Below are 57,671 nucleotides of genomic sequence, written 5' to 3'. Positions count from 1 at the left end.
TTTTTCCGCAAGGTGACGCTGTCGGATTTCGTGGAAGACTACGGGGAGCGGCACTCCGTCGAGCAGGACGTGATGGAGAAATCGGCCGTGAACGACATGTGGGCGATGGTTTTGCAGCTGCCTAGGAAATATAGAGAGGTCATCATTTTATACGCTCATCATCAGATGTCCTTAAAGGAGATCGCGCAAATATTGGACGTGACGGAGGGAACGGTCAAGTCGAGAATGTTCCACGCCCGTCAGAAACTATCCAAGATGAAGGAGGCGAACCGCGATGGATGACAAGGAGCTGTTCAGGCAGCTGAGAAGCGGTCCGTTTTCTCGAGAAGGGTTCGACGAGAATCTGAGACGGAAAATCCATGCCAATCTGAACGAACCGCAGCGCGGGGAGAGACGACCGTTCTTCCTGAGGCGAATCGCCGCCGCTTCCTTCCTCCTGGTGCTGGCGGCCGTCGTCGCCGTCTGGGGATGGAACAGCCTCGACGGCAAGCCGGAGCCGGAGGAATTGGCCGTTCCTACGGAACAGGCTCCCTCTACGGCTGGTTTGAACGACGGGGCCGAAGGAAATCCTAACCCGCATTCCGCCGTCGTGATCGGGCTTCGCAAGGACGAGACGAGCGACCGCAGCAGCTATCGGACGATCGTGGTCGCTGCCGAGAACGAGCGGCTGCAGGTGATCGGAAGCGGCTCCGGGATCTGGATGCCCTACGGGCAAAATTTCTGGCACATCGAAGCCGTCGACGATTCGGCGGGCACAGGAGCCCAACAGCTGATCGCCCACAAAAACGGGGTCAAAACGGTTCCGGAAAAAATAAAGGAAGTCTCTCCGGCCCGGATGACGGAGAAGCTTCTCTACGCGGGAGACCATTACGTGTCGATTCTTCTGACGAAGAAGCTGGACTCCGGCGCCCGCGCGCTCGACCAAAGCGAAGTGGTCGTAAATCTGCTGCCGACGTTGGCCCCGGCCAACCGGGCCGCCAACGCAGATGCGCTCGCGGTGGAGAATGTCGCGTTAAACGAGGCTTTGGGCTTCGACCATCCGACGGCGAGGGTGGAGCGGTGGGCTGTCGTCCGGGAGAATAACGCCTGGGTGGCGAAGTCGGCGGCGCGATCCTCCGGAGCGTTCGATCCGGAGCGCATCAAGGAATGGCCGACGGTGGAGGTGCCCCTCGAGAGCACGGACATCGTCAAGGACAAGCCGCTGTCGCTGGCTTGGGAAGAAGTCAAGCGGCTCGAGCCGGAGGCGGTCGACGCCTTCACGTCCCAGGACGGGGACGTCGCCGTCATCGTCTCCGACGATCAGATCCGGCTCGTGCCGTACCGGCAGCCCGAATCGGAAAGACAAACGGTCACGCTGGATATCGACGCCAACGAGTCGGTCGTTATGGTGCAGTGGGCGATTCAAGAAAAGTATGTTGAAAATTGGAAAAAATGGTTCAGAAACTGGTTCTCCGATTCGTCACGGTAGCGGCGATTATGATAAGATGAGAGTACCCGAAAAATAGTTTCGCAAGTGTGAAGTATTTCAATGCGAAACGGGTGCGCTCGTCTTATTCTTATATATAGCGCGAGAATCGCGCAAATAATCGCGGCAACCGGGTGGAGGGAAACAGAAGCATGTTTAGAGTCGTTGGCGTTGTAGGCGCAGGGACGATGGGACAGAGCATTGCCGAGATGCTCGCCGTTAAAGGATTGGACGTACATCTGGTAGAGAAGACGCCGGACAAGCTGCAGCAGGCGAAGGAAATGCTGGAGAACAGTCTGGATCGCCAATTGGAAAGATGGGCGATTACATCGGCGGAGAAGAAGCTGACGTTAAGCCGAATACATATGGAGGCTTCCTTGCATGATCTGGCGAAATGCGATCTCGTCATCGAGACGATCAGCGAAGAGCTTGACAGCAAAAAAGAAGTAATCCGGCAGTTGGACGAAATTCTGCCTTCCGACGCCATCGTCGCGAGCAATACCTCGACGTTGAGCTTGACCGAGCTGGCAGGAGCCAGCAAATTCCCCGGAAGGGTCATCGGCATGCACTTCGTCTACCCGGCCTTCCAGATCGACGTCGTGGAAATTATACGCGGTTTGCAGACGTCCGACGAGACCTTCGGCAAGACGAAAGAGTTTATCGACGACGTCCTGTCCAAAAAAGGGGTCATGGTCTACGAATCGCCCGGCTATGTAACGACAAGGCTGATCTGTCTGCTAATTAACGAAGCGCTTCACGTGCTGGAGGAGGGGGTCGCCTCTCCGGAGGATATCGACGCGGCGATGAGCATGGGCTACAGCTTTGAGCACGGACCGCTGGAGATGGCGGATCGCTTCGGGCTCGACTCGGTGCTGGCGGCGCTCGAGCGCATGTTCCGGGAATACGGCGAGCTGAAATATCGCCCGTCGTTCCTGCTTAAGAAAAAGGTAAGGGCCGGTCAGCTCGGCCTCAAAACAGGAATCGGATTTTTCAAGTACGACAAGGACGGTGACCGGCTTCCATGAACATACTCGTTATTAATGCGGGAAGCTCTTCGCTGAAATACCAACTGTACAATATGAGCACGGAGACCGCCATCGCCAAAGGCAGAGTGGAGCGGATCGGCATGGATTCCTCGATTCTGACCCACGAGGTCGATCATCAGCCGGAAGTGCGGGAAGTGAGCGAGATTCTCGATCATACGACGGCGATCAAGAAAGTGCTCGATATGCTGACGCATCGGAAGTTCGGCGTGCTGCGCAACATCGCCGATATTCAGGCCGTCGGCCATCGGGTCGTCCACGGAGGCGAGTCGTTCAGCGAATCGGTGCTGGTCGATGCCAACGTCAAGCTCGAAATCCGCAGGTTGTTCGATCTGGCCCCGCTGCATAATCCGGCGCATATGATGGGCATCACGGCGGTGGAGGACAATTTGCCGGAGGTGCCGCAGGCGGTTGTGTTCGATACCGCCTTCCATCAGACGATGCCGCCGAGCTCTTACCTGTACGCGATTCCGACCGTGCTGTACCGGAAGCACAAAATTCGCCGCTACGGCTTTCACGGAACGTCGCACGATTATGTGAGCCAGCGGACGGCGGAGTTTCTGGGCAAGCCGCTCAGCCAGCTGAAGCTGATCACCTGTCATATCGGCAACGGAGCGAGCTGCACGGCGATTCTTCACGGCAAATCCTACGACACGAGCATGGGCATGACCCCGCTTGAAGGCTTGATGATGGGAACGCGGAGCGGGGATCTGGATCCGGCGGTCGTTCCGCATACGATCAACAAGGAAGATTTGACGCTGAACGAGGTCAGCTCGATGCTGAACAAGCACAGCGGCTTGATCGCGATCTCGGGGCTGAGCAGCGATATGCGGGAGATCGTCGAGGCGATGAACGAGGGCAACGAGAGCGCGAAGCTTGCCTTCGATATGTACGCGTATCGGATTCGCAAGTATATCGGCGCTTATATCGCCGCAATGGACGGAGCGGACGCCATCGTGTTCACGGCGGGCGTCGGGGAAAATTCGGACGTGCTGCGCAAAACGGTATGCGAGCGGCTGACGTTCTTCGGGGTCAAGCTGGACGAAGAGCGGAATTCGGTCAGATCGTCGGAGCCGCGCACGATTACGACTGACGACTCCGCCGTCGCCGTCCTCGTCGTGCCGACCAACGAAGAGCTGCTGATCGCCCGAGACACGTATCGGCTCGTCAAAAACAAAACGGCCGGCCAGGCGAGCTTTTAATATCCGCTATCTGCGCAGAGAACCGGGCCGATCATACGGCTCTATTAGCTTCGAATAAGGGGGGGCCGGGGAATGAACGATCGAGGTTCGATGGCCAGAGGAATGGCCGAGGCTTACATGGACGGAGCGGTCAGCATCCCGTACGCGCTGCTGAGAACGTACAGGGCGCTTAAGCTCAACGATACGGAAGCGATGCTGCTGTTGCATCTGATTGCTTTTCGCCAACTGGAGCAGAACGACTTCCCGACAATCGAGCAGCTGCAGACGAGATTGGGCTGCTCGCCGTCGCTGGTCGGGCAGACGCTGCAAAAGCTGATGAAGCTCGGCTTTGTCGCGATCGACGAAGTGTTCGATCCGCTATCGGGCGTCCAGTCGGAACGCTATAATCTGTCCGGGCTGTTCTACGAGATCGGAGCTTTGCTGTCCGCTGGCGCCCTGCCGATTCGGGAGGGGCGGGCCGATGGAGCGGACGAGGACGCCGGGCGAACGCCCGTGCGCGCGGCCGCGATGCCGGTCGCGGGCAGCCTGTTCTCGCTGTTCGAGCAGGAGTTCGGGCGGCCGCTGACGCCGACCGAATACGAGATTATGAACGGCTGGCTGGATCAGGACCAATACGCGGAGGAACTGATCCGCTTCGCGTTGAAGGAATCGGTATTCGCGGGCAAGCTGAGCTTCCGCTATATCGACCGGATTCTCCTCGAATGGAGCCGCAACCGGGTGACCAATGTAGAGGAGGCTCGCGACTACGGACAGAAGTTCCGCTCCGGCCGTCCAGGCACTTAAACGGCAAGAAAAAATCCGCTCTTGGCCCGAACGGGCAAGCAGCGGATTTTTTTCCTGCAAACGCGATTCTGCGTCTAGAGGACGCCGAAGGCGTTTATGCTTGGCTTTTACTTCTTCGACAGAAGCTCCCACCGGTACACGTATTCGAATAAAAACTCGAACGCCTCCAGATGCTTCTTCGCCTCGAACGCGTCCTTGCCCCAGGCGCATACGCCGTGCTTGCGAATGAGCAGCCCGGGGACGCGGGGATCGAGCCTTTCCGTAATTTCCGGAACGATGCGCGGCACGTCGGCGTAGTTGGTCAGAATCGGCACCTCGATGGCGGCGTCCTCCTCCCAAATGTTGAACGCCTTGATCAGCTCGACGCCTTGGATCGGCACGGCGCGGCGCTCCCAGAACCATTCGGACACGAGATTGTTGAACACGCTATGAATATGGAAAATGGCGCCTGCGCCGGTCAGTCGGTAGATCTCGCGATGAAGCGACGTCTCGGCCGACGGCTTGAGCGCCGTCGCTTCGCACGGGCGGCCGTCCTGATCGACGAACAGGAAATCCTCCGGCGTCGAGCGAGTCTTGTCTTTGCCGCTGGCCGTCACGGCGAAGTAAAATTCATCCGGCGAGTAGGGGCCGATACGCATCGACAGATTGCCGCCGGTGCCGGCGAACCAGCCGCGCGAAGCGAAGTCCGCCTTCACCTCGGTAAACTCGCCGAGCACGCGTCGTTTCTCTTCTGTCGTAATGCTCGCGAAGCTCATGAACGCAAGCCTCCTTGTTCGAGATGGTGGATGACGTCGTGGAACGTCTCGAACGGCAGATGCGGAAGGCCGAGCTCCCGGCATTTATCCGTCAGATGGGAGCGGGAGAAGACGAGATCGACGATCTTCGCTCCGGGAAAATCGGTGACGCTGTCTCCGATTAGAATGCGATAGTATCGGTCTTCCGGGAACCGGCGGATGACCGCCGTTTTGCACATGCCGCAGCGTCCGCGATTGTCGCAATAGTCGTCGCAGTCATGCGGCCACGTAATGCGGATGGAGTCTCCGCTGAAGTCGCTGCCGTTGCAATAAATATGATCGGACGGAATGCCGTAGGGCGCCAGCAGCGGATGGACGAAAAAGTCGATTCCGCCGCTCGTGACGTAGAACGGCACATCGTGAGCCCTGCACCAGCTCAGCAGCTCCGCAAAACCCGGACGGATGCCGGCGCTCGATAAAATGTACTGTTTAATTTCATCCTTCATAGAGGAGGGGAAGAGCGCGAACATCTCGCCGACGCCTTGCTTAACCGACTTGGTGTCGGCGATAATCTCCCGCACGATCTCCTCCCAGCCCGGCGGGTTAAAATGCTTCATGACGGCGACGATGTTGTCGCTTAGCGTAATCGTGCCGTCGAAGTCGCAGAATAGAACGGGCGGTCTCGGAAAATCCGGTGTCGTGTCGTTCAAGACGTGCGTACCCCCCAGCGTTCGATCGCGATGCGCAATTCCTCGCGGCTTTCCGCATACTTCTCCAGCGGCACCCCCAACTTGACCGCATCGACGGCCTGCCGGAACGCGCGCCCTCCGGCCGCTGCGCCTCCGGGATGTCCGTGTACGCCGCCGCCGGCGTTCACGACCACCTCCGGCCCGAAGTCCGCCATGATCAGCGGCACGAGCCCCGGGTGGATGCCGGCGGACGGAACCGGGAAAGCCGGCTTCTGCGGAAGCTCCGGAGAGAGAAGGCTGTTCATCACCGCCAGATTCTCCGCCTTCGGCATAACGACGGAGCCGTAAGGGGAAGGGAAGAGCGACAGATCGGCTCCGGCGATTCTCATCAGCTTGCCCAGCAGAACCGGCGCGGAAATGCCGTAATGCGCCGACGGATAGAACGCTCCCGCCATGGCGGGGTGCGCGGCGATCGGGACGCGGATATCCGGATCCTTGGCCAGCTCGGTCAGCGCGTCGAAGCCGTAAGCGAGCACGTTGAACAGCAGGCCGCTCGCCCCGGCCGCAATCGCGCGCTTGGCGTTCGCCTTGAGCTCGAACGTCGGGCCCGTCAAGTTGGCGAAATAGATCAGCTTCTGTCCGGTCGTCCGTTCCGCCTCGCGGGCGGCGGAGACGCAGGCTTCCACGCGCTTCTCCAGCGGGGTGAGCGGGTTCTCGAACAATATCTCGTCGTCCTTGATCAGGTCTACGCCGCCAAGCGCCTGCTGCAGAAATTGCTCGCGCAGATTCGCCAGATCGTGGCCGATCACGGATTTGAAAATGCTCATCACGAGCGGCCGGTCGCGGACGCCGAGCAGATCCCGCACGCCCTGGACGCCGAACTTCGGACCCGGGAAAGCGCTCAGAAATTCGGCGGACGGTTCGATGTCGATCAGCTTGATTTTGCCGTCCATCGACAGCTTGCCGAAGGCGGTCACGAGAAAAGCGGGAATGTCCCGGCTGAAGTTCAAATCGGGATAAGCGATCGTGATGTCGGCGTACCGCTCGCCAGGCTGCGCGCCCTCCGGATCATGCACGTCTACGGACACGACCTGACCGAGATGCTTGCGCATCTGCTCCTTGGCCGCTTCGGGCAGCTCGGTCCAGCTTCCGACGGTGAGACCGACGGCGATTCCCTGCGCTTTCTTGTCGAAGTCGGCTTTATCGTCGTACAGCCGGTATGTGGCGCGGCTGTAGGGATGAGATGAATTCATTCGATCTTAACCTTCTTTCCATGCAGATTCAGGATTGGGCGGCTTCCTCGCGGATCGCTTCGCCCATCTCCCGGGCTCTCTCCGCGCAGCGGAGGATGGCCTCGTTCATCCCTTCGCGGAAGGCAAATCGCTCCAGCGTCTCTATCGCCGCTTGCGTCGTTCCGTTCGGAGACGTCACCTTGCGGCGCAGCTCTTCCGGATGTTCTCCGGTGGCGAGCACCATCTCGGCCGCTCCGCGAACGGTCTGAACGGTGAGCGCTTGGGCTGCCTCCGGCGTCAGGCCAAGTCGGACGCCGGCGCCGATCATCGCTTCCATCAAATAGTAGACGTAAGCGGGCCCGCTTCCGGACACGCCGTTGACCGCTTCGATCAACGGCTCCTCGACGACGGCCGTCATGCCGATCGCGCTGAACATTTCCAGCGCCAGCTCGCGCCGCTCCGCGGATACCGAGGCGGAGAAGCTGATGCCTGTCGCGCCGAGACCGATCGTGCTGGACGTATTGGGCATCGTGCGGACGACCGGCTGCTCCCGTCCGAGCAGCTGATGAACGGTAGAGATGGACAAGCCGGCGATGAGCGATACGACAAGCTGCTCGGGGCGGAGCAGCGGCTTCAGCGCACGGATCGCGCCCGCGGCGTCCTTCGGCTTCATGCCGAGCACGATGACGTCCGCGGATGACAGCGCCGCGCGCTTCTTGTCGTCGGTGTCGGCGGGAACGACGCCGTACCGCTGCGAGAGCTCTTGAAGACGTGCCGCATTCTGACGGTTCATGACGGCGATGCTTCCGGGATCGGCAAGCCGGGAGCCGGTCAAGCCGCGCAGGATCGCTTCGGCCATCGAGCCGGCTCCGTAAAAGCATAGCTGAACGTCCTTCAGGGAGGACGTAGCGGGACTGGACATCCTGCACCTCCTAGGTTCTGATTTGGCCTGTTCCGACTATTCGATATTTCGTTGACGTCAGCGCCGGCAAGCCCATCGGACCGCGCGCGTGGAGCTTCTGCGTGCTGATGCCGATCTCCGCGCCGAAACCGAACTCGAACCCGTCGGTAAAGCGCGTGGAGGCGTTATGGTAGACGGCTGCGGCGTCCACCTCCTGAAGAAAACGCTCGGCGTTCTTCGCGTCTTCGGTGACGATGCATTCCGAATGCTGCGTGCCGAATCGGCGGATGTGCGCGAGCGCTTCGTCTACATCTTTTACCACTTTCACGTTTAAGATGTAGTCGTTGTACTCGGTGGCGTAGTCGGCGTCCGTCGCTTCCCCGATCCAGGGCGCGAGCTGGCGGGAAGCGCCGCAGCCCCTCAACTGCACGCCGGCCTCGCGAAACTTGTCGGCAAGGGCCGAGAGATGATCGGCGGCGAACGCTTCGTGCAGCAGCAGCGTCTCCATCGAGTTGCACACCGATGGGCGCTGAACCTTCGCGTTTAGGGCGATCGCTTCCGCCATCGCGTAATCGGCGCTGGCATCCGCGAACGTATGACAGATTCCAGCGCCGGTCTCGATGACAGGCACAGTCGCGTTCTGGACGACATTCTGAATGAGCGACGCTCCGCCCCTAGGGATGATGACGTCCAGCAGCCCGTTCAGCTTAAGCATCTCGTCGACGGATTTGCGATCGGAGTCCTCGATCAGTTGCAGCGCCTCAGCGGGAATGGCTGAACGGGACAGCGCGCCGCGCATGACCTCGACGATGACGCGGTTGGAGGAGAGCGCGGCCGAGCCTCCGCGAAGAACGACGGCGTTGCCGGTTTTCAGACACAGGGAGGCGGCGTCGACGGTAACGTTGGGCCGCGCTTCGTAGATCATGCCGATAACGCCGAGCGGAACCCGCCTTTGCTCGATCGACAGGCCGTTCGGACGCTCGAAAGTCTGCAGCGTCTCGCCTACCGGATCGGGAAGGGCGACGACTTCCCGCACGCCCTGCGCGATTCCCCGGAGCCGCTCGGGAGTCAGCTTAAGCCGGTCGAGCAGAGATTCAGACGTTCCCTGCGCGCGCCCGCGGACGATGTCCTCTTCATTGGCCGCGAGCAGACGGTCCTGCGAGGTTAACAGGGCGTCGGCGACGAGAAGCAGCGCTTCGTTTTTCTGGTCTTCGGTCAACTTGTTCAGCGCGGCGGTCGTCTCCCGCGCCGCTTTCGCTTTCGTTACGACTTCACTCATGGGCGTGAGCCTCCTTTACGATGGTGGATGCGACCCATTCGTCGCGGTGAATCACTTCGATACGGCCGACTTCGACGCGTTTGCGCGCCTCCTCGGTCGATAAGCCGGCGACGGCGATAATCTGCCAGGCGGCATAATTTGTGACGCCCCTCCCGAGCACGCGGCCGTCCGCGCCGACGACCTCAACGACTTCCCCGGGGTGGAAGTCACCCTCCGCCGCCGTAACGCCTGCAGGCAGCAGACTTCGTCCCCGGTTCAGCAGGGCGTCCCCGGCCCCGTCGTCGACGACGACTCTCCCTTGCGGATCGGACAGAAAGCCGACCCAATGCTTCTTGGCCGAGAGCGAGTGGAGGGAGGAGGCGAAATAAGTGCCCTTCCCTTGTCCGGCCACGGCCGCCTGCAGGTCACCGGGATCGGATACCCGCCCGACGAACGCCGGAACGCCTCCTTGCATGGCGATGCGGGCCGCCTCGAGCTTGGAGCGCATGCCGCCCGTGCCGACGGACGAGCCGGCGCCCCCGGCCATCCGGTACAGCTCCTCGGTGAGCGTCTCGACGTGTTCGATGCGGGAGGCTTCCGGCGTTTTGCGCGGATCTCCCGTATACAAGCCGTCCATATCGGTCAGAATGTACAAGCCGTCGGCTTTGACGAGATTGGCGACGAGCGCGGACAGGGAATCGTTCTCTCCGAATTTGATTTCGTCCACGGCGACGGTGTCGTTCTCGTTAATGACCGGAATGGCATGCTGCTTCAGCAGCTCCTCAATCGTGCGCGTGGCGTTCTGCGCCCGTCCCCGGTTGCTGAAATCCGGCCGCGTCAGCAGGATTTGGGCGGCGGCGATGCCGCTCGCGTCCAGCGCTTCCTGGTAAGCTTGCATTAGCAGCGCTTGCCCGACCGATGCGGCCGCCTGCTTCTCGTGCACCAGCTTCGGCCTCGAAGCGTAACCCAGTCGGCGAAAGCCGGCGGCGATCGCTCCGGACGTAACGAGCAGCACCTGATGTCCCGAACGGTGCAGCGAGGCTAGCTCGTCTGCGAAGAACTTCACCCGGTCGCGGTTTAAGCCGCCCTGCTCGGAGGTGAGGGAGCTGCTTCCGATTTTGACTACGATTCGTTTGCCCATGCGTTCAACCCCTTATCAAGCCATAAAAAAACTTCCGCCCTCTAAAGGACGAAAGCTAATCTTCCGCGGTACCACCTTCGTTGACGGCGCCAGAATACAGAGGCATCCGTCCTCTCATGCTCCCGATAACAGCGGGCTCTGTCCGGCTCGTCGCCGTCCGCTCGGGGATGGGGGAGGCGGGGGGCAAGGTAAATTCTTTCAGCCTGGAAATTTACTCTCTGGCATGCCCTTGTCCGCTTCGTTTCCCGTCGTTGCGTTCCTATGATCCCGCCGGCCGCGCCGACGCTCGAGTACCCTAAGAATACCATGAGCCGCAAGGGTTGTAAAGGAACCGGCGCCGGAGAGACGGTCTAGAACAGGCCCAGACGGCCGACTCTGGCGGCGACCTCGCGCAGCCTCTCCTCGCTGGTCAGCAGCCCGAGCCGCACGTAGCCCTCGCCGCTTTCGCCGAAGCCCGAGCCCGGGGCGACGACGACGTTGGCCTGCTCCAGCAGCAGGTTGGCGAAGGACATCGACGTATGGCCCGGAGCGACCGGCAGCCAGCAGAAGAAGGAGCCCGCAGGCTTGGCCGCTTTCCAGCCGATCTCTTCCAGAGCGCCGTACAGGGCGTTGCGGCGGCTTTCGTAGGTAGCCACAAGCTCTGCGACCGATTGCTGAGGTCCGGTCAGCGCCTCCGCGGCCGCCTCCTGAATGCCGCCGAACAGGCTGCAATACATATGATCCTGAATCAGGTTGATCTGTTCGATAATGTCCGCGTTGCCGATGGCAAAGCCGACGCGCCAGCCGGCCATGTTATACGTTTTGGACAAGGTGTAGAACTCGACGCCGACCTCCTTGGCGCCAGGCGTCTCCAGGAAGCTGACCGGACGGATGCCGTCAAAGCCGATCGCCCCGTAAGCGAAGTCGCTGGCGACGATGACGTTATGCTTGCGCGCGAAGGCCACGGTCCGTTCGTAGAATTCGGCGGTGGCGGTCGCCGCCGTCGGGTTGTTCGGATAGTTCAGGAACATCAGCTTGGCCCCGGAGGCGGCCGCCGCCGGAATCGCCTCGTAATCGGGGAGGAATCCGTTCTCTTCCTTCAGCGGCATGAAGCACATCTCCGCCCCGGCCAGCGCGACGCCGGACCAGTAATCCGGATAGCCCGGATCGGGCACAAGGCAGACGTCCCCAGGATCAAGGTAGATTTGGCTGATCTCGATCAGACCGGATTTGCCTCCGAACAGAACGGCGACCTCCTTCTCCGGGTTCAGATCGACGCCGTAATCCGCCTTGTAGCGCTCGGCGACCGCCTGCTTCAGGAACGGAAATCCGCGAAAGGGCGGGTATTTGTGATACAGGGGATTTTCGGCCGCAGTCTTAAGCCGCTCCACGACGTTCGCGGGCGTCGGCAGATCGGGATTGCCTTGTCCGAGATTGATCACGTCGCTGCCGGTTGCCGCGCGCGCGTTCGCCTTGGCGACCAGCGCTGCAAAAAACTGCTCCGGCAAATGCTGCATTCGCTTAGCGGGGGTCATCTTGAAGCTCATGCTCGATTGTCACGCTCCGTCATGCTTGGTATAGGAATAGGATGAATGTAGCATAACGGCATCGGCTCGGCAACGGATTCGGGCTTTTTTTCAAAAAAAGTATCTGAAGTCATATTGGAATAATGGGGGTTTGCACGATCGGGTTGCCGGAACACGGGGGATGCAGTACGATGGAGGACAGAAGAGAAGGTCGGCATGCGCCGGAACGATCGCCGGCCGTCTTCATTAACGGAACGTCGCAGGAGGGATTCAGAATGACGACCAAGTGGCGCATCGCGCTGGTTCAGATGAATATAGAAGCGGGGAATACGGAAGCCAACTTCGCGAAGATGGAAGCGAAATTGGAAGAAGCGGCCGCGCTCGACCCGAAGCCGGATCTGATCGTTCTTCCGGAGATGTGGAATACCGGCTACGCTCTGACGGAAATACGGAAGCTGGCCGATCCGGACGGGGCGCGGACGAAAGAAGTCGTATCCCGCTTTGCCAGGCGGCACGGGATTCATGTGCTGGCGGGGTCGATCGCGCAGCTTCGCGGAGACGCCGTCACGAACACGATTCACGTCTTCGACCGGTCGGGAGCGGCGACGGCCGAGTACAGCAAAATCCATCTGTTTCAGCTGATGAACGAGCATCAGCATCTGGAGGCGGGAGAGACGGCGGGCGCGTTCGAGCTGGAGGGCGTTCCTGCGGCTGCGATGATCTGCTACGATATCCGCTTTCCCGAGCTGGCCCGGAAGCTGGCGCTCGGCGGCGCGAAGCTGCTCCTCGTCCCGGCCGAATGGCCGCATCCCCGGCTGCATCATTGGCGAACGCTGCTGCAGGCGCGCGCGATCGAGAACCAGATGTTCGTCGTCTCCTGCAATACGGTCGGCGAAAGCGGAGGTTCAAGCTTCTTCGGCCATTCGATGGCGATCGATCCGTGGGGCGAGGTGCTGGCGGAAGCCGGCGAGGAGGAAACGATTGTCGTTGCGGACCTCGATCTCGCACTCGTAGACGAGGTGCGGGGCCGTATTCCCGTGTTCGCCGACCGCAGGCCAAGCCTGTACGAATAGCGGTCTGCCGGACCGCAAACGGGCCGCTGACGGGCGAGATGAGCGGTGTAGCGGCTTGTCGGACCGTTAGCGAGCCGCCGATCGGCGCGATGGGCGATGTAACGATCCGCCGGACCGTAAGCGAGCTCCGGGAATCGCCCCGCTTACTTGTTCATGCCGATGTTGTCGATGGTGGCGCGGAACGTGGCGATGAAAGCTTCGGCCGCGTTGGACAGATACCGCCCCTTGCGGTAGGCGATCACGAGCGTGCGCGTCGGGCTGCCCTCCAGTTTTAAGTAGACAGGGGCCCGTCCCTGCCAATCGCTGCGCGTCACCATCCGGGGCAGGAACGCGACGCCCATGCCGGCCGCAACGAGAGCCTGGACCGTGTCGATGTTGGCGCTCTCGAAGACGACGCGCGGATCGAAGCCGGCTGCGGCGCACAGATCGTGCGCGATCAGCCGGAAGCCTTGTCCTTTCTTCAGCAGAATGAACGGCTCGTCCTTCAGCTGCTCGACGGACACCGCCCGATCCCGAAGCTGCGCGAGAGGATGATCGGGAGGAGCGGCGAGACAGATGCCTTCCTCGATCACGGGCAAGTAGGCGAGCGACGGCTCAATCAGCGGGAGCGAGAGCAGGCTGACGTCCGTGCCGCCGCTGGCCGTCAATTGCTCCAACTGCCGCGTCGTCTCCTCGATCAGCACGATTTCGATGTTCGGATAAGCTTCGCGAAAAACGGGAAGCACATGCGGCAGCACATGGGCGCCGGTCATCGGCAGACTGCCGACGACGAGCCGGCCTTTGCGCATGTCGGCGATGTCTTCCATCTCGCGGCGAAGCTGGTCGGCCATATCGACGATATGCTGCGCTTTCTCCACGAATACGCTCCCGGCATGCGTCAGCTCCACCGAGTTGGTGCTTCTCTTGAACAGCAGCACGCCGAGCTCCTTCTCCAGCTTGGACAGCTGCTGGCTGAGGGACGGCTGGGCGATATGCAGCTTCTCCGCGGCGCGCGAGAAGTTTCTTTCCTGTGCGATCTGGATCGCGTATTGCAGCTGTCGGAATTCCACGGGAAACCGCCTCCTCTATAGTTTGGAACTATTAACCTTATAGAAATTATATCTTGGAACAATGATAGACGAAATGATAAGATAGGAGCAAGCTAAAGAGAATTATTGGGGTGAACAGCAGATGAGCAAAAAAACGATGTTCGAGAAAATTTGGGAAAATCATGAGATCGTAGCGGAGCAAGGGAAGCCCAGCATCCTGTATATCGATCTCCATCTGGTGCACGAGGTGACGTCTCCGCAAGCGTTCGAAGGCTTGCGTCTGTCCGGACGCAAAGTGAGACGCCCGGAATTGACGTTCGCGACGATGGACCACAACGTTCCGACGAAAGACCGCTTCAACATTTCCGACCCGATCTCCAAGCAGCAGGTCGATACTCTGACCGCGAACTGCAAGGAGTTCGGCGTGAAGCTGTACGATCTGAACACGATCGATCAAGGCGTCGTTCACGTCATGGGTCCGGAGCTCGGTCTGACTCATCCGGGCAAGACGATCGTCTGCGGTGACAGCCACACGTCCACGCACGGCGCGTTCGGAGCGCTCGCCTTCGGGATCGGCACAAGCGAAGTCGAGCATGTGCTTGCGACGCAATGTCTGCAGCAGTCGAAAGCCAAAACGATGTGCATCCGCTTCAACGGCAAGCGCAAGCCCGGCATTACCGCGAAGGATATGATTCTCGGTCTGATCGCGAAATACGGCACGGACTTCGGCACCGGCTACGTCATGGAGTATACCGGCGAAGCGATTCGCGAGCTGTCGATGGAGGAACGGATGACCGTCTGCAACATGTCCATCGAAGCGGGCGCGCGCGCTGGCCTCATCGCCCCGGACGAGACGACGTTCGAATATTTGCGCGGACGAGAATACGCGCCGAAGGGCGAAGCGTTCGACAAGGCGGTCGAGCAGTGGAAGGCGCTGTGCACGGACGAAGGCGCGGAATATGACGCCGTACTCGACTTCGACGTGGAGTCGTTGATTCCTCAAGTGACTTGGGGCACGAGCCCGGGCATGGGGACGGGCATTACCGGCGCGGTTCCGGTTCCGGAGGAGCTTCCGACCGAGAACGAGCGCAAAGCGGCCAAGAGCGCGATCGAGTACATGGGACTGAAGCCGGGTACGCCGATGACCGATATCGAGATCGATTACGTCTTCATCGGCTCGTGCACGAACGGACGGATCGAGGATCTGCGGGCCGCGGCCTCCGTGGCGCGCGGCTACAAAGTGAGCCCCAAAGTGACGGCGATCGTCGTTCCGGGATCGGGGCGCGTCAAGCTTCAGGCCGAGAAGGAAGGACTCGACCGAATTTTCATCGAAGCCGGATTCGAGTGGCGCGATGCGGGCTGCAGCATGTGCCTCGCCATGAACCCCGACGTTCTCCAGCCCGGCCAGCGCTGCGCATCGACGTCCAACCGGAATTTCGAAGGCCGTCAAGGCCGCGGCGGGCGCACGCATCTCGTATCTCCGGAGATGGCTGCGGCTGCGGCCATCCAGGGACGTTTCGTCGATGTGCGCACATGGGATTTCAAAGCCGAAGTGACGGCGTAAGGGGAGGAACACGAACATGGAAGCTTTTGTACAACTGAACGGACTTGTCGCCCCGGTCGACCGGGTGAACGTAGATACGGACGCCATTATTCCGAAGCAATTTTTGAAAAGAATCGAAAGAAGCGGATTCGGCCAGTTTCTGTTCTTCGAATGGAGATGGGACGAGCAGGGGAACGTCATTCCCGAGTTCAGCCTGAACAAGCCGCGCTACCAGGGCGCGTCGATCCTGCTGTCCCGGGCCAACTTCGGCTGCGGCTCGTCCCGCGAGCATGCGCCATGGGCGATTCTGGACTACGGTTTCCGCTGCATCATCGCGCCTTCGTTCGCCGACATTTTCTACAACAACTGCTTTAAGAACGGCATTCTGCCGATCAAGCTGAGCGAAGAGCAGGTCGACGACCTGTTCAAGCGCACGGAAGCGAAAGAAGGCTACAAGCTGAACGTCGACCTGGAGAACCAAGTCGTGACCGACGAGGACGGCTTGCGCATTCCGTTCGAGATCGACGCTCATCGCCGCAACTTCCTGCTGCAAGGCTTGGACGATATCGGCCTCACGCTTCAGCACGAAGCGGCGATTACCGCTTATGAGCAGCGCCGGGCCGCCAGCGCGATCGTCTAAGCCCAATAACGCGGATACGAAAGCCTTCAGGGCGGAAAAAGGACCTTTTGTCTCCGATTCGGCAAATTTCGGGGCAAAGGGCCTTTTTTTCCTTCAATACGCAACTTTTCATGCTTTTCGACGTCTAATGAATCGTGGACGAGCCGCTGCTGGACTTACATAGATCGGCCTTGTTCGCAAATCTTTTAGACATCGAGGTGAAGCATGAAGAAGTGGCTCTCCCTGCTGTTCGTCGTCGCCGGCATGCTGGTCCTGAGTGCGGGCATGGCGCACGCCGCCAAAGCGGAGACGCCGACGCCCAAATTGATTTTGGACGGCATGGAGCTAGAGCCCAAAGTTCCACCCCTGCTCCTGAACAGTACGGTCATGGTGCCGGTGCGCATCGCGACCGAGAATCTGGGATACAAGGTGGACTACGACAACAGCACGAAGCAGGTGACGGTATCCAACGGCACGAAGCAGCTCGTCATGACGGTGGACAAGTCTACGGCTTTATTGGACGGTTCCCCCGTAGAGATGGCGGTGCCGCCGTTCATTCAATCAAATGTTACTCTTATCCCTTTAAGATTTCTTGGCGAGTCACTGGACGTTCAGGTTTTCTGGGATAATCAACTTAAATCGGTATTTCTGTTTTCTCCTGCTCCTCCCGACACCGGCAACGGTTCTCAGCCGACCGATCCTTCGGACGGCGGCCTGATCGGAATCGTCGATCCGCAAGAGCCGGGCAACAACGGAGACGGCGGAGGCACTTCCGCACCTCCGGCGGTTACGGGAACGTTGACCGAGATTCGCTACGACGCCGCAACGGAGTCGGTCGTCCTGACGTACGACGGACTTATCGTTCCTCGAGATTTCAAGCTGGACAATCCAAAGCGGATCGTCATCGACGTTCCGAACGGAAGATACGCGCCTGAATTCGTGCCGGCCGCCGATTTTTCGCTGGCCAATGAGGGTCATATCCCGGTCGATGGACACGAAGCGCTCCGGTCGATCCGTTATTCGATGTTCGGTACGGATACGAAAGCGCCGAGATTCGTGCTGGATCTGAATCAGGCTTGGAATTACGAGTTGAAGAACGATCCGAGCGCCGGCGTGCTGACCATTGCGCTCCAGCGTCCGGCGGAAGACAAGTCGCTGTATACCGTCGTTCTCGATGCGGGACATGGCGGATCCGACCCCGGCGCGGTCAGCATTGCGAATCGCAAGGAGAAAGACTTCAATCTGGCCGTCGTGCTGAAGGTGCAGGCTATCTTGGCGAGTGAGGAGCGGATCAAGCTGATCCTGACGCGCAACGACGATACTTATCCGACGCTGCAGGACAGATACACGTTGGCCAACTCGGTTCAGGCGGACATTTTCGTGTCGGTGCATGCCAACAGCAGCAGCACCTCGCCCGAGATCAACGGTACGGAAACGTACTATACACGCGAAGACAGCTTAGCGTTCGCGCAGTTGATGCATTCCGTATTTGCTCCGGCGACGGGATTGAAGGACAACGGGGTTAGAAAGCACTCCGTCAATCTCGCCGTTACGACGAAGACGACAATGCCCGCTATTCTGCTTGAAGTCGGCTACTTATCGAACAAGAACGACGAGCCGCAGCTATGGACGGAGGAGCTGCAAGATCGGGTCGCCCAAGCGATCGCCACAGGAATCAAGATGCAATTGAATTTACAATAAGCTGTCCGGCCCTTTCAGGGGCCGGCATGCGCATATTCCGGGAGAGGGGACAGTTGACGATGAAGAAAGGAATATCGAAAGGCATTACCGGTTTGCTTGTTGCATCGCTCGTATTATCCGGAGTCTCTTATACGGGGAATGCTGCGTCCGCCGCTTCGATCTTCAGCGACGTGAAGCCCGGCTGGGCCGAGAAGCACATTACGAAGCTGGCCATGCAAGGCATTCTGAAGGGCGGAACGGGCAAGCAGGCGGGCATGTTCAGTCCGGCCAACAAGGTGACCCGCGAGGAAGCAGTCATTATTGCGCTCAGATTCATGGGCGTCGACCACGAAGTCAAGAAGGACGAGCCGCTCGTGTTCCCCAGCGATCTGGTCATCAAGAACGACTACAAACCTTACATAAAGCTGGCCGTGCAGAAAAATATTTTGCTGCTCGAGGAAGAAATCGCACTCGCCAAAAAAGACGGCAAGGAATGGGGCAGCAGCCCGGCTACGAGAGAATGGATGGCGAAGCTGCTCGTTCGCGCCATCGGCAAGGATCAAGCGGCCAAGGAGGCGGCCGGCCAGGCGACGTCGTTCAGCGACGACAGCCAGATCGACGCCGGCTTGAAGGGCTACGTCAGCATCGCCGTGCAGCTGGGACTCGTTAACGGCGTCACGCCGACGAAGTTCGATCCGACGGCTACCGTTACGCGCGAGATGGCTTCCACGTTGTTCAGCCGCGCCCAATCCCAGGTGGATGTCGCTTACCCGGGGCAAGTCACCGGAGCGCTCGTCGCCGTGGACGGAAGCAAGGTGACGCTGCTTCACGACGACGGCGTCGTGAAGGATTACATGCTGTCCTCGTCTGCCGCGATCTACGGCTACGGCTCGGAGCAGACGACGAGCATCGCTTCCTTAAAACTGTATGGCGAAGTGGTTCTGATCGGCAACTCCGACGGCACGGTCGGATTCGTGGAGCAGACAAGCGAGACGCCCAAAGTGAAAAACTACGAAGGGACGCTCATTCTCGTCACCGACTCGCAAAACAAACTGACCGTGTCGGTCGGCGGAGAACCGAAAACGGTCTCCTACGATTCGCAGACGTTGACGATTAAAGATATTAACGGCCAGACGCTGACGATCGCCGATCTTCCGCTTAACGTTCCTGTGACGCTGGGAGTGGACGTCGCCACGGAAAGCAAGCTGCTGTCCCTTACGGTCAACAAGGCGGTCACGAACAAATCCGGCACCGGTACGGTCGAGGACGTTAGCGCGACCGGCCTGACGCTTACCGTGAAGGACGCCGCCGGGGTGACGGAGAGCTACCCGATCGAGTCCAATGCGGCGATCAAGCACAACGGCGCGAATCTGGCGCTGGATCAGCTCGTCGTCGGCGACGCGATTTCCTACGAGGTCAAGATGGGCTCGGTGACGAGCATCACGGTGACGAAGAAGGTTCAGCCTCCGATCGAGGGCGTCGTCAATCTTGTGGACAAAGCAGGCAAAACGATTCAATATCGCGTAAACAACGAACTGGGAGCCAAAGACTTGGCGGACAACGTCGTCGTTAAGCTCGAAGGGCTTTCCAACGTGAGTTTGGACGATCTGTTCAAGGGGGATACGATCTCCATGACGCTGAACGACAGCGGGAAAGTGGCGATCATTACGATCAAAAACCGTTCCGTCAGCTTCTTGAACAATGCGGTCGTATTTTCCAGCGATCTGGAGAACGATATTTTGATCGTTACCGACTCCGCCGACAAAAAGGTGCCGCTGATTTTGACCGAGACGACCCGCTACGATCTGAACGGTACGGTCATGACCAAAAAAGAGGCCGCCACCTACCTCACAAGAGGGAAAAAGATTAACGTCGGCTACACGAATTCGAATGCGGCTTATATTTCCGTCGTTTCTCAATATACCGGAACGGTGCTGGAGAACAACGTAACGGCCAAAACGCTTAAGCTTCAGCTCGAGAACAAAAACGAGGTCGTTCTGCCTTATCCGAACTTTTTTGCCGCCGAGATTTACGGAGTGCCCTCCACGAGCTATCTGGACATCCGCGTCGGAGACAAAGTAACGGCACTGATGGATTATGTCAACCAAGACAGGATCATTGCCGTTCAAGTGCAGAAGACGGTTCAGTTCGATCTGGTCAGCGTCGATCTGGCAGCTAACAAAGTCCGTGCGAAAAGGTCGGACGGGGCGACCGAAGAATGGAGCCTCAACTCCATGCTGTTATCGCTGGTGGATGAGAACGATAATCCGATCAGTCTGATGTCGTTAAATCAGTCGAACACGCATCTGCTTAACGTAACCTTCAAGGGCAGAAACGCGATCAAGATCAAAGCTTACCCGGTGACGTACGGAAGGGTAACGTCCGTTAACGCGTCGGCCAACTCGATTGAGCTGGTAACGAACGCCGGCACGCCTGTCACCCGCACGTTCGCAACCGCTCCGACGGTCATGAGGAACAACGCCGTTGTCGGCTCGCTGTCCTCGATCAAGAGCAGCGATCGCGTCGAGATTCGGGTGGACGAGAACGACAAGACGGTCATCGAGATCATTCCGGCAATCAGCAAGCAGTACTTGAATCATAATTCGACGACGCTGTTCGTGAACAGAGCGTCGCTGAACGAGAACAACACGTACGAGCTGCACCCTCAAGTCTACATTCACCAGGGGGCTAACACCGTTTCGCTGTCGAGCATGAAGAAGGACGATCCGCTGTCGCTTTACATCGTGCGCGGCAAAGTCGTCGAGATCGTCAAATAATCGCAGCACCCGTCAGGCCAATCGGATCTTTCATCCGGTTGGCCTGTTTTTCTTGATTTGGAAAGTGTAAAATACGCTATCCTGATCTGTGTCGCCTTAAAGGGAAGGGTCGGCACGGCCTCGGGAAACGTGCAGATGGTCTCCCTTCCGATGGGGGCGAGGCGAGCGGGCGCCGCGCGGACAAACGGGAGGCTCGTCTGAGCGAGAGGCAATACGGCGTATTGCCGCATTGGCGAACTTCCGGTAAACTGATATTTTAGAGACTTTCCGATAAAGAAGGAGCGCCTATGAACGCCGCAACGTTAAGGCATGTGCTGAATACGATAGCCGAGATGTTTCCCGACGCCCGCTGCGAGCTGAATCACCGCAATCCGTTCGAGCTGACGATCGCGGTGCTGCTGTCGGCGCAGTGCACCGACGAGACCGTGAACAAGGTGACGGCGACATTGTTCGAAAAGTACCGTTCTCCGCAAGACTATTTGAACGTTCCGCTCGAGGAGTTGGAGAACGACATTCGCAGAATCGGATTGTTCCGCAACAAGGCGGCGAATATCCAGAAGCTGTGCCGAATGGTCATCGACCTGCATGGCGGGGATGTGCCCCGCACGCACGAGGAGCTGACCGCGCTGCCTGGCGTCGGCAGGAAGACGGCGAACGTCGTCATGTCTAACGCCTTCGACGTGCCGGCGATTGCGGTGGATACCCACGTGGAGCGCGTATCGAAGCGGCTCGGCATTGCGAAGCCCGACGACTCCGTGCTTGAAGTCGAGAAGAAGCTGATGCGCAAAGTTCCGCGCGAGGAATGGACGATTACGCACCATCGGCTCATCTTTTTCGGGCGCTACCATTGCAAGGCGCAAAATCCGAAATGCGAAGTTTGTCCGGTACTGGAACATTGCAAGGAAGGCAAGGCTCGAATGAAAGCCTCCTTGAAGAAGAGGAGCGTAGCGAAGTGAACTCTATCGAACTCGGCGCGCCGCCATCCGGCGTGCCGTTATCATCCGAACTGATCCGATTCCAGGAAGCGCTGCGGCTAATGGCCGCAAGAACGGCGGGAAACGGCGACGAAGTGCAGGCGGCGAAGCTGCGGGAGCTGTCCGGCAAGCTGGAGAACGGGCGGCTGACCGTCGCCTTCTGCGGGCATTTCTCCGCCGGGAAGTCGACGCTCGTCAATGCGCTGTGCGGGGCGACGCTTCTCCCCGCGTCTCCAATTCCGACGAGCGCCAACGTCGTGACCGTCGTCAACGGCGAGCCGTTCGCCGAGACGGAATTCCGCGATTCGAGCGGCCGGACGCATCCGGCGCGCACGATCCCGGTCGAGCAGTTGCACGACTTCGCGGTCGACGGCGAAGGCGTCACCTCGATCCGCGTATCGTACCCGATTCCGCTGCTCGGCGATCGCACGGCGATCGTCGACACGCCTGGCGTCGACTCGACGGACGGCGCGCACCGGGCGGCGACCGAGTCCGCGCTTCATCTGGCGGACGTCGTCTTTTTTGTGACGGACTACAATCACGTGCAGTCGGAGGTCAATTTCCGCTTCCTCCGCAGCCTGGCGCGTTGGGGCAAACCGACGTACCTGATCGTCAATCAGATCGACAAGCACAAGGAGGAGCAGCTTTCGTTCTCGGAGTTCAGAAGCAGCCTGAGCGAAGCGCTGTCCAGCTGGGACATCCGGCCGGCCGCTACGCTGTTTCTGTCGCTGAGAGAGCCGGAGCATCCGTTATCGCAGTGGAAGCAGCTGCTTCGGCTGATCGAGGAGCTTCAGCCGCTCGCAGACGAGCTCATCGCGCGCAGCGTTTCCCGCTCGGCCGTCTATTTGGCGGAGCAATACCGGCAGACGCTCCATCAGCGCAACGAGGATAAGAGGCAGCAGCTTCAGGAGCAATTGGGCGACGAGGGCGAGACGGAGCGCAGGGCGGCTCTTCGCGCCGAATTGGAGAAGGAGCTGTCCCAGCTTCAAGCGGCAGGCGATCTGCGCAAGGAACGCGTACGCGACGACATGGATAAGCTGCTCGGCAACGCCAACCTGACGCCGGCAGAGACGCGCGAGAAGGCGCAAGCGGTGCTGGCGGCGATGCAGCCCGGCTTTAAGGCGGGATGGCTCGCGAGCGCGGCGAAGACCGAGACGGAGCGCAGCGCGAGGCTCGGCAGGCTGACCGACGATTTCAACCGGCAGGTGTCGGCGAACGTCATCGGCCATCTGAAGGCGCTGCTGCGCCGCGAAGCCGAACAGAGCGGCTACTCCGGCGAAGAGCTGGAACGCTCGCTCGACGACCTCTTCCGCCCGGTTCAGCCGGAATGGCTGCGCGGGCTCGTGAAGCCGGGCGCCGGAGCGGAGGGCCAGGCGACGCTGCACTACTCGGCGGAGATCAGCGCCGAGCTGAAGTCGTTGTACCGTAAAGCGGCGTTCCAATGGCTAGACGAGCTGCAGGATCGGGATCGACCGATTCTGGAACAGAGAGCCGAGGGCGTGAAAGCCCAACTGGCCGAGCTTGCAGAAGCGGATCGAATCGCCGACGGGATCGCCGCGCTTGAACGGGAGGAACGCGAGGAGGAGCGTAAGCTGCTTGCGCTGCTGCCCGAGCCCGATGGCGGGAACGGCGGCGAGCTGAGGCTCCCTGCGCCGGAACCGATTGCGGCCGAACGGGTCGGCGCTTTGAAGAAGGGAGCGCCGGCGCCGGATTCCCGGCAGGGAGCCGTCGGCGAAGATTCGACGTACGAGGCGCAGACGGCGCTCTCCGGGGAAGGCGATTCCCGGCCGGCCCGGCTGGGAGCGCCTGCGGGAGCCGCGGAGATGCTGGAGAGCGCGGCGGCGCTGCTGTCCAACATTTCTGCGCTGCGAGGCGTCGCGGACGGCCTGAACGCCAAGGCGGCGCGCTTCCGCGACAAGAGCTTTACGATCGCGCTGTTCGGCGCTTTCAGCGCCGGCAAGTCGTCGTTCGCCAACGCGCTCGTCGGCAAGCCGGCCCTGCCGGTCTCGCCGAATCCGACGACGGCGACGATCAACCGGATTGTGGCGCCGACGGAGGAGCATCAGGACGGCACGGCGCTCGTGACGATGAAGACGCCGGAGGCGTTCGCCGACGACGTCCGGCACTCGCTCGGGCGGATCGGCATCGCCCAGGAGAAGCTGGACGCGGCCGGCGCGGACGTCTCCAAGCTGCTGGCGCTGAAGGACCCGGTCTCGGCCGGGGATCTGCACCCGCGCGGAAGGCCGCATCTCGCGTTTCTGACGGCCGCGGCCCGAGGGTGGGACGAATTCGGCCCGCTGCTGGGCGGCCAGCTGACCGTCGGCGAAGAAGAGTACAGAAAATTCGCCGCGGACGAGCGGGCTTCCTGCTTCGTCGCCGAGATCGACCTGTACGTCGATTCGCCGATGACGCGCAGCGGCGCGGTGCTCGTCGATACGCCGGGAGCGGATTCGATCAACGCCCGCCATACCGGCGTCGCGTTCCAATATATCAAGAATGCGGACGCGGTGCTGTTCGTGACATATTATAACCATGCTTTCACGGAAGCGGATCGCGAGTTTCTGAATCAGCTCGGCAGCGTCAAGGACGTGTTCGAGCTCGACAAAATGTTTTTCGTCATCAACGCGGCCGATCTCGCTTCGTCCGAAGCGGAGCTGGCAGCGGTCAAGGAGCACGTCGGCGCGCAATTGCTGAAGCACGGCATTCGCAAGCCGCGGCTGTTCGCGGTGTCGAGCCTGAACGGCCTTCAGGCGAAGCAGTCGCGCAGCCGTCCCGCTCTGGAAGCTTCCGGTCTGGCCGAGTTCGAAGGGGCCTTCCGGCGCTTCTCCGAAGAGGAGCTCGGCGGCCTTGCGCTCGCTTCGGCGAACAAGGAGCTCGACCGCGTCGACAAGCTGCTGGAAGGCTGGCTGCAATCGGCCAACGCCGACGCCGCCACGCGCGAAGCGAAGGCGAAGCGGTTAACCGAGCAAGCGCGCCGCTGGCAGGCAGAGGGGGCGGAGGCCGTTCCTGCCGCTGCGGCGCAGCCTCTTCGCCAGGAGGTGGGAGAGCAGCTGTATCATCTGCGCCAACGGTTGAAATTCCGGTTCAAGGAGCATTTTCAGACGGCCTTCCACCCGTCGATCCTCCAGGACGACGGCCGGGACCTGAGGAAGCTGCTGCAAGCTTGCGGAGAGGATTTGAAGCGTTCCCTGAACGAGGATCTGCTGCAGGAGCTGAGAGCGGCGGGGCTGCGGCTCGAAGGAACGATCGGCTCGTTGGCGGAGAAGGCGCTGACGGCGCTGTCCGGACTGGCGGAGATGGAGCGGGAAGGCTTTGCGCCGGAGCCGGCGGAGAAGCCGTCGCTGGATTTGCCGCTGCCCGAACCGTTCGCGGACGGCCCCCGCTTCGAGGCCAGGCAGCTGTGGAACGCGTTTCGCTCGCCGAAGCATTTTTTCGAGAAGGAAGGCGCGGCCGCTCTTCGCGAAGAACTGGAGGAGACGCTGCTGCGGACGATCGACGACGCGCTCGAGGCGCTGCGGAGGCAGTGGGAGCAGGCGACGGAGAAGGCGCTGGGCGAGGCGGTCCGAGCGGCTTCGGCGGCCTGGTCGGAACAGCTCGCCGCCTTCGCGCTCAGCATGAGCGATGCGCTGCGGCAGCCCGGCGAAGAGCGTTATTTGATGGATTTGCGTGACCAATGGCGGAAAATAAGGCTATAATTTCGATAATCGGCCCTCTTTGCCCCTTATAGGGAGGAAAGGGGGTCTTTTCTATTTATGTCTTCGTATTGCTTGAATTAGCGGTTAAACAAGGGGAAGTTAGGTACGAAAATCGACGATATCGAAGATAATCGGTGATTACGCGGCAATGTCGGCGACAGTTTCCCCCGCAAGCACGAATAGGACGGATTAACGCTGTTGCCGGGAGCTGCGATTCGGCTTAAACTGCCGTAGAAAGCAGCGAGGGGAGGACCATTTTTGGGTATTTTTCGGGCGTTAAAATCCTATTACTGGCAGGACAAAGGCTTCCTGTGGGGATCGATAGCCGGACTTGCGGTAGCGACTGCTCTCGGACTGATTTATCCGTTGCTTCTGAAGTCTCTCATCGATGACATGATCGTTCCGGGCAATTATGAAGGCGTGCTCCAACTGACGCTGACCGCCGTAGGGGTCATATTCGTCAAAGCTGCGTTCCAGTATGTACACGGTTTCAGCGGGGGGCGTCTCGGCAACCGGATCGCTTACCGCCTTCGCAACGCATGTTACGAAAAGCTGCAGCAGCTGTCCTTCTCCTATTACGATACGGCGAGGACGGGGGACTTAATGTCGAGGCTGACGGCCGACATCGAGGGCGTAAGAATGTTTATCGGATTCGGCTTCGCGCAGCTGCTCAATACGGCGCTGCTAGTGCTGTTCGGATTTACGATGATGTTCTTCGTCGACTGGTCGCTCACGCTGCTCATTCTGTGCTTCATCCCGGTGCTCGGCTTCGTGGCGATCCGCTTCGAGCAGGCGATCCACCCGGTATTCCGTTCGATCCGGTCGGCGGTAGGGCGGCTGACGGTTCGGGTTCAGGAGAACATTACCGGGGTGAGAACGGTCAAATCGTTCGCGAGGGAACCGTTCGAAATTAATAAATTCGTCAAAGAAAATGTGGAGTATCGCGACAACCATCTGACGCTGGCGAAAGTATGGGCCAAATACTTCCCGGCCATGGAATTTATCGCGAACTTGAGCGTCGCGACTCTGCTGCTGGCGGGCGGTTGGCGCGTCATCGCCGGCACGCTGACGCTGGGAGAGCTTATCGCGATTACGGGGATGCTCGGCTTCGTCGTAGCCCCTCTGTGGACGCTCGGCTTCCAGATTAACGGCTACACGCAGTCCAAGGCTTCGGGAGAGCGGCTGCTGGAGCTGCTCTATCAGCCGATCGCCGTCAAAAATCGGGAAAAAAGTCTTGTGCTCGACGACGAGGCGGTGAAGGGACACATCCGCTTCGACGACGTCAGCTTCCGATATACGAACCGGGACGATCTGCCTTCCGCACTGCTCGGCTTCCAGCTGGACGCGCCGGCAGGCACCGTCGTCGGCCTGCTTGGAGGAACCGGTTCGGGAAAATCGACCGCCGTTAGTCTGCTGCTTCGGGCTTACGACGTCGGAGACGGCGCGATTACGCTGGACGGGGTCGATATCCGCCACATCGAGCTGGCCGGCTTGCGCCGGCAGATCGGCATCGTGTTCCAGGAGTCGTTCCTGTTCTCGGCGACGATCAAGGAAAATATCAGCTACGGGCGCCCCGGCGCGACGATGGAGGAGATCGAGGAGGCAGCGCGCTACGCGCAGGCGGACGGCTTCATCCGCGAGCTTCCGCTCGGCTACGATACGGTTGTCGGAGAGCGGGGAATGGGCTTGTCCGGAGGACAGAAGCAGCGGATCGCCATTGCCCGCGCGCTGCTGAACAAGCCGAAAATTCTCATTCTCGACGATGCGACGAGCGCCCTCGACATGGAGACGGAGCACGAGATTCAGACCGCCATCCGCAAGGTGATGGCCGGACGCACCGTGTTTATGATCGCGCACCGAATCTCTTCGCTGCGCCATGCCGACGAGATTATCGTGCTCGATCGCGGTCATACGATTCAGCGCGGAACGCACGACAAGCTTGTTCGCCAGCCCGGTCTTTACCGGGAGACGTACCGGATTCAATATTCCGACCGTCCCGAACAATTGGATGATGATGAGCTTGCGGATGGTTCCGCGGAAAGGCGGGTGTCGGGATGAGCCGCCAATTCGTATACCAGGACGACGAGCTGATCGAGAAGCCGTTTAACTGGAAGCAGATGGCCCGTCTGGTCACGTTCGTGAAGCCTTACAAAGCCGAAGTAGGCAAAGTCGTATTCGTGATGCTCGTGTTCGGGATGCTCACCAAGCTCGCTATTCCGTTCCTGACGATGATGGCGATCGACGACGCGATCTTCCCGAAGGAGGGCGAGGGCAGCCTGTCGCTGCTGCTGACGATTGCCGCCGTCATGCTCGCCCTGTACGGCACGCGCTGGTGGGCGCAAAATTATACGATTCACCGGACGAACGAGATCGGCCAGAAGGTGATTTTCGACCTGCGAGCCGCTTTGTTCAAGCACATTCAGTCGCTGTCGTTTCGCTTCTTCGACAAGCGTCCGGCCGGGTCCGTCCTCGTCCGGGTCACCAACGACGTCAATTCCTTGCAGGACATGTTCACGAACGGGGTCGTCAATACGGCGATCGACATCGTGCAGCTTATCGGGATTACGATCATTCTGCTCGTCATCGAGCCGAAGCTGGCTCTGGCCGTCATCATTACGGTTCCGCTCATGTTTTTCGTCTCGACGGCGCTGCGCAAAAAAATCCGAATGGCCTGGCAGATCGTTCGGATCAAGCAATCCCGCATCAACGCGCATCTGAACGAAAGCATCCAGGGCATTCGCGTAACGCAGGCGTTCGCCCAGGAGCAGGAGAACATTCAATACTTCGACGGCATGAACACGAGCAACATCCGTTCCTGGAACCGGGCGTCCGCTCTGAACCAGCTGTTCGGCCCGCTCATCGAGATCACGTCCGCGATCGGCACGCTGATCCTGCTGCTGTACGGCACGTACCTGATTCAGTCCGAAGCGATGACCGTCGGCGTGCTGGTGGCGTTCATCACCTATGTCGGAAGCTTCTGGGAGCCGATTACGCGGCTGGGCAACATGTATTCGCAAATGCTCATCTCGATGTCGTCGGCGGAGCGCATCTTCGAATTCATGGACGAACGGCCGGCCGTTCCGGAGAAGGAAGGCGCGAAGCCGATCGCGAAGCTGGAAGGACATGTGCGTCTGGAGAACATTACGTTCGGCTACGAGAAGGACCGTCCCGCGCTGAAGGACATTAATCTGGACGTGAAGCCGGGATTGTCGGTGGCGCTTGTCGGCCATACCGGCTCCGGCAAGAGCACGATCGTTAACCTGATCTGCCGCTTCTACGATACGGTTGAAGGCCGCGTGCTAATCGACGGCCAGGACGTCCGCGACGTAACGATCGACAGCCTGCGCTCGCAGATCGGCATCGTGCTTCAGGACACGTTTATTTTCTCGGGCACGATTCGCGACAATATCCGGTACGGGCGTCCCGGCGCTACGGACGCGGAGGTCGAAGCGGCGGCCCGCGCCGTTCGCGCTCACGACTTTATCGTCGATCTGCCTAGCGGCTACGAAACCGAGGTCGAGGAGCGGGGCAACGTGCTCTCCGTCGGACAGCGTCAGCTGCTCAGCTTCGCCAGGGCGCTGCTGGCCGATCCTCGCATTCTCGTGCTGGACGAAGCGACAGCCAGCATCGACACGGAGACGGAGCTGCGCATCCAGGAGGCGCTCTCCACGCTGCTGGAAGGCCGCACCTCGTTTATCGTCGCCCACCGTCTGTCCACGATCCGTCATGCCGACTGCATCGTCGTGCTCGATCACGGGGAGATCAAGGAGATGGGCAATCACGAGGAACTGATGAAGCGCCCCGGGCATTACCGCAACCTGGTCGAAGCGCAATACCGCTTTTTGTCCGCATAATCTCGTCTCCTACCGGCTTGCCGGCGCTCACAGGCGCTCGCAGGCCGGTTTTTTTTGATCTTTCGGGGGTGGGACGGAATTCGTCATTCTCTCCCGAGTCTTCTGCCCGTCCTTCCCGGCAAGCGCTGCGAATCCCGGTCGATAGGGGCCGAGAACGCGGAGCTTAGGCGATTCGGATTTGAAAAATGCGCCAAGAACCGTTATCGTGGAAAAGGATAAGGAGAATGCGGCAGCAAAGCTCCGAAAGATCGAACGACGGGAGGAAAATCGGATGAAGTCGTCTTCCGTGTTATGGAGAACGCTGGGCATCGCGTCTCTCGTATGCCTGCTGGCGATGCTGACCGGCTTCGGCTGGGCGCTTAAGGACGCCTGGTATCCGCAGGAAGGGATGGCGCTGCCGGAGGCCAGAGAGCCCGAGAAGGCGAGCGGCGGGGACTGGAGCGCGAAGAGCGAGCTGTATGTCGCCGCTGTCGGGGATTCCTTGACGAAGGGGACGGGGGACGCGACGGGCGAAGGCTATGTCTCCCGGACGATCGCCTCTCTCTCCGAGAGGCTGGACAAGCCGGTCTACTTGGTCAACAATATGGCCGTCAACGGCATGCGGGCCGACCAGCTGGCCGTCAGTCTGGACGAGACCGGCTTCGTGAACGCGATTGGCCGGGCGGACATCGTTCTGCTGACGATCGGGGGCAACGATCTGTTCCAGGTCGCCCAAAGCGGCGGCTCGCTTGCGGAAGGGGGAGACCTGTCCCCCGAAGCGCTGCAGGATCGGCTTCCGGATGTGAAGCCGAGGCTTAAGGAAGTGTTCGACAAGATCCGGGCCGTGAATCCGGTCGCGCGCATCGTCTACGTGGGGCTGTACAACGCTTTTTACGACGTGCCGCAGATGAGGGAGGCCGCCAGCGAGACGATCGCGGATTGGAACGGCTACGCATACCGGCTGGCGCTGGCGGACGGCAACGCGACGGTCGTTCCGACATACGATCTGTTCGAGTTTCATCTGACGGACTACTTGTCCTCGGACCATTTTCATCCGAATGCACACGGGTACGAACGGATCGCCGGCAGAATCGTCGACGCGCTCCGATAAAGCGGAGAGGGAGGGGAATCGATGGAAGAACGGAACGCGCAGGTCGTATTGTCGGTGCAGGGGCTGAAAAAGAGAATTGGGCGAAAGCCGATCATTCACGGCGTCTCCTTCGACGTCAAGGCCGGGGAAATCTTCGGTTTCCTGGGGCCGAACGGCTCCGGGAAAACGACGACGATCCGCATGCTTGTCGGTCTGATCAAGCCGAGCGAGGGCGACATCGTCGTCTGCGGGGAGAGCGTTCGCACGAAACCGGACCGGGCGCTCGCGCATATCGGCTGCATCGTGGAAAATCCCGAGATGTACGGCTTTATGACCGGCTGGGAAAATCTCGCTCACTTCGCGCGGATGCAGCCCGGAATTTCGGAGGCGCGCATTCATGAAGTCGTAGAGATCGTCGGACTCGACCACCGCATCCACGACAAGGTCAAAACCTATTCGCTCGGGATGAGGCAGCGCCTCGGCATCGCGCAGGCGCTGCTGTGCAAGCCCAAGCTGCTCATTCTGGACGAACCGACGAACGGACTCGATCCGAAGGGAATCAAAGAGCTGCGGGAGTTTATCCGCATGCTGGCGGAAAGCGGGATGAGCCTGTTCATTTCCAGTCATCTGCTCAGCGAAATTCAACTGATGTGCGACCGCGTGGCGATTATCGCGCACGGCGAAGTTATCGCCGTCGGAGAGGTGGAGGAGCTGGTGTCGCAGGCGGGCTCGTATACGGTATGGCAGGTCGACCGCCCGGAGGAGGCGAGGCGAATGTTCTCGGATCAGCCCGATATTTCGCTCGTGCCCGAAGAGGAGCATCGGATCGACGAAGCGCTGCTGTCGGCCATGAGCGAGCCGATCGTAACGGTCGTGGAAGAAAGCCGTGTCGCCGCTTGGGTGCAGCGGCTCGTCTCGGCCGGCATCGGCGTCGCAGCCGTTCAACGCGTCGCGCCTTCCTTGGAGGAGCTATTCCTGAAGCTGACGGAGGGGGAGAAAATTGGCTAATCTGCTGGCGCTTATACAGAACGAGACGCTGAAGGTATGGAAGAAAAAACGGTTCGCGGTCGTCGTGCTGATCCTGCTGATTTTAATTCCCATATTCGTCTACGCGCAGATGAAGGTCGCGCAGAACAGCGCCGACAAGTTTCGGACCGATTGGCGGGCAGAGCTGCAGAGCCGGATTACCGATAATACGAACGCCCTGAGCAGCGATCGGATTCCCGAGGAATGGAAGCAGTGGCGCAAGGCGCTCGTTCAGCAGCTGCAATATTATCTGGATCACGACATCAATCCTGAATCGCCGAATGCGGTCACCTTCACGAGACGGTTTATGGACAACGCGGTCAGCATGTTCGTCCCGCTGATGGTGCTGGCGATCGCCTCGGATCTCGTATCCTCCGAGCGCTCGACAGGGACGATCAAGATGCTGCTGACGCGGCCCGTGCGAAGATGGCGCATTTTATTTTCAAAATTAGCGACACTGACCTTATATGTATCTCTTATCCTTGTGACGACGATTGCGCTCTGCTACGTCATATCCGGCCTTGTGTTCGGCTACGGGGGCTGGGGGGAGCCGGTGTTCGTCGGCTTCCGGATTGAAGGCTCGGACGTCGACACGACGAACGTACATGCCGTTACCCAAGGCGTATATCTGCTGATGCAAGCGGGGCTGATCTGGTTCTCCGCGATGGTGGTGGCGGTCATCGGCTTGATGGTGTCGGTGCTTGTGCGCAGCACGGCGGCAAGCTTCGTCACGATGATGGCGACGATCATCTCGGGCACGATTTTGGCCAACATGGCTTCGTCGTGGAAGTCGGCCAAATATTTGTTTAACATCAACCTCGAGCTGTCCGGCTACTTGAGGGGGACGCCGCCTCCGGTGGAGGGCATGTCGCTCGGGTTTTCCCTCGCCGTGCTGGCGATCTGGGGGCTGGCGGCGATCGTCGTATCGTTCGCCGTCTTTACGAAGCAAGACATCTTGAATTAGAATAAACGAAGCGCGTTTATACGGATAAACGCAACAGATTAGCCAAGGAGGTCCGTTCGTGACCGAACAACTCGATCTTTTCACCGGATCCGCCGAGTCGGCGGACAGGGAGTACAGTGCGGATGATATTCAAATATTGGAAGGGTTGACCGCCGTTCGCAAAAGGCCCGGGATGTACATCGGAAGCACGACGACGGCGGGGCTGCATCACTTATTGTGGGAGATTGTCGACAACGCCGTGGACGAGCATCTGGCCAAGTTCTGCTCGCGCATCGACGTCACCGTTCACGCGGACAATTCCGTTACGGTCGTCGACAACGGGCGGGGCATCCCGACCGGCATGCACAAGAGCGGCATTCCGACCCCGCAGGTCGTCTATACGATTTTGCATGCGGGCGGCAAGTTCGGAGGGGGAGGCTACAAGAAATCCGGCGGTCTGCACGGCGTCGGGGCATCCGTCACGAACGCCTTGTCCGAATGGCTGGAGGTCGAAATTTACCGCGACGGCAAAATACATAAAATGAGATTCGAGACCTGGGTCGACGAAAAGGGCGTCGAGCGCGTCGGAGAGCCCGTCACAGGGCTGGAAGTGGTCGGCAATACGAACCGGACGGGCACGAAGGTGACGTTTAAGCCCGATCCTAAAGTGTTCCACGGCAACGTCAGCATGAACTACGATACGCTGTCGGAGCGGCTGCAGGAGATCGCGTTTCTGAACTCCGGACTTAAAGTCAACATCAAGGACGAACGCAGCGGCAAGGCAGACTCGTTCCATTACGAGGGCGGCGCGCGCCAGTTCGTGCAGTTTCTGAACGAGGAGAAGTCGGTGCTGCACGACGTCATCCATTTCTCCGCGGAGAAGGACGATATCGAGGTCGAGATCGCCCTTCAATACAACGACGGCTATACGGAGACGATCGCCTCGTTCGTCAACGCCATTCCGACGCGGGGCGGCGGCACGCACGAGACGGGCTTCAAGACCGCCTATACGCGAGTCATGAACGAATACGCGCGCAAGTCGGGGCAGCTGAAGGAGAAGGAAAAAAATCTGGAGGGCAACGACCTCCGCGAAGGCATGATGGCGGTCGTCAATATCAAGATGTCCGAGGTCGAATTCGTCGGCCAGACGAAGGACCAGCTCGGCAGCGCTTCCGCGCGGAGCGCGGTCGACGCCGTCGTGACGGACAAGATGACCGTGTTTCTGGAGGAGAATCCGCAGATCGCGCAGCTTCTCATTCGCAAGTCGATCCAGGCGGCCCGGGCGCGCGAAGCGGCGCGCAAAGCCCGCGAGGAAATCCGCAGCGGGAAGAAGCGGAGCGAGAGCGCGAGCCTCGGCGGCAAGCTGTCGCCCGCGCAGTCCAAGGACAGCTCCCGCAACGAGCTGTTCATCGTCGAGGGCGACTCTGCGGGCGGTTCGGCCAAGCAGGGGCGGGATTCGAAGTACCAGGCGATCTTGCCGCTCAAGGGCAAGCCGATGAATCCGGAGAAGTCCAAGCTGGCCGACATCCTCAAGAATGACGAGTACAAGGCGATCATCTCGGCGATCGGCGCGGGCATCGGCTCGGAGTTCGACGTCGAGGAGTGCAATTACTCCAAGATCATTATTATGACCGACGCCGATACGGACGGCGCGCACATCCAGGTGCTGCTGCTGACGTTTTTCTACCGCTATATGAAGCCGCTGATCGACGCGGGCAAAGTGTTCATCGCCCAGCCGCCGCTTTACAAGATCACGAGAAAGTCCGGCAAGCTGGAGACAGTGCGCTACGCCTGGACGGAGGAGCAGCTGAGCCTGTACACGAAGGAGCTCGGCAAGGGCGCGGAGCTGCAGCGGTACAAAGGGCTTGGCGAGATGAATCCCGAGCAGCTGTGGGAGACGACGATGAACTACGAGACGCGGACGTTCCTGCAGGTGCAGATCGAGGACGCCGCCAAGGCGGAGCGCCGCGTATCGACGCTGATGGGCGACAAGGTCGACCCTCGCAAGCGATGGATCATCGAGAATGTGGATTTCACGGAATATGAAGAATAGGTTCCAGGGGAGGACGCCGCTCAAGGAATGATCGGCTTCGCCGCTCGCGCAAGGGACGGCCGCGATCCGAATTCGGTAGCCGCTTGATGGCCAAGCCGGACGCCAGCGAAGTGCGGCCGTTCCGTTCACCCGTTCCGTTTGTCCGATCCTATCGTTCAAATTCGTCCAATCTGAAGGAGATATTTCAGTGAGCTTACTTGAAAACTTTTTGCCGGCGTTTCTGGAGGAGGTCGTAGGCGACCGCTTCGGACGCTATTCCAAGTACATCATTCAGGACCGGGCGATCCCGGACGTCCGAGACGGCCTGAAGCCGGTGCAGCGCCGCATTCTGTACGCGATGTACGAATCGGGCAACACGCCGGACAAGCCGTACCGGAAGTCGGCCAAGACGGTTGGCGACGTGATGGGCAATTATCATCCGCACGGCGACTCGTCGATCTACGAGGGCATGGTGCGGATGGCCCAGCCGTGGAAAATGGCGCACATGCTCGTAGACGGACACGGCAACTGGGGATCCATGGACGACGATCCTCCGGCCGCGATGCGGTATACCGAGGCGCGGCTGTCCCCGATTTCGATGGAGCTGCTTCGCGACATCGAGAAGAGAACCGTGCTGTTCAAGGACAATTTCGACAACACGGCCAAGGAGCCCGTCGTGCTGCCGTCGCGCTATCCGAACTTGCTCGTGAACGGCGTATCCGGCATATCGGCCGGATTCGCGACCGAGATTCCGACGCACAATCTGCGCGAGATCATCGACGCTTGCGTCGCCGTCATGGACAAGCCTGACGTAACGCTGCAGGAGCTGATGGACATCGTGAAGGGCCCCGATTTCCCGACCGGCGGAATCATCATGGGGGCCGACGGCATTCGCGAAGCGTACGAGACGGGCAAGGGGAAAATTCATATCCGCTCCAAAACCGCCATCGAAGACGTAAGGGGCGGGAAGCAGCAGATCGTCATTACGGAAATTCCGTATCAGGTCGTCAAGTCGAAGCTCGTGAACGCCATCGAGGCTTTGCGGATGGAGAAGAAGGTAGAAGGCATCTCCGAAGTGCGGGACGAGAGCGGCCGGAACGGCCTTCGCATCGTTGTCGAGCTGAAGAAGGACGCCGACGCGGAAGGGATTCTGGCCTACCTGCTGAAGAAGACCGATTTGCAGACGACCTACAGCTTCAACATGGTCGCCATCGTCAACAAGGCGCCCAGACAGCTGGGGCTCAAGGCGATCATCGAGGCCTACATCCAGCATCAGAAGGAAGTCGTCACCTATCGCACGCAGTACGATCTGGAGAAGGCGGAGGATCGGGCCCACGTGCTCGAAGGGCTCGTTAAAGCGCTCAATCTGCTCGATCAGGTTATCGAGACGATCAAAGCCTCGAAAAATCGCCAGGACGCGCAAAACAATCTGATCAGCCAATACGGCTTCACGGAGCGGCAGGCGGACGCGATCTTGACCTTGCAGCTCTACCGGCTGACGAATCTTGAAATTACCCAGCTCGAGAAGGAGCACGCGGAAACCCTCAAGAAGATCGCCCAGCTTCGCTCCATTCTTGAAAATCCTCGCAAGCTGCTGAACGTCATTAAGGACGAATTGACGGAAATCCGCAACAAGTTCGGCATCGACCGGCGTTCCGTCATCCAGGGCGAGGTCGAGGAGCTCAAGGTGAATCTGGAGGTGACGGTCGCCGCCGAGGACGTGCTGGTCACGCTCAGCCGAGAAGGCTATATTAAACGGACGAGCCTGCTGTCGTTTACCCGCTCGGGCGGGGAGCTCGGAAGCGCCGGCGTGAAGGAGGGCGACGTCATCCGCTGGAGTCTGGGCGTCAGCACGCTGGATCCGCTCCTGCTCTTCACGCAGAAGGGGCACTATTTTCTGCTGCCGGTTCACCAAATTCCGGAGTTCAAGTGGAAGGACACGGGAACGGCGATCGTGAACGTGCTGCCGCTTGCCAAGGACGATCGCATCGTCGGCGTCGTTCACGCCAAGAGCGCGGAGCTGACTCCGCCCGCCGACGGAAGCGAAAGCGACGATTCCGGAAGCCCGATGCTCGTGTTCGCGACGAAGCGGGGGCAAGTCAAGCGGACGCCGCTGGCCGAATACGCGACGACCCGGAGCATGGCGATCGCAGCCTGCAAGGTGGCGGAAGGGGACGAGATCGTGAAGGTGCTTCGCTCCGACCGTCCGGACGATCTGCTGATCGTAACCGAGCAGGGCATGAGCATTCGCTTCAACCGCGAGGAGGTCAGCGTACAGGGACGCGTGGCCGGGGGCGTCAGGGGCGTTGCTCTGAAAGAGGGAGACCAGGTGACGGATATTCTGCTCGTATCGGAAGACGAAGGAGAGGTTCTCGTTCTGTCCGACTACGGCTATGCGAAGCGCACCCTGCTGCTCGATTATCCGCGGCAAGGCCGCGGAGGCAAGGGGATTCAGACGTTCGAGTTCAAGGAAGGCAAGCGAGTCCGGCCGAACGGGACGAAGCTGATTGCCGCGTTCCACGTCAAGGAAGCGGTCAGTCTGCTCGCTTTAACGGCGGGAGGGGCCGTATCGGAGTTTTCCTCCGAAAGCTCCCCGATCGAGGACAGACGCGGACAAGGCAAGCTGATGACGCCTGTCGACAGGGGAGATACGCTGGTCGAAGCCTTCGTTCGGCCGCTCTGACGCAGGCCGCCTCGGCTTAGTCGTAAGGGGCTTCGCGGCTCGGCTCCATCCGGTCGATCCAGCGCAATAGCAAATCCAAGACGACCCACAGCGGCACCGGTTCATTGAGCCGTTCGAGCCACTGGGGGTCTTCTATTAATCCGGCGTCCTGGGCCATTTGACCGATCATTCTGATTTTCGCTTCGTTAGAGGACATCGAAGGCGCCTCCTCGTTAGACGTTTCTCCGCTTTTACCCATATTTCGTAACCAGTATATGTCGCCGCTTGTCGTCCCGTTCTTATTCGTGCGGATTCATGTCGTAAATATTTAATTGGGTTAAACTATCTTTCGACATGGACGGTGAGTATAATAAAGGAGAAGGCAATGTTCGGGAAGGAAGGGGCGTACCTATGGATAATGCGGCGGAATTTGTGAAAAGCTGGATCAAGCTCACGAAGGATTGGAACGCGCGCATGGAGACGGAGCTGGCTCCGCAGCTGACGGCCGGCCAGCTGGAGGTGTTGGAGCTGCTTCAGGCGCACGAGCCGATGAAGCCGTCCGATCTGCTCCCCCATCTGGAGACGACGCCGGCGGCGATCACGACGCTGCTCGATCGCATGGAGCGGTCCGGCCTCGTCGAGAGAAATCGGGACGAGGAGGACCGCAGAATCGTCTGGGTGACGATGACGGAGCTCGGACGCGCCCAGGCCGAGCGCGGCGTGGCCGTCCGCTCGGCGATCGTCAACGAGTCTCTGGAGCGGATCTCCAGCCATAACCGGCAGCTGCTCGTCTACCTGATCGGCAAAGTCTCCGGCACGAGAGAGGCGAAGGCGGCCGAACGGAAGACGGAATCGAGGCAGGAAGCGGCGGAGCCGGACGCCGAGCCCGCAGCCGCCGAATCGGTCGTATAGACGAACGCCCCCCAACCCGTCCGAGACGGGAAGGGGGGCGTTCGTCATCCGGCGACGAGCCGGCGCAGATGCTGATGAAGACCGGATTGCATTTTTTGCATCTTCTTGTAATCCTGCGGCTTTAATTCGGAGAAGCTGGGCTTCTCCAGCTCTCGCTGAAGCGGAATAACCGTATAATGACGGTGCTTGTTCTTCCAGGCGATGTGCACCCAGGTCGGTTCCGTCGTCACTTCCTTCCATTCGATGACGGCCGTCCCGTCCGGGTGGACGGTTTTGACGACGCGCGCGCTGAAAATGACGCCGACGTCCTTCCAGTCTCCCGTCTGGTTGGAGATGAAGTTTCCAAGCGAGTAAATGACGATCCCTGTGCGCGGGGCGCCGTCGAAGCTTTCTTCGGCGGCAACGGCAATTTCCTCGTAGGGCTGAACGACGTGCGGATGCGAGCCGAGAATGAGGTCGGCCCCGGCCTTGACCAGCTCCTCGGCCAACGCGGTCTGATCGGAATTGGGCATACGCTGGTATTCGACTCCGAAGTGAAGGGAGACGGTGACGACGTCGGCCCCGGCCTCGCGCAGCTCCGCGATCTCCCTCTTGATGACGTCCGGGTCAATCAGATTGACGGCGTACTCTTTGCCTGCGGGAATCGGAATGCCGTTCGTTCCGTACGTATAAGCGAGAAAGCCCATGCGAATGCCGTTCCGCTCCTCGATGACGCTGCGCCTCCTGTCCGCCTCGCTCTCGGACGTGCCGTAGGGGACGAGGCCAATCTTGCGAACGGTCGACAGCGTCCTCTGAACGCCCGGAACGCCGCGGTCGAGCGAATGGTTGTTGGCGGTCGAGACGAGCTGAATGCCGGCGTATTTGATCGCCTCGGCCAGTTCGTCGGGAGCGTTAAAGCGGGGAAAGCCCGTAAACTTCAAATCCTTGCCCGCGATCGGCGTCTCGAGATTGCCGACGACCCAATCTCCCTGCTCCAGGACAGGCATAACCTGCGAGAACCACGGCCTCAGGTCGTAGCTGTCGCTTGGCTTATCGTAATAGGCGGGCAGCTGCGGCATGTGCACCATTATATCCCCGACGGCCATTAACGTCGCTTCTCGAACCTCGGGCTCGGCGGGCGGCTGCGGGGAAGCCTCCGGCGAGGGCGACCCGGCGGGCGCTGCGGAGGCTTGCGTCCCGGGCGCGGCCGTTCCGGGCGCGGACGGAAGCTCTCTCGGGGCGTCGTTCGCGCAGGAAGCGAGGAAGAGCGCCAGCAGGCCCGCACCTAGCGGAACAACGAATCGCGACCGGCTCGGTCGCTGCTTGTATGCTTTCGTCAATCGTCTGTTCAACTCCCGCTTTCCCATCTTCCGTAGATGCCGCAGGGCAGCGTCATGCCGCTGCGCGTAATCGGCAGGCCGACCTCGCCGCAATCCAGCGTGCCGCCGAACTTGCGCCGGATGCTGAGCTGAAGCAGGTTGCTCAATACGGTCGGCGAGAAGCCCGTCGTATACGAATTGACGAGCACGAACAGCGGTTTGTCCGAGAGGATGGACATGCAGGACTCCAGAAACGGGAACAGATTGTCCTCGAGCTTCCACGTTTCTCCGTTAGGCCCCCGACCGTAGGAGGGAGGGTCCATAATGATTGCCTCGTATTGACGCTCTCTTCTTTGCTCGCGCTGGACGAACTTAAAGACGTCGTCGGTAATATAGCGAATCGGGGCGGAGCCGAGCCCGGACAGCTCGGCGTTCTCCTTGGCCCATTGGACCATGCCTTTGGCGGCGTCCACGTGGCAGACTTCGGCTCCCGCAGAAGCGGCGGCCACCGTCGCTCCGCCGGTGTAGGCGAACAGGTTCAGGACGCGAATCGGACGATTCGCCTCGCGGATCTTGTTCATCATCCAGCTCCAATTGACGGCCTGCTCGGGGAACAGACCGGTATGCTTGAAGTTCGTCGGCTTGATATGGAACTTGAGCGGGCCGTAAGCGATGCTCCACCGTTCCGGCAGCGAGCGCTTGAAGGTCCATTGTCCGCCTCCGCTGCTGCTGCGGTGATAATGCCCGTCGGCCTGCTTCCACTGCGCGTTCTCGGACGTCAGCGGCCAGATGATTTGCGGGTCCGGACGCCGCAGCACGACGTCTCCCCAACGTTCAAGCTTCTCTCCGTTGCCGGTATCGATCAGTTCGTAATCTTGCCAGTCTTGCGCCAATCGCATCATCGTCTAATCTTCCTTTTTTCTTCCGAATGAGGTAATAGGTTCTGTTCCTCGCAGCTTTCGGCAGGGCAGAACCGGTAGCCGAAGCCTCTTACCGTCTGGATCCATTGGGGACGGGAAGGGTCGGCTTCAAGCTTCTTTCTGAGATTGCTGACGTGCACCATCAGCGTGCGCGTATCGCCCATGCTGTCCGATTGCCAGACCCGGCGGTACAGCTCCTCCAGCGGAAAGACGCGCTTCGGAGACCGGGCCAGGACGCTGAGCAGCTCGAATTCCTTGGCCGATAACGGAATCTGCTCTCCGTTCAGGCGAACCTCCATGCTGCGAAAATCGATGTCGAGTCCCGGATAACGGAGCGTCTCGGCCGGCTTCTCCGGGCCTCTCTCCCTCGTCCGGCGCCTGCGGATATGAGCCTGGATTCTGGCGACGAGCTGACCGGGGCTAAACGGCTTGGTGATGTAATCGTCGCCTCCTTCGGACAGCGCGCGGATAATGTCCTGGTCCTCCGACTTGCAGCTGAGGAAGAGGATCGGAACGTCGGCGCACGAGCCTTGGCGCAGCTCCCGGCAGACTTCGATCCCGTCCATGCGTCCGAGGGTCACGTCGAGCACGATCAAGTCGGGCTGAAGATCGTTCGCCATCAGAAGGGCCTGCGCTCCGTTGTCGGCCGCGTATACGTCATATCCGGCCTTCCTCAAGTATAGGGCGATCAACTCGGTTATTTCCTGCTCGTCGTCGACGACGAGTATGACGGCTTCATAGCGGGTCATCGTAAACCTCCAAGCATGAAGGTAGAATTTCTCGAAACGAGAAACGATATATGTAGAAACTCCCCAATCGCTTTATTATAACGAAAGCGTTGACGAGGAATCAATGCGCCGTTACAATGACGTTCGAAAACAAATTTGCACGGCAAGCTCGATCATCGGGGGGAGAGGGTTTGGAAGCGTCCCGAAAGACGAAAAAACCGGCAAGAAGGTGGCCCACATACGCAGCGGCGTTGGCGGTTATCGCGCTGCTGCTGGCCGCTGCGGGAAGCTGCGCGTCTCATTCCCGGACCGGCAAGCCGGCTCCCGTCGCGTCCGGCGGCGTCATCGATCTGACGGAATGGCGGTGGGACGAGCAAGGAACCGTCCCGCTGGACGGAGAGTGGAGCTTCCGCTGGCTGGAGCGCGGCGAAGGTTCGTCCTATCGCGATACGACGATGACCGTGCCGGGAACCTGGGGGGCCAATGACACCGGGGACGGAGACCGGCTGGACGACATCGGCTACGGCATTTACAGGTTAACGATTTTACACCGGGTTCAGAACGAGATTCTGGCGCTGCGGCTGCCGAACATCTCGACTTCCTACGAGCTGTACGTCGGAGACAAGCTGCTGAAGTCGCGCGGTCGTCCCGACGTTAACGCCGAGCTGACGATCCCCCGTCAGGTGCCGACGACCGTTCATTTCGAAACGCAGGGCGCGCGAACGGAGCTGAAGCTGGTCGTCGCCAATTACGATCACCGTTACGGGGGCGTCCGGTGGTCGATCGTGATGGGCACGTCGGAGCAGATTCAGCGCCTCCAGCTTCAGCATGCCGCTCAGGAGCTTATCATTATGGGCTGCTTGCTCATGATCGGGTTTTATCATCTGGGACTGTACGTGCTGCGGCGCAAGGAAACGGCCAACATTATGTTCGCTCTGCTCTGTCTATGCGTCGGATTCCGGATGGGCTTGATCGGAGAAGGATTTATCCCCCGGTGGCTGAGCGGCATGAGCTGGGAGTCGGCGATTCGTCTCGAATACGTCGCCTTCGTCCTGGCCGCGTGGGCCGGCTTCTCGTTCTTTCGCATGATGTATCCGCAAGAGATCAAGCGGCTCTGGTTCAAGCTGGCGAGCGTCGTCGGCGCCGCGCTGCTTGTCGTCGCGCTCGTTACGCCGACTTTATGGTTCACGTCGTCGCTCATCGTGAACCAGATTTACGTGCTGCTCTTGAGCGCCCGCGTGCTGGTCGGGCTGGTGCTCGCGGCGCACCGGAAACGGGAAGGCGCCGTATTGGCGCTGATCGGCACAGCGGGACTCGTCGTCGCCATCGTCAACGACATTTTGTTCTATAACGGCTGGTCGGAGTCGATCGATCTGCTGCCTCTCGGGCTGCTGTTTCTCGTATTCATGAACTCCTTTATTATCTGGCTCAGATTTTCCTTAACCTACGACAGGGCGGAGCGGATGTCGGCGCAGCTGGCCGAGTGGAACAGCACGCTGGAGGAGAGGATCGAGGAGCGCACCGAGGAGCTGAAGCGATCCTACGCGACGGTGGAGGAGGCCAGAAGCGAGCTCGAGCGGATGGAAAGCTCGAGAACCCGGCTCGTCAGCAACATCTCGCACGATCTGAGAACGCCGATTACGCTGCTGAGAGGGTATCTGGAGGCGCTGAGAGACAACGTCATCTCCGAGCCCGAGCAGAGGGACAAGACGATTCGATCGATGCTCGCCAAAGTCGAAGGCTTGAATTCCCTTATTCAGAATTTGTTCGATCTGTCCATGCTCGAAGCGAGAAAGCTGGAGCTGGCGCGGCAGAATATTCCGCTGGCGCACTGGAAAGATAGAATAACGGAGCAGTACGGACTGGAAATGCAAAGCAAGGGCATCGTCTTCCGCTGCGAGCTGGAGCGGGAATCGGACGCCGAAGCGATCGTATCCGCCGATATTCGCCAGATGGACCGAGTGTTTGCCAACCTGCTGTACAACGCGATTCGCTTCACGCCGGAAGGCGGAACGATCGTTCTCTCCATGCGAACGAAGCCCGAGAGCGGGGAGGTGGAAATCCGGGTCGCCGACAGCGGTCCGGGAATCGACCCGTGCGACCTGCCTCACATTTTCGACCGCTACTACAGAAAGGACGGCCCCCGGTCTTCCGGTTCGGGGGGCAGCGGGCTGGGATTGGCCATTACGAAAGAAATCGTGGAGCTGCACGGCGGGCGGATCGACGTCCGGAATTCGGACAGCGGGGGATGCGTCTTCCGAATCGCACTGCCCGCTGCGAGCTAGCTGCCGTCTTGCGCGCGCTGCTCCCGGTTCAGGAAGTCCTCGATCAGGGAGAGAGACTGCTCTCTCTGCTCGCGGTTCATTCGCTGGAGCAGCGTCAGAATGTCTCCGGTGGCCGAAGAATCGGTCGGGTCGACGGAAGACCTCGTCTCCGTTCCTCCGATTATATAATCCAGGGACACGTCGAAGAAGGAGGCGAGCTTGATGAGCGTATCGTAGACCGGCTGCCTATTATTAATCTCGTAATGGCTGTAGGCGGAGCGGGTAATACCGATATGGCGGGCTACTTCTTCTTGCGAGATTTTGCGCTGCAGCCGCAGCTCGCGCAGTCTGTCTCCCATCGTCATTCGTCATATCTCCTTGCCGGGGAATAGAGTGATCTAAAATCAATTTATGATACAAATTGTATCATGTCAAGAGGAAGGGAGCGTTTTCTTCCGAAAAGCCAGGAACGACGAGGAGGTGACAGCATGAAGGCAACCATTGTTAGCGCGAAAATGACCCGGGACGAGGAGAACGGTTACGTCGGCCTCGTTCGCTTCGCGGTCGAGAACCATAAGACGGGCTACGAAGTGACGATTCAAAGCGACAACGGAAAAAACAATTGGAGTTATGCGCTGAATTTCAGCGACGGGCCGGGCAGCGAAGAGGAAATTCAGGCGGTGGACGAACGGTTGGAGGAGGACGACGCGTTCTTCGAGCAATTCGTCGTCGCTGCACGGAACGCCCTGGAGCAGTAAAACGACGGGCTGAGACCGCCCTGCAACATCTCCCAGTCCAAAAACGTCCGAATGAAGACAAAGGAATGGGGGATGAGCATGCGAAAAAAAGCAATCGTCTGGGGGCTGACGATTATTCTTCTCTGTGCGGGCTGCGGCCGCGCCGGCGATCAGGGGGCAAGCCCGAACGCGCATGTCGAACGAATCAAGAGCGCATATACGGCCGAGGACGTCGATCCCGGCCTTGTTCAGGCTTCCAACGGCTTCGGACTGTCGTTGGCCGAGAAGCTGATGGCGGAACGTCCGGCCGAGAACGTATGGCTTTCCCCGGTCAGCATAACGGCCGCGCTTGCGCTCGTATCGACGGGGGGAGCGGGCCGAACCGGCGCCGAGATGCTCGAGTCGCTCGGGCTGGGCGGCCGGGACGCGGACGAGGTCGGACAAGGCTATCGGGTGCTTATCGATCTGCTGAGCCATCCGGCCGATGACGGAGTCGAGACCAGCATCGCGAGCTCTCTGTGGCTAAAAGAGGGCAAGCCGTTCCTGGACGATTTCGTTGCCAGAAGCCGGGACGACTTCGGAGCGGAAGTCCGGCGCGCCGATTTTGCCGATCCGGCCACGCTGGAAGAGATCAACGAATGGACGGAGCAGGCGACCCGAGGAAGAATCGAGCGGATGCTGGAGAACACCGAAGCGGAGGCGGCCATGTACGTGCTGAACGCGGTCTATTTCAACGCCGCCTGGAAGAGGCCGTTCGACCCCGAGAGGACGACGGACGGCCGATTCCGAATCTCGGACGCGCTAACGCTTCCGGTGAAAATGATGAGCGCCGGCGGCTATTACGAGTATGCCGGCAAGGACGGCTACGAAGCGGTTCGGCTCCCCTACGGCGAGAACGGTTCCGCTTATCTGGCCGTTCTGATGCCGGACGAGGGCGTTTCGGTGCCCGATTTGGCCCGCGCGCTGGCCGACGAGCCGCAGCGGCTGACGGAGCCGTACGACTTTCATCAAGGGCGGATCGACATTCCTAGAGTGCAGCTGGAGTACTCCGCCGGGCTGGAGGAGGAGCTGAAGCGTTCCGGAATGAGCGAGGCGTTCGATCCGGAACGGGCCGATTTCTCCGCGATGGCGCCCGAGCCGCCCAATCTGTTCATCAGCCGGGTTAAGCATCGGACCGCGCTTAGTCTGGACGAGAAGGGCACCGAAGCGGCTGCCGCGACGTCGGTGGAGATGCTGGCTGGAGCCGCGCCGCCGGATCAGCCTTTCCACATGACGGTGGACCGTCCCTTTATCGCCGCGATCGTCGATCGGGCCACAGGGTGCATTCTGTTTGCGGGGGCGGTGTTTCATCCGGGGGACGTCCGGTAGCGGCATTTACTTTTATAGGGGATGGGAGTATATTAGTAGAAGTGGAAGGGAGGTCGATTCGCATGCAGATGTCGACGGATGAGCTCGAGAGCGGCACGGGTCACGGACCGGAGTGCTGCTCGGAAGAAGGCGGGACAGCCCGCAGAAGCCATCACTCCGACAAAGTGAAAAACAGCCTGATCAGCCGTCTGAACCGGATCGAAGGTCAAGTGCGCGGCGTGAAGGGCCTGATCGAGAAGGACACGTATTGCGACGACGTGCTCAACCAGATTGCCTCCATACAATCGGCGCTCAACGGGGTAGGTAAGCTGCTGTTCGAGAACCATATGAAAAGCTGTGTCGTGGAACGGATCCAGGAAGGCGACATGGACGTCATCGAAGAGCTGATGACGACCATGAACAAAATGATGAAGTAACAGGAACGGGCGGCGAGATGCGGCCCTTTTTTGTTTTGCGCGGAGGGAGAGACAAAAATCGTTTGACTAAATATAGGGTAGAGGGGTATACTAAGTTCACGAAACAACATCCAATCCATATCGAAAGGTTGATGAGCAATGGCGAAAGCAACGCTTAAGGTCGAAGGAATGAGCTGTCAGCACTGCGTAAGTTCGGTCGAAGGGGCGCTGAAGGAAATCGGGGCGGCGGGCAAGGTAGATTTGAAAAACGGCCTGGTCGAAGTGACTTATGAAGAGGGCGTAACGACCCTCGATAAAATCAAAGCAGCCATCGAAGATCAAGGATACGACGTGCGGGCCTAACCGGCTCGATGCGCGAAGGAGTGGGCGATCGTGGAAACAACGGCAACGAACGAGACCAGACAGACGGCTTTGCATATTACCGGCATGACCTGCGCGGCTTGCGCCAATCGGATCGAGAAAGGGCTCGGCAAGCTGGAAGGCGTCTCCTCCGCTCATGTCAATTTCGCGACGGAGCAGGCGAACGTGACGTACGATCCGGCGATCGTCGGCATCGAACGCCTGGAGGAGACGGTTCGCAAGCTGGGCTACGACACCGCCAAGGAGGTCGTCCGCTTTAAGCTGGAGGGCATGACGTGCGCGGCTTGCGCGAACCGGATCGAGAAAGGACTGGCCAAGCTTCCGGGAGTGACGAGCGTTTCCGTCAACTACGCGCTCGAATCCGCGAGCGTGGAGTTTCAACCGGGCCGGCTCTCGGTCGGCGAAATGCAAAGCCGGGTGAAGCGGCTCGGTTACCGGGCGATCGTCCGCCAAGAGGAAGCGAACGCGGATGACCGCAAGGCGAAAGAGGCTCGCAGACAGACGTTCAAGCTGATCCTGTCCGCCGTCTTGTCGCTGCCTCTGCTGTGGAGCATGGTCGCCCACTTCTCGTTTACGTCCTGGATGTATTTGCCCGGACTGTTCATGGAGCCGTGGTTTCAACTGCTGCTGGCGGCCCCGGTCCAATTTTATGTCGGCTGGCCGTTCTACGTCGGCGCCTACAAGGCGCTGCGCAACGGCAGCGCGAATATGGACGTGCTCGTCGCGCTCGGCACTTCGGCCGCCTTCTTCTACAGCTTGAGCTTGACGGCCGACTGGTATACCTCCGACGGCATGCGGCATGACGGACCGGAGCTGTACTACGAGACGAGCGCGATTCTGATCACCCTTGTCCTGATGGGCAAGCGGCTTGAAGCTCGAGCCAAAGGCCGCACCTCGGAGGCGATCAAGTCGCTGATGGGGCTGCAGGCGAAGACGGCGCGCGTCGTGCGCGACGGGCAGGAGCTGACCGTTCCGGTCGAGGACGTGCTGACCGGCGACATCGTCCTCGTCCGTCCGGGAGATAAAATTCCGGTCGACGGCGAAGTGCTGGAAGGCGCGTCTTCCGTCGACGAATCGATGCTGACCGGAGAAAGCCTGCCGGTCGAGAAAAAAGCGGGCGATGCGGTCGTCGGAGCGACGGTCAACCAAAACGGAGCGCTTCGCGTGAAAGCGACCAAGGTCGGCAAAGATACGGCGCTCGCCCAGATTATTAAAGTCGTCGAAGATGCGCAGGGCTCCAAGGCGCCGATCCAGCGAGTGGCCGACGTCATCTCGGGCGTCTTCGTGCCGATCGTCGTCGGAATCGCAGTCGCGGCGTTCCTCGTCTGGTACGGGTTCGTCGCGCCCGGCAACTTCGCCGAGGCGCTGGAGAAGGCGATCGCGATTCTGGTCATCGCCTGTCCCTGCGCGCTCGGACTGGCCACGCCGACTTCCATTATGGCGGGGTCTGGACGAGCGGCCGAGATGGGCATTCTGTTCAAGGGCGGCGAGCATCTGGAGCAGACGCACAAGATCGATACGATCGTTCTGGACAAGACCGGAACGGTGACGAAAGGGAAGCCGGAGCTGACCGACGTCGTTGCGGAAATCGACGAAACGGAGTTTCTCCGTCTGGTCGGAGCGGCGGAGCTGCAGTCCGAGCATCCGCTCGCCGAGGCGATCGTCGCCGGCGTCGAAAGCCGAGGCATCCGGATCGCCGCAGCGGAGTCGTTCGAAGCGATTCCCGGTTACGGCGTTCAGGCGGAGACGCAGGGAAGACGGCTGCTCGTCGGAACGCGCAAGCTCATGGAGCGCTGCGGCGTGGACGCGAGCCGGGCATACGACGAGATGACCAGACTGGAGCAGGCGGGCAAGACGGCGATGCTCGCAGCCGTCGACGGCCGTTATGCCGGGCTGATCGCGGTGGCCGATACGGTCAAGGAAACGTCCGCCGAAGCCGTTCGCCGGCTGCGGGGGCTGGGCATCAACGTCGTGATGATGACCGGAGACAACGAACGGACCGCCCGAGCGATCGCTTCCCAGGTCGGGATCGAGACCGTGCTGGCGGAGGTGCTCCCCGAAGGGAAGGCGCAGGAAATTCGCAGGCTTCAGGCCGCCGGGAACAAAGTCGCCATGGTCGGCGACGGCATTAACGATGCGCCCGCGCTGGCGACGGCGGACATCGGGATGGCGATCGGCACGGGGACGGACGTAGCGATGGAGGCCGCAGACGTTACGCTGATGCGAGGGGATTTGGCCGGCATTCCGGACGCGATCGCGATGAGCCGGAAGACGATGAGCAACATTCGGCAAAATCTGTTCTGGGCGCTCGGCTACAATACGCTGGGCATTCCGATCGCCGCCGTCGGCCTGCTCGCGCCCTGGGTTGCGGGCGCGGCGATGGCGCTCAGCTCGGTGTCGGTCGTCCTGAACGCGCTGCGGCTGCAGCGCGTCAACATAAGGCGAGGGTAAGGCGGACCGGCCGCTTGACCTGATCCGTACCTTCTGGGAAGCTTGCTCGACGCCGCCCTGCTCTCCTTCGGCAGCAGGGCGAAAGCGGCCCTGCCGCCGGGCACGAAGACGTTCCGCAAAAAAGGAAGAAAATTGTCGATTTGAAATCCTTATTATGACAGTTTAGCTATTATTTTTTATGGTTTTTTGTCCCTTCCCCTTCTATGATAGCTATAGATTGCCTGCGATTTGCTAAAGGCACCATGGAACAGGGGGAAGTTGATGAGAACGGTAAGGACGAAGCTGCTGGGCGCTTTCGCTATCTTAATGGTATTCGTATTCGGTTTGGCCTTCACGGGACTGACGCAAATCAAAAAGGTGAGCAGCTTTACGGATGAAGTGTCGGATTATTGGCTGGTCGGAATTGAGAAGATTATGAGCATTAATCTGAACATCGAACGATATTTGACGAATTATTATCAGACGACCACTGCCGAAACTCAACAGCAAGCGATGGAGCTGACCGAAGCGAGAAACCAGCTGGTGTCGGCGATTGACGCGGATATTCAAAATTACGGACAAACGCTGGCGAACGAGCAGGACGCCAGCTACTACGAGACTCTGGTCCAGGAATGGGAGCAGTTCCAAAAAGAGCTGGCCAAAATGGCGATTCCGAATGCGACGGAGGCGGAGCTCGTTGCGGCCACTGCCGATGCTTTCGAATCGCTAAGCCGGCTTAAAGCGGCCGTGGACGCGCTCGTCGACTTCAACCAGGCGGGGGCAGAGCGGAGTCAGGAGGAGAGCGCCGAAATCTATCGCAGCACGTCGACTTTGCTGTTTATTCTGGGCGCAGTCGTACTTCTTGTGGTCGCCGCGCTGGCATGGGTGCTGATCGCGAACTTGACCAAGCCGCTGAAGGCGACGACGGCCGTCATGAACCGCATCTCCGCAGGCGACCTGAAGGTGGATCTGCTTCGGGTCGATCGCAAGGACGAATTCGGCGATATGATGGAGTCTGTCAACAAGACGCTGCTGGCGCTTCGCCAGTCCGTCCAGCAGATGCAGGAAGCGTCGACTTCGGTGGCGACCGCATCCGCGCAGCTGTATGCAAGCTCCGGGCAAAACTCGGAGGCGGCCAGACACGTATCGGAGTCGATCAATGAGGTAGCGGCCGGTTCGGAGGAGCAGGCGAACACGGCGGTGGAGTGCGGGCGCGTCATGGACGAGATGGCGGTTGGCGTTCAGCGGATCGCGGAGACGACGGGAGAAGTGTCGGATCTGTCCCAGCAAGCGGCCCGGCAGGCGAACAACGGCTCGCTCAAAATGGTCGAACTGACCGGGCGCATTCAGCGCTTGTCGGAGACGGTCGAGCAAGCTGGCCTGACGATTATGAAGCTGGAGGAGCAGTCGACGCAAATTAGCGAAATCTCCGGCTTGATCGGCGAACTGGCTTACCGCACCAATCTGCTGGCGCTGAATGCGGGCATCGAAGCCGCGAGAGCCGGAGAACACGGCAAGGGCTTCGCCGTCGTCGCAGGAGAGGTCCGCAAGCTCGCAGCGCAAAGCGACGAATCCTCCAAAGGCATTATCGAACGGATCGAGGCGATTCAGAAGGATACGCTTGCCGCAGCGGAGGCGATGAAGCTGAGCCTTCAGGAAGTGCAGGAAGGCGTCATCGCCGTAGAGCTTGCCGAGCAATCGTTCAAGGAGATTGTCGCCTCCACGGGCGAAGTGTCCACTCGGGTGCAAGAGGCGGCGGCATCGGCGGAGCAGCTGGCGGCCAGCTCGGAGGAAGTGGCGGCGTCCGTCTCGAATATGGGACATATCGCAAGACAAACGGCCGGCATGTCCCAGCAGGTGGCGGCCACGACGGAGGAGCAGCTCGCTTCGAGCGAGGAGATGACCCGCTCGTCGCAGATGCTGTCGGATATCGCCAAGGATTTGCAGAAGCTCGTCCGGAAATTTACGCTCTAAAGATACAGGATTCCCCACAAAGAAATCGGGATAAGCTGCGAAGCTTATCCCGATTTCTTTGTGCGCCGGCCCTGAAAGGCGTTCCTGAGAGGGCGGCTGAGGTGCTTCTCAGACCTCCAGCCAGATTCGTCCCGTCTGGGACAGATCGTAGCCTTGAATGGCGCGGAGCTCGTTCAAATAGGCTTCGGATTGCAGAATGTCCATGACCGCCTCGATCCACTCGGCGTTTCCGGGAGCTTTCCTCATGACGAGGTCGTAGCGTTCGCGAATAAGCGGAACGAAGTCGACGTTGCCGACGATCGCCGCCGCTTTCTCGATGCCGACGCCGACGTCCGCTTCTCCTTGCCCGACTTTGCCCGCGACAGCCAGGTGGCTGGACTCGATTCTGTCGTACCCCGAGACCGAGGCGCGGTCTATCCCGTTCAGCCGCAGCTGCTCGTCCAGCAGCACCCTTGCCCCGGAGCCGACCTCGCGGTTGACGAGGCGCAGCCCCGGCTTTCCGAGATCCTTCCAGGCTTTCAGGCTGAGGGGGTTTCCCTTCCGCACGTACAATCCGGCCTGCCGGGACAGCAGGTTCACGACTCGGTACGAGGAACCGACCAGAATTTTGCGAATATAGGGCAGGTTGTATTCGCCGGTATCCCCGTCGAGCAGGTGAGTGCTGACCAGATCCGATTCTCCCCGGTACATGGAGATCAAGCTGTCCAGCGAGCCTGCGTAGGAGCGCAGGGGACGAAAGCCGGTTAATCGGTTCTCCAGATGCTTCGACAAAATGTCGAGGCTTAAGTCCTGACCCGTAATGACGATCGAGCGCAGGACAGCGGGCGACGGAGCGTCCGGCCGGCCGCTGGGAAAATCGTCGAACGCAGGCGCGGCGGGCTGAGCCGGCGCCTTGGCTCGGCGCTTGTATGCTTCGAGGTCGGCCGCTTCGACCCGCATCTGCTTGCCGACCCGATAGGCCGGAAGCTTGCCTTTCTTAATCAGGTCGTATACGGTCAGCTTCGATATTTTCAACAGGTTGGCGACCTCTTCGGTCGTGTAGGATGGATCGCTGGTCATTCGTCGCAGCCTCCTGCTTGAGAGATGTTAGGCAGCTCTGGCCTCATTGTACCATACCGGGGCCTCTAGCAATCAGCTCTTCCGAATAAGGTGATCGCTGACTTCAACCCACTCGCGCCGAATCTGTGCCCGGGGCAAGCCCGCGATGCCCGCTTAAGGGCGCTCAGCCCCTTCGGAACGGCCGCGAGGCCGGCCGGACGCCGATCTCTGCCAAAGGCGGTAGACGCCGAGCGAAGCGAGCAGAAACGCGCCGTATATGGCGGCGATCGCCGGGATATGGCCCGGATGGCCGACGAACTGGTCGCCGAGCAGGGCGAACAGCGCCATGGCGGGGAGCTTGCCGAGAGCGGAAGCGACGGCGTAGGACGCGAACGGCACGCGGCTGAGCGCGGAGAAGGCGTTAACGATGACGGACGGGATGAAGGGGAGCATTCTGGCGAACATAATGGCCAGGAAGGCGTTCCGCTCGAACGCGCGGGTGACTTGGGCGACGCCCGCGTAGCGGTTCAGCAGCCGCTGTCCCCAGTCCCGGTAGCCGTACCGCAGCAGGAGAAACATGATCAAAGACGCAGCGGTCGATCCCGTCCATACGATCGCCGCTCCCGCTGCGGGGCCGAACGCCGCGCCAATGACGCCTCCGACGAGCGGGTACGGTACGACGGGGAACAGAGCCAGCACGGTGGCTGCAAGCGTAACGAGGAGGGGATGGTCCGATTCCCGCAGCCAGGCGAGCATCGGATCGCCATAGGCGTAGAGGAGGGCGGCAATGCCGAGATAAAGCAGGGCAACGCTAGTTTTACGAAGCATGTACAGGAATCCTCCGGAATGAGATCTTCTTTATCATAGAAGAGTTCGAGGACAGACGCCAGCTAAAGTCGGTTCCATATACGTGTTTACCGGGGAAGAAGGCTGGAGGGAGACGCTGCGATTGCGGCGGACGTGATTGGGAAGCCGGAACGTGCGGAAGCCTGGCTGGACGAGTATGAACGAAAGGTCGCCGACGCTCGCGAAGCGCTGAAGCCGGCGATCGACGGCAAGACTGTCATATTCATCCGAGAAAAAAGCAAAAGGCAGCCGCCCGGATTCGCGAACCCGGGCGGCTGTCTGCGTTTATCGTGATCCTGTCGATCCCAAGGACGCCGAAGGCGTTTTTGCTTGGATCTCGTCCCGACAACGGTGCCGGGGCTGCCAGCCGAGCAATTTCGCCGAGATTCTTCAAGCTGGCGATAAACGTCGGACAGACGGATTCGTTCGGCAGACGGGAGCCGGCGATCAGCACTTCGTACCCGTCTCTGCGAAATGGCGGACGCCCCGCCGTCCGGGCATGCCGCTTCCGCCGGTGACGACCACTTTTGCCCTCTTCACTTCGCCGTTTCCAGAATGTTCTCAATGCGGTTCAGGACGTCCTCGCCAAGCTCGACGCCCGACGCTTTGGCGTTTTCCGTCACCTGCTCCGGACGGCTGGCGCCGACGAGCGCGCTGGCCACGTTGCTTTGGCGCAAGATCCAGGCCAGGGCAAGATTGCCGACAGAGATGTCCAACTCCTTCGCGATGCTTTCCAGCTGCTTCACCTTGGCGATTTTCTCCTCGGTGATCCCGTTGCGCACCCATTCCAGTTTCGCCGCTCGGCTGTCCTGCGGGAGGTCGGAGGCCGACGAGTATTTGCCCGTCAGCAAGCCTTGAGCGAGAGGCGAGAAGACGACCTGCCCGATGCCGGAACGTTCGCTGAGCGGAATGATCTCCTTCTCTATATAGCGCTGGAACATATTATAGACCGGCTGGTTGACGACGATGCGGTCGAGCAAATAGCGATCGGCGACGCCAAGCGCTTCGGCGATCTGGGAAGCCTGCCATTCGCTGACGCCGACGTACAGCACCTTGCCTTGGCGCACGAGATCGTCGATCGCCCGCAGCGTTTCGTACAGCGGCGTCTCCGGGTCGTGCCGGTGGCAGTAGAAGATGTCGACGTAATCGTGGCCGAGACGCTTCAAGCTGGCATGCGCCTGCTCGATAACGTGCTTGCGCGACAAGCCGCGGTCGTTCGGCCCGTCTCCCATCGGCCAGAACGCCTTCGTGGCCAGCACGTAAGATTCGCGGGGATAAGCCTTCAGCGCTTTCCCGACCAGCTCCTCCGCCGCGCCTTTTTCGTACACGTTGGCCGTATCGAAGAAGTTGATGCCCAGATCGTACGCCGTCTTGATCGATTGAACCGCATTTTCCCGTTCTACGTAACCGCCGTATGTAAGCCAGCTCCCCAAGCTGATTTCGCTGACTTTAAGTCCGCTTCCGCCCAGTCTCCGGTATTTCATTTTCAGTAACCTCCTCCATAATCGTCTCGCTTCCTTCTCATTCTATAAAAGTTCGTATACAATTTGAAGAAGTGAAATGTTTTTTACTTTATTATAGAGAGACAAGTTACTATACTTGAATATAGTGGTTGGCTTGGAGGTCAGGCTCATGAACACGGTTAAAAAAGCAAGCAGCTATATTCCGAAAACCCCGATCCATATCGAATGCAACATCGAGAAAACGCTGGACGTTCTGGGAGGGAAGTGGGCGTTTCTCGTCATCCGCGAGCTGTTCGGCGGCACTCTCCGCTTCGGGGAGCTGCAGCGCAAAATACCGAACGTCAGCCCGAGGGCGCTGACGAGCACGCTGCGTCATTTGGAAAGGCAGGGCGTCCTGGAGCGGGTCGTCTATCCGACGGTCCCGGTAACCGTCGAATATACGCTGACGCCTAAGGGGCAGGATCTGCACGTCATCTGCCACGAGATGAAGCTGTGGGCGGCCCGTTGGACTTGAGCGGGCGGGACGCGCACCGACAAATTCGGGGAGGGATCTGAAAATGCGAACGATAAGGCAAATGATGACTCACATGGCATGGGCTAACGACAGCCTGCTTGCCGGCCTGCGCGATCACCCGGAGGCCGGCAAGGAAATCGGCAGGCTGTTTCGCCACATTCTCGTTGCGGAGCTCGTATGGCTGACCCGGCTGGAAGGAAAAAGCAGCGCCAGATGGTCTTTGTGGGAGGATAGCGAGCTCGCATCGCTGGAGTCCTTCGCCCAAGACAACGAGCAGCGTTACAAGCGCTACATCGACGGGCTGACCGACGAGGATCTCGATCGGATCGTCGAATACAAAAACCAGAGCGGAGCGAAGTTCCGCACGTCGATTCGCGACATTTTAACGCATGTGGCGCTCCACGGACAGTACCATCGCGGGCAGATCAACAGCGCGATCCGGCGGCAGTCGGGCAGTCCGGTGAGCTTGGACTTCATTGTCTATTCGAGAATGATCGCTGCGCCCCATTCTGATGAAAAAGGAGCAGGCTCATGAACTTTAATCTGGAGCAGACGCTTGAACTTCTGGAGCGCACGCCCCCGACGCTGGAAACGCTGCTGGGCGGCCTGTCCGAGCCGTGGTTAAGCTGCAACGAGGGCGCAGGAACATGGAACGCCGCCGAGGTCGTCGATCATCTCATCGAGGGGGAGCGGACAAACTGGATTCCGCGGCTCGAATGGATTCTATCGGAGGGGGAGAGCAAGCCGTTTCCGCCGTTCGACCGGTATTCCCACCTGAATGCCGGAGCCGATAGAACCATGGCTCAGCGGCTTCATGAATTCAGGACCGCCCGGTTGGAGAATACCGGCAGGCTAAGGGCGCTGGTCCAATCGGAGGATCTTCTGGAAGCGGTCGGCACGCATCCTGCGTTCGGCACCGTAAAGGCAAGGGAACTGCTGTCTACATGGGTCGTTCACGATCTGACGCACATCTCCCAGATCGTTCGGGTCATGGCCGAGCGGTATCGGCAGGACGTCGGGCCATGGATCGAATATTTGGGCATCTTGAACAGGAAGTAAGCTCCAAACGGGCCGCATTGGCCGTTTGGGGCTTTTTTTTGCGATTCAGAAATTATAAAATCCGCTATCCTGATCTGAATCACCCCCGACATAAACGTTATCCCGCCGGTCCCAAGGACGGCGTAAGCCGTTTAGGCTTGGGCGTTTCTCGCGACTGGCCAAGTGAGGTCCGTCCCATTAAATATATTTAGTTATAAAATGATATAAATAAATATAATTGAAATGATTTTTTGTGACGGCGATCACTTTCGCTTAGCTCTTGATCAATATAATGAAGTACAAGCCATCAAGATGCGCATCGAGTTGACGGCGAGAAAGGAGATCATCGATCCATTTCATTGCTCATTTACATTCGCTTCAATAGATTTTATAATACTCAATTATATCTAGGTATATTTAGATATAATCTGGAGGGGCCAAAATGCGCAGTATCGCGAAAAGATTTCTGATTTCTCTGCTTGTCGCCGCCCTGTTGCTGGCGATTGCGGCTTGCGGCTCGACAACCGGGTCCGATTCGGCGAAGCGGACCGAGCTTATCGTTTCGGCGGCGGCAAGCTTGACCGACGCGCTGAACGAAATCCAGCCGATTTTCGAGGAAGCGTACCCGGCCATCAAGCTCGTGTTCAATTTCGGGGCATCGGGAGCGCTGCAGCAGCAGATCGAGCAAGGGGCGCCTGCCGACTTGTTTCTGTCCGCCGCGACCAAGAACATGAAGGCGCTGGCCGACAAGCAGCTTATCGAGCGCCAGACCAATCTGTTAAACAACGAGCTGGTCGTCGTCGTTCCGGCGGACAGCAGGGCGAGTCCCGCAAGCGCGCCGGATCTGACGTCGGCCGAGATCAAGAAGATCGCCATCGGCATTCCCGAGAGCGTTCCGGCCGGCAGCTATGCCAAAGAGGCGCTGACCAACGCGCAATTGTGGGATCAGCTGCAGCCGCAGCTCGTGCAGACGAAGGACGTTCGTCAAGTGCTTCAATATGTAGAGACGGGCAATGCGGATGCGGGATTCGTATATAAAACCGATGCGCTCACCTCGGATAAAGTGAGCATCGCCTTCGCCGTCGATCCGCAATCTTATGCGCCCGTGGAGTATCCGATCGGGATCGTAAAAGCGACGAAAAACGCCGAGCAAGCCAAGATTCTGTACGACTATCTTCAATCGCAGGCCGCTCAGGACGTCTTCGTGAAATACGGCTTCTCCATTCCGGCGGCCCAATGATCGGAAATATGGATTGGCCGGCGTTCTGGTCCCCCCTTGCGCTGTCGCTGAAGGTTGCGCTCCTGTCGAGCGTGGCGTCGATGGCGTTGGGAGCGGCGGCGGCAAGATGGATGACCCGACGTTCGTTCAAAGGAAAAACGCTGCTTGAGACGGTTTTTATGCTGCCCCTCGTGCTGCCGCCGACGGTCGTCGGATTTCTGCTTCTCGTCGGCCTCGGAAGGCGAAGCTGGATCGGCCGGTTTGCGGAGTGGCTGTTCTCCGCTCCGATCGTCTTCTCGTGGTGGGCGGCAGTCATCGCCGCGGTCGTCGTTTCCTTCCCGCTTGTGTATCAGACGATGAAGGCGGGCTTCTCCTCCGTGGATCGCGGCCTCGAGGATGCGGCTCGCTCCGCCGGCGCGAACGAGCGGCAGGTATTCGCCTACATTACGCTGCCGCTTGCATATCGCTCTTTCCTGACGGCCTATATTCTGGGGTTTGCCAGAGGCTTCGGGGAATTCGGCGCCACGCTGATGATCGCCGGCAACATACCGGGCAAAACCCAGACGACGCCTACCGCGATCTACCTGGCCGTCGACGCCGGCAATGCAACGATGGCGTGGGCGTGGACGCTGTCCATGATCGCGGTTTCATTCCTCTTGCTGCTGTTCGCTCGAACGAAAAATGACTAGCCTCGCCGGTTGACGGCAGGCTGGTCATTTCATTTTATCCGGTCCGATTCCGATTTTGTCCGTTTTATGAACGATCTTGACTTTGCGGCGGAAAGCCGCAAGCCAGGGTGACCGCCGTCACAGAGCGCCTCTTCCTGTCGATGTACATTGGACTACGAGTCCGACCAGACAGAGAAGGATGAAAGGAGCTGCTCAGATGCAGGATGCCAAAAAGTTTCAGTTGCCTTTGCAAACGGTAAGCTTGGTATTGGGATTTATGGTGTGGGTGATTTTGTCTTCGTTAATGCCTTTTATTAAAGAGGATATTCAACTGACTTCATCGCAGCTGGCATGGGTGACGGCGATTCCGGTCCTGATCGGCTCGGTTATGCGCATTCCGTACGGCTATTGGACGAATCGGTACGGAGCGCGCAAGCTGTTTATGATCAGCTTTGTTTTACTGTTGGCTCCCGTTTTCTGGGTGAGTCTGGCAGACTCGTTCGTCGACCTGATCGTTGGCGGCGTGTCTCTCGGCATCGGCGGCGCCGTA

At 59.8% G+C, this 57,671-nt stretch carries 49 protein-coding genes (2 of these 49 running past the window's edge); 33 read left to right on the top strand and 16 right to left on the bottom strand.

Features of this window, described 5'->3' with window-relative positions; all coding sequences use genetic code 11:
• The 5 genes from ACFO3S_RS07320 to ACFO3S_RS07300 form a co-directional block, all read left to right on the top strand.
• A protein-coding gene (locus tag ACFO3S_RS07320; protein WP_378093876.1) for an RNA polymerase sigma factor crosses the window boundary here: on the top strand, positions 1–282 show its 3' portion. 273 nt of this gene lie to the left of the window's left edge; the window shows 282 of its 555 coding nt (coding positions 274–555); its start codon lies beyond the left edge, outside the window; it ends in the stop codon at positions 280–282.
• Entirely contained in the window at positions 275–1,468 is a 1,194-nt protein-coding gene (locus ACFO3S_RS07315; protein WP_378093874.1) for a hypothetical protein, read from the top strand. Before ACFO3S_RS07320 ends, ACFO3S_RS07315 begins: the two co-directional genes overlap by 8 nt.
• Before the next feature lie 149 nt (positions 1,469–1,617).
• The gene (locus ACFO3S_RS07310) at positions 1,618–2,490 is read left to right on the top strand and encodes a 3-hydroxyacyl-CoA dehydrogenase family protein (RefSeq protein WP_378093872.1); all 873 of its coding nucleotides are present in this window, start codon (positions 1,618–1,620) and stop codon (positions 2,488–2,490) included.
• Entirely contained in the window at positions 2,487–3,710 is a 1,224-nt protein-coding gene (locus ACFO3S_RS07305; RefSeq protein ID WP_378093870.1) for an acetate kinase, read from the top strand. Before ACFO3S_RS07310 ends, ACFO3S_RS07305 begins: the two co-directional genes overlap by 4 nt.
• Before the next feature lie 72 nt (positions 3,711–3,782).
• Positions 3,783–4,493, top strand: coding sequence for a DnaD domain protein (locus tag ACFO3S_RS07300; RefSeq protein WP_378093868.1), 711 nt, complete (start codon positions 3,783–3,785; stop codon positions 4,491–4,493).
• 107 nt (positions 4,494–4,600) lie between these two features.
• Here ACFO3S_RS07300 and mtnB read toward each other — a convergent pair whose 3' ends face one another.
• The 7 genes from mtnB to ACFO3S_RS07265 all read right to left on the bottom strand — a co-directional run bounded on the left by mtnB (position 4,601) and on the right by ACFO3S_RS07265 (position 11,974).
• Positions 4,601–5,248 (bottom strand): methylthioribulose 1-phosphate dehydratase, encoded by a 648-nt coding sequence (mtnB, locus tag ACFO3S_RS07295; protein WP_378093866.1) that lies wholly within the window; start codon positions 5,246–5,248, stop codon positions 4,601–4,603.
• Positions 5,245–5,937 (bottom strand): 2-hydroxy-3-keto-5-methylthiopentenyl-1-phosphate phosphatase, encoded by a 693-nt coding sequence (locus ACFO3S_RS07290; RefSeq protein ID WP_378093864.1) that lies wholly within the window; start codon positions 5,935–5,937, stop codon positions 5,245–5,247. The genes mtnB and ACFO3S_RS07290 overlap by 4 nt, the downstream gene beginning before the upstream one ends.
• A complete protein-coding gene (locus ACFO3S_RS07285; protein ID WP_378093862.1) occupies positions 5,934–7,169 on the bottom strand; it encodes a 2,3-diketo-5-methylthiopentyl-1-phosphate enolase in 1,236 nt (411 codons plus the stop codon). The genes ACFO3S_RS07290 and ACFO3S_RS07285 overlap by 4 nt, the downstream gene beginning before the upstream one ends.
• A 28-nt stretch (positions 7,170–7,197) precedes the next feature.
• Complete coding sequence (gene proC / locus ACFO3S_RS07280; RefSeq protein ID WP_378093860.1) at positions 7,198–8,070, bottom strand: pyrroline-5-carboxylate reductase; 873 nt, start codon at positions 8,068–8,070, stop codon at positions 7,198–7,200.
• 10 nt (positions 8,071–8,080) lie between these two features.
• A complete protein-coding gene (locus tag ACFO3S_RS07275) occupies positions 8,081–9,328 on the bottom strand; it encodes a glutamate-5-semialdehyde dehydrogenase (protein WP_378093858.1) in 1,248 nt (415 codons plus the stop codon).
• A complete protein-coding gene (gene proB, locus ACFO3S_RS07270; protein ID WP_378093856.1) occupies positions 9,321–10,448 on the bottom strand; it encodes a glutamate 5-kinase in 1,128 nt (375 codons plus the stop codon). Before proB ends, ACFO3S_RS07275 begins: the two co-directional genes overlap by 8 nt.
• A 350-nt stretch (positions 10,449–10,798) precedes the next feature.
• Positions 10,799–11,974, bottom strand: coding sequence for a pyridoxal phosphate-dependent aminotransferase (locus ACFO3S_RS07265; protein WP_378093854.1), 1,176 nt, complete (start codon positions 11,972–11,974; stop codon positions 10,799–10,801).
• Positions 11,975–12,228: 254 nt separating this feature from the next.
• Here ACFO3S_RS07265 and ACFO3S_RS07260 point away from each other — a divergent pair, with 254 nt between their 5' ends.
• Complete coding sequence (locus tag ACFO3S_RS07260; RefSeq protein WP_378093921.1) at positions 12,229–13,026, top strand: carbon-nitrogen family hydrolase; 798 nt, start codon at positions 12,229–12,231, stop codon at positions 13,024–13,026.
• Positions 13,027–13,169: 143 nt separating this feature from the next.
• On the opposite strand, the gene ACFO3S_RS07255 is transcribed toward ACFO3S_RS07260, so the two are convergent.
• Positions 13,170–14,075: a LysR family transcriptional regulator gene (locus tag ACFO3S_RS07255; RefSeq protein WP_378093852.1), complete on the bottom strand. Its 906-nt coding sequence runs from the start codon at positions 14,073–14,075 to the stop codon at positions 13,170–13,172.
• A 121-nt stretch (positions 14,076–14,196) separates the two neighbouring features.
• On the opposite strand from ACFO3S_RS07255, the gene leuC reads away from it, so the two are divergent.
• The 13 genes from leuC to gyrA all read left to right on the top strand — a co-directional run bounded on the left by leuC (position 14,197) and on the right by gyrA (position 36,949).
• Positions 14,197–15,618 (top strand): 3-isopropylmalate dehydratase large subunit, encoded by a 1,422-nt coding sequence (gene leuC, locus ACFO3S_RS07250; RefSeq protein WP_378093850.1) that lies wholly within the window; start codon positions 14,197–14,199, stop codon positions 15,616–15,618.
• Positions 15,619–15,634: 16 nt separating this feature from the next.
• Positions 15,635–16,237 carry a 3-isopropylmalate dehydratase small subunit gene (gene leuD / locus ACFO3S_RS07245; RefSeq protein ID WP_378093848.1) on the top strand — a complete coding sequence of 201 codons (603 nt, stop codon included), beginning with the start codon at positions 15,635–15,637 and terminating at the stop codon, positions 16,235–16,237.
• Between the two features lie 204 nt (positions 16,238–16,441).
• Positions 16,442–17,917: an N-acetylmuramoyl-L-alanine amidase gene (locus ACFO3S_RS07240; protein ID WP_378093846.1), complete on the top strand. Its 1,476-nt coding sequence runs from the start codon at positions 16,442–16,444 to the stop codon at positions 17,915–17,917.
• 59 nt (positions 17,918–17,976) lie between these two features.
• On the top strand, positions 17,977–20,673 hold the full coding sequence (locus tag ACFO3S_RS07235) for an S-layer homology domain-containing protein (RefSeq protein WP_378093844.1): 2,697 nt from the start codon (positions 17,977–17,979) through the stop codon (positions 20,671–20,673).
• 287 nt (positions 20,674–20,960) lie between these two features.
• Positions 20,961–21,629: an endonuclease III gene (nth, locus tag ACFO3S_RS07230; RefSeq protein WP_378093842.1), complete on the top strand. Its 669-nt coding sequence runs from the start codon at positions 20,961–20,963 to the stop codon at positions 21,627–21,629.
• Complete coding sequence (locus ACFO3S_RS07225; RefSeq protein WP_378093840.1) at positions 21,626–25,342, top strand: dynamin family protein; 3,717 nt, start codon at positions 21,626–21,628, stop codon at positions 25,340–25,342. The genes nth and ACFO3S_RS07225 overlap by 4 nt, the downstream gene beginning before the upstream one ends.
• Positions 25,343–25,600: 258 nt before the next feature.
• A complete protein-coding gene (locus ACFO3S_RS07220; RefSeq protein ID WP_378093838.1) occupies positions 25,601–27,400 on the top strand; it encodes an ABC transporter ATP-binding protein in 1,800 nt (599 codons plus the stop codon).
• A complete protein-coding gene (locus ACFO3S_RS07215; protein ID WP_378093835.1) occupies positions 27,397–29,196 on the top strand; it encodes an ABC transporter ATP-binding protein in 1,800 nt (599 codons plus the stop codon). The genes ACFO3S_RS07220 and ACFO3S_RS07215 overlap by 4 nt, the downstream gene beginning before the upstream one ends.
• A gap of 271 nt (positions 29,197–29,467) precedes the next feature.
• On the top strand, positions 29,468–30,286 hold the full coding sequence (locus ACFO3S_RS07210) for a GDSL-type esterase/lipase family protein (protein ID WP_378093833.1): 819 nt from the start codon (positions 29,468–29,470) through the stop codon (positions 30,284–30,286).
• A 21-nt stretch (positions 30,287–30,307) separates the two neighbouring features.
• A complete protein-coding gene (locus ACFO3S_RS07205) occupies positions 30,308–31,273 on the top strand; it encodes an ABC transporter ATP-binding protein (RefSeq protein WP_378093830.1) in 966 nt (321 codons plus the stop codon).
• Positions 31,266–32,255 (top strand): ABC transporter permease, encoded by a 990-nt coding sequence (locus ACFO3S_RS07200; RefSeq protein ID WP_378093828.1) that lies wholly within the window; start codon positions 31,266–31,268, stop codon positions 32,253–32,255. The genes ACFO3S_RS07205 and ACFO3S_RS07200 overlap by 8 nt, the downstream gene beginning before the upstream one ends.
• A gap of 58 nt (positions 32,256–32,313) precedes the next feature.
• Positions 32,314–34,287: a DNA topoisomerase IV subunit B gene (gene parE / locus ACFO3S_RS07195; RefSeq protein ID WP_378093826.1), complete on the top strand. Its 1,974-nt coding sequence runs from the start codon at positions 32,314–32,316 to the stop codon at positions 34,285–34,287.
• Positions 34,288–34,474: 187 nt separating this feature from the next.
• Positions 34,475–36,949: a DNA gyrase subunit A gene (gene gyrA / locus ACFO3S_RS07190; protein WP_378093824.1), complete on the top strand. Its 2,475-nt coding sequence runs from the start codon at positions 34,475–34,477 to the stop codon at positions 36,947–36,949.
• 16 nt (positions 36,950–36,965) lie between these two features.
• On the opposite strand, the gene ACFO3S_RS07185 is transcribed toward gyrA, so the two are convergent.
• Positions 36,966–37,145 (bottom strand): hypothetical protein, encoded by a 180-nt coding sequence (locus ACFO3S_RS07185; RefSeq protein WP_378093822.1) that lies wholly within the window; start codon positions 37,143–37,145, stop codon positions 36,966–36,968.
• A gap of 194 nt (positions 37,146–37,339) precedes the next feature.
• Here ACFO3S_RS07185 and ACFO3S_RS07180 point away from each other — a divergent pair, with 194 nt between their 5' ends.
• Positions 37,340–37,840, top strand: a complete 501-nt coding sequence (locus ACFO3S_RS07180) for a MarR family transcriptional regulator (RefSeq protein ID WP_378093820.1) — start codon at positions 37,340–37,342, stop codon at positions 37,838–37,840.
• 44 nt (positions 37,841–37,884) lie between these two features.
• On the opposite strand, the gene ACFO3S_RS07175 is transcribed toward ACFO3S_RS07180, so the two are convergent.
• Genes ACFO3S_RS07175 through ACFO3S_RS07165 form a run of 3 tightly spaced genes read right to left on the bottom strand, consistent with a single transcriptional unit; the run spans position 37,885 to position 40,807 of the window.
• Positions 37,885–39,159 (bottom strand): CapA family protein, encoded by a 1,275-nt coding sequence (locus ACFO3S_RS07175; protein ID WP_378093818.1) that lies wholly within the window; start codon positions 39,157–39,159, stop codon positions 37,885–37,887.
• A gap of 8 nt (positions 39,160–39,167) precedes the next feature.
• Entirely contained in the window at positions 39,168–40,037 is an 870-nt protein-coding gene (locus ACFO3S_RS07170) for a class I SAM-dependent methyltransferase (RefSeq protein WP_378093918.1), read from the bottom strand.
• Positions 40,037–40,807 (bottom strand): response regulator, encoded by a 771-nt coding sequence (locus ACFO3S_RS07165; protein WP_378093815.1) that lies wholly within the window; start codon positions 40,805–40,807, stop codon positions 40,037–40,039. The genes ACFO3S_RS07170 and ACFO3S_RS07165 overlap by 1 nt, the downstream gene beginning before the upstream one ends.
• 170 nt (positions 40,808–40,977) lie before the next feature.
• On the opposite strand from ACFO3S_RS07165, the gene ACFO3S_RS07160 reads away from it, so the two are divergent.
• Positions 40,978–43,071, top strand: coding sequence for a sensor histidine kinase (locus ACFO3S_RS07160; RefSeq protein ID WP_378093813.1), 2,094 nt, complete (start codon positions 40,978–40,980; stop codon positions 43,069–43,071).
• On the opposite strand, the gene ACFO3S_RS07155 is transcribed toward ACFO3S_RS07160, so the two are convergent.
• Positions 43,068–43,415 (bottom strand): helix-turn-helix domain-containing protein, encoded by a 348-nt coding sequence (locus ACFO3S_RS07155; protein ID WP_378093811.1) that lies wholly within the window; start codon positions 43,413–43,415, stop codon positions 43,068–43,070. The two genes, ACFO3S_RS07160 and ACFO3S_RS07155, sit on opposite strands and share 4 nt — an antisense overlap.
• A 123-nt stretch (positions 43,416–43,538) precedes the next feature.
• On the opposite strand from ACFO3S_RS07155, the gene ACFO3S_RS07150 reads away from it, so the two are divergent.
• The 6 genes from ACFO3S_RS07150 to ACFO3S_RS07125 all read left to right on the top strand — a co-directional run bounded on the left by ACFO3S_RS07150 (position 43,539) and on the right by ACFO3S_RS07125 (position 50,335).
• A complete protein-coding gene (locus tag ACFO3S_RS07150; RefSeq protein WP_378093809.1) occupies positions 43,539–43,808 on the top strand; it encodes a hypothetical protein in 270 nt (89 codons plus the stop codon).
• A gap of 78 nt (positions 43,809–43,886) precedes the next feature.
• The gene (locus ACFO3S_RS07145) at positions 43,887–45,155 is read left to right on the top strand and encodes a serpin family protein (RefSeq protein WP_378093807.1); all 1,269 of its coding nucleotides are present in this window, start codon (positions 43,887–43,889) and stop codon (positions 45,153–45,155) included.
• A 62-nt stretch (positions 45,156–45,217) separates the two neighbouring features.
• The gene (locus tag ACFO3S_RS07140; protein WP_378093805.1) at positions 45,218–45,571 is read left to right on the top strand and encodes a metal-sensitive transcriptional regulator; all 354 of its coding nucleotides are present in this window, start codon (positions 45,218–45,220) and stop codon (positions 45,569–45,571) included.
• Between the two features lie 138 nt (positions 45,572–45,709).
• Complete coding sequence (locus ACFO3S_RS07135; RefSeq protein ID WP_378093803.1) at positions 45,710–45,913, top strand: cation transporter; 204 nt, start codon at positions 45,710–45,712, stop codon at positions 45,911–45,913.
• Between the two features lie 30 nt (positions 45,914–45,943).
• Complete coding sequence (locus tag ACFO3S_RS07130) at positions 45,944–48,382, top strand: heavy metal translocating P-type ATPase (RefSeq protein ID WP_378093801.1); 2,439 nt, start codon at positions 45,944–45,946, stop codon at positions 48,380–48,382.
• Between the two features lie 261 nt (positions 48,383–48,643).
• The gene (locus ACFO3S_RS07125; RefSeq protein WP_378093799.1) at positions 48,644–50,335 is read left to right on the top strand and encodes a methyl-accepting chemotaxis protein; all 1,692 of its coding nucleotides are present in this window, start codon (positions 48,644–48,646) and stop codon (positions 50,333–50,335) included.
• Positions 50,336–50,443: 108 nt separating this feature from the next.
• Here the strand turns inward: ACFO3S_RS07125 and ACFO3S_RS07120 are convergent, their stop codons facing one another.
• From ACFO3S_RS07120 to ACFO3S_RS07110, 3 genes are all read right to left on the bottom strand, one after another.
• A complete protein-coding gene (locus ACFO3S_RS07120; RefSeq protein ID WP_378093797.1) occupies positions 50,444–51,394 on the bottom strand; it encodes a substrate-binding domain-containing protein in 951 nt (316 codons plus the stop codon).
• A 153-nt stretch (positions 51,395–51,547) separates the two neighbouring features.
• Positions 51,548–52,201, bottom strand: a complete 654-nt coding sequence (locus ACFO3S_RS07115) for a TVP38/TMEM64 family protein (RefSeq protein WP_378093795.1) — start codon at positions 52,199–52,201, stop codon at positions 51,548–51,550.
• Positions 52,202–52,755: 554 nt separating this feature from the next.
• Positions 52,756–53,703 carry an aldo/keto reductase family protein gene (locus ACFO3S_RS07110; RefSeq protein ID WP_378093793.1) on the bottom strand — a complete coding sequence of 316 codons (948 nt, stop codon included), beginning with the start codon at positions 53,701–53,703 and terminating at the stop codon, positions 52,756–52,758.
• 148 nt (positions 53,704–53,851) lie between these two features.
• Between ACFO3S_RS07110 and ACFO3S_RS07105 the strand changes: the two genes are divergently transcribed.
• The 6 genes from ACFO3S_RS07105 to ACFO3S_RS07080 form a co-directional block, all read left to right on the top strand.
• Entirely contained in the window at positions 53,852–54,196 is a 345-nt protein-coding gene (locus ACFO3S_RS07105; protein WP_378093791.1) for a winged helix-turn-helix transcriptional regulator, read from the top strand.
• Positions 54,197–54,239: 43 nt separating this feature from the next.
• Positions 54,240–54,731 (top strand): DinB family protein, encoded by a 492-nt coding sequence (locus ACFO3S_RS07100; protein ID WP_378093789.1) that lies wholly within the window; start codon positions 54,240–54,242, stop codon positions 54,729–54,731.
• Positions 54,728–55,255 (top strand): DinB family protein, encoded by a 528-nt coding sequence (locus ACFO3S_RS07095; protein WP_378093787.1) that lies wholly within the window; start codon positions 54,728–54,730, stop codon positions 55,253–55,255. Before ACFO3S_RS07100 ends, ACFO3S_RS07095 begins: the two co-directional genes overlap by 4 nt.
• 421 nt (positions 55,256–55,676) lie before the next feature.
• Entirely contained in the window at positions 55,677–56,474 is a 798-nt protein-coding gene (gene modA / locus ACFO3S_RS07090) for a molybdate ABC transporter substrate-binding protein (RefSeq protein ID WP_378093785.1), read from the top strand.
• The gene (gene modB / locus ACFO3S_RS07085) at positions 56,471–57,142 is read left to right on the top strand and encodes a molybdate ABC transporter permease subunit (RefSeq protein WP_378093783.1); all 672 of its coding nucleotides are present in this window, start codon (positions 56,471–56,473) and stop codon (positions 57,140–57,142) included. Before modA ends, modB begins: the two co-directional genes overlap by 4 nt.
• Before the next feature lie 196 nt (positions 57,143–57,338).
• On the top strand, positions 57,339–57,671 hold the 5' portion of the coding sequence (locus ACFO3S_RS07080; RefSeq protein ID WP_378093781.1) for an MFS transporter. The gene runs 1,185 nt beyond the window's last position; only the first 333 of its 1,518 coding nucleotides appear in the window; the start codon lies at positions 57,339–57,341; its stop codon lies beyond the right edge, outside the window.

It is taken from the genome of Cohnella hongkongensis, assembly GCF_042654645.1.
Classification (GTDB): domain Bacteria; phylum Bacillota; class Bacilli; order Paenibacillales; family Paenibacillaceae; genus Cohnella; species Cohnella hongkongensis.
Note: the sequence above shows the minus strand (reverse complement) of the source record. Positions and strands in the feature narration are given on the sequence as shown.

Bases quoted from the DNA above. Each gene is read 5' to 3' on its own strand.
- ACFO3S_RS07155 (WP_378093811.1), bottom strand. From the start codon at position 43,415: ATGACGATGGGAGACAGACTGCGCGAGCTGCGGCTGCAGCGCAAAATC.
- ACFO3S_RS07170 (WP_378093918.1), bottom strand. From the start codon at position 40,037: ATGCGATTGGCGCAAGACTGGCAAGATTACGAACTGATCGATACCGGC.
- ACFO3S_RS07100 (WP_378093789.1), top strand. From the start codon at position 54,240: ATGCGAACGATAAGGCAAATGATGACTCACATGGCATGGGCTAACGAC.
- ACFO3S_RS07150 (WP_378093809.1), top strand. From the start codon at position 43,539: ATGAAGGCAACCATTGTTAGCGCGAAAATGACCCGGGACGAGGAGAAC.
- ACFO3S_RS07300 (WP_378093868.1), top strand. From the start codon at position 3,783: ATGAACGATCGAGGTTCGATGGCCAGAGGAATGGCCGAGGCTTACATG.
- ACFO3S_RS07210 (WP_378093833.1), top strand. From the start codon at position 29,468: ATGAAGTCGTCTTCCGTGTTATGGAGAACGCTGGGCATCGCGTCTCTC.
- ACFO3S_RS07135 (WP_378093803.1), top strand. From the start codon at position 45,710: ATGGCGAAAGCAACGCTTAAGGTCGAAGGAATGAGCTGTCAGCACTGC.
- ACFO3S_RS07315 (WP_378093874.1), top strand. From the start codon at position 275: ATGGATGACAAGGAGCTGTTCAGGCAGCTGAGAAGCGGTCCGTTTTCT.
- ACFO3S_RS07125 (WP_378093799.1), top strand. From the start codon at position 48,644: ATGAGAACGGTAAGGACGAAGCTGCTGGGCGCTTTCGCTATCTTAATG.
- ACFO3S_RS07095 (WP_378093787.1), top strand. From the start codon at position 54,728: ATGAACTTTAATCTGGAGCAGACGCTTGAACTTCTGGAGCGCACGCCC.
- ACFO3S_RS07120 (WP_378093797.1), bottom strand. From the start codon at position 51,394: ATGACCAGCGATCCATCCTACACGACCGAAGAGGTCGCCAACCTGTTG.
- ACFO3S_RS07115 (WP_378093795.1), bottom strand. From the start codon at position 52,201: ATGCTTCGTAAAACTAGCGTTGCCCTGCTTTATCTCGGCATTGCCGCC.
- ACFO3S_RS07260 (WP_378093921.1), top strand. From the start codon at position 12,229: ATGACGACCAAGTGGCGCATCGCGCTGGTTCAGATGAATATAGAAGCG.
- ACFO3S_RS07240 (WP_378093846.1), top strand. From the start codon at position 16,442: ATGAAGAAGTGGCTCTCCCTGCTGTTCGTCGTCGCCGGCATGCTGGTC.
- ACFO3S_RS07145 (WP_378093807.1), top strand. From the start codon at position 43,887: ATGCGAAAAAAAGCAATCGTCTGGGGGCTGACGATTATTCTTCTCTGT.
- ACFO3S_RS07285 (WP_378093862.1), bottom strand. From the start codon at position 7,169: ATGAATTCATCTCATCCCTACAGCCGCGCCACATACCGGCTGTACGAC.
- ACFO3S_RS07180 (WP_378093820.1), top strand. From the start codon at position 37,340: ATGGATAATGCGGCGGAATTTGTGAAAAGCTGGATCAAGCTCACGAAG.
- ACFO3S_RS07310 (WP_378093872.1), top strand. From the start codon at position 1,618: ATGTTTAGAGTCGTTGGCGTTGTAGGCGCAGGGACGATGGGACAGAGC.
- proC (WP_378093860.1), bottom strand. From the start codon at position 8,070: ATGTCCAGTCCCGCTACGTCCTCCCTGAAGGACGTTCAGCTATGCTTT.
- ACFO3S_RS07105 (WP_378093791.1), top strand. From the start codon at position 53,852: ATGAACACGGTTAAAAAAGCAAGCAGCTATATTCCGAAAACCCCGATC.
- ACFO3S_RS07305 (WP_378093870.1), top strand. From the start codon at position 2,487: ATGAACATACTCGTTATTAATGCGGGAAGCTCTTCGCTGAAATACCAA.
- ACFO3S_RS07235 (WP_378093844.1), top strand. From the start codon at position 17,977: ATGAAGAAAGGAATATCGAAAGGCATTACCGGTTTGCTTGTTGCATCG.
- mtnB (WP_378093866.1), bottom strand. From the start codon at position 5,248: ATGAGCTTCGCGAGCATTACGACAGAAGAGAAACGACGCGTGCTCGGC.
- ACFO3S_RS07205 (WP_378093830.1), top strand. From the start codon at position 30,308: ATGGAAGAACGGAACGCGCAGGTCGTATTGTCGGTGCAGGGGCTGAAA.
- ACFO3S_RS07110 (WP_378093793.1), bottom strand. From the start codon at position 53,703: ATGAAATACCGGAGACTGGGCGGAAGCGGACTTAAAGTCAGCGAAATC.
- ACFO3S_RS07265 (WP_378093854.1), bottom strand. From the start codon at position 11,974: ATGAGCTTCAAGATGACCCCCGCTAAGCGAATGCAGCATTTGCCGGAG.
- ACFO3S_RS07165 (WP_378093815.1), bottom strand. From the start codon at position 40,807: ATGACCCGCTATGAAGCCGTCATACTCGTCGTCGACGACGAGCAGGAA.
- ACFO3S_RS07275 (WP_378093858.1), bottom strand. From the start codon at position 9,328: ATGAGTGAAGTCGTAACGAAAGCGAAAGCGGCGCGGGAGACGACCGCC.
- modB (WP_378093783.1), top strand. From the start codon at position 56,471: ATGATCGGAAATATGGATTGGCCGGCGTTCTGGTCCCCCCTTGCGCTG.
- proB (WP_378093856.1), bottom strand. From the start codon at position 10,448: ATGGGCAAACGAATCGTAGTCAAAATCGGAAGCAGCTCCCTCACCTCC.
- nth (WP_378093842.1), top strand. From the start codon at position 20,961: ATGAACGCCGCAACGTTAAGGCATGTGCTGAATACGATAGCCGAGATG.
- leuC (WP_378093850.1), top strand. From the start codon at position 14,197: ATGAGCAAAAAAACGATGTTCGAGAAAATTTGGGAAAATCATGAGATC.
- leuD (WP_378093848.1), top strand. From the start codon at position 15,635: ATGGAAGCTTTTGTACAACTGAACGGACTTGTCGCCCCGGTCGACCGG.
- ACFO3S_RS07140 (WP_378093805.1), top strand. From the start codon at position 45,218: ATGCAGATGTCGACGGATGAGCTCGAGAGCGGCACGGGTCACGGACCG.
- ACFO3S_RS07215 (WP_378093835.1), top strand. From the start codon at position 27,397: ATGAGCCGCCAATTCGTATACCAGGACGACGAGCTGATCGAGAAGCCG.
- modA (WP_378093785.1), top strand. From the start codon at position 55,677: ATGCGCAGTATCGCGAAAAGATTTCTGATTTCTCTGCTTGTCGCCGCC.
- ACFO3S_RS07185 (WP_378093822.1), bottom strand. From the start codon at position 37,145: ATGTCCTCTAACGAAGCGAAAATCAGAATGATCGGTCAAATGGCCCAG.